63 protein-coding genes (1 of these 63 only partly in view) are annotated in these 54,195 nt (G+C 73.4%); 36 read left to right on the top strand and 27 right to left on the bottom strand.

Going from position 1 to position 54,195, the window contains the following annotated elements:
• Positions 1-159, bottom strand: the 5' portion of a protein-coding gene (locus tag KU893_RS13435; RefSeq protein WP_218234884.1) for a lipid II:glycine glycyltransferase FemX. It extends 972 nt beyond the left edge of the window; only the first 159 of its 1,131 coding nucleotides appear in the window; it begins with the start codon at positions 157-159; the stop codon falls past the left edge of the window.
• 63 nt (positions 160-222) lie between these two features.
• Between KU893_RS13435 and KU893_RS13430 the strand changes: the two genes are divergently transcribed.
• Positions 223-621, top strand: coding sequence for a MarR family winged helix-turn-helix transcriptional regulator (locus KU893_RS13430; protein ID WP_218234883.1), 399 nt, complete (start codon positions 223-225; stop codon positions 619-621).
• On the opposite strand, the gene abmR is transcribed toward KU893_RS13430, so the two are convergent.
• Both abmR and KU893_RS13420 read right to left on the bottom strand, forming a co-directional pair.
• A complete protein-coding gene (abmR, locus tag KU893_RS13425) occupies positions 618-1,184 on the bottom strand; it encodes an ATP-binding transcription factor AbmR (RefSeq protein ID WP_218234882.1) in 567 nt (188 codons plus the stop codon). The genes KU893_RS13430 and abmR overlap by 4 nt on opposite strands.
• 90 nt (positions 1,185-1,274) lie before the next feature.
• Positions 1,275-2,072 carry a deoxyribonuclease IV gene (locus tag KU893_RS13420; protein WP_218234881.1) on the bottom strand — a complete coding sequence of 266 codons (798 nt, stop codon included), beginning with the start codon at positions 2,070-2,072 and terminating at the stop codon, positions 1,275-1,277.
• A gap of 122 nt (positions 2,073-2,194) precedes the next feature.
• Between KU893_RS13420 and KU893_RS13415 the strand changes: the two genes are divergently transcribed.
• From KU893_RS13415 to KU893_RS13390, 6 genes are all read left to right on the top strand, one after another.
• Entirely contained in the window at positions 2,195-4,186 is a 1,992-nt protein-coding gene (locus KU893_RS13415; RefSeq protein WP_218234880.1) for an FHA domain-containing protein, read from the top strand.
• 180 nt (positions 4,187-4,366) lie between these two features.
• The gene (rpsF, locus tag KU893_RS13410) at positions 4,367-4,654 is read left to right on the top strand and encodes a 30S ribosomal protein S6 (RefSeq protein ID WP_139623520.1); all 288 of its coding nucleotides are present in this window, start codon (positions 4,367-4,369) and stop codon (positions 4,652-4,654) included.
• 125 nt (positions 4,655-4,779) lie between these two features.
• Positions 4,780-5,346 carry a single-stranded DNA-binding protein gene (locus KU893_RS13405; protein ID WP_218234879.1) on the top strand — a complete coding sequence of 189 codons (567 nt, stop codon included), beginning with the start codon at positions 4,780-4,782 and terminating at the stop codon, positions 5,344-5,346.
• 84 nt (positions 5,347-5,430) lie between these two features.
• Positions 5,431-5,667 carry a 30S ribosomal protein S18 gene (gene rpsR, locus KU893_RS13400; RefSeq protein WP_141796553.1) on the top strand — a complete coding sequence of 79 codons (237 nt, stop codon included), beginning with the start codon at positions 5,431-5,433 and terminating at the stop codon, positions 5,665-5,667.
• Between the two features lie 28 nt (positions 5,668-5,695).
• Positions 5,696-6,142: a 50S ribosomal protein L9 gene (gene rplI, locus KU893_RS13395; RefSeq protein WP_204837295.1), complete on the top strand. Its 447-nt coding sequence runs from the start codon at positions 5,696-5,698 to the stop codon at positions 6,140-6,142.
• Between the two features lie 230 nt (positions 6,143-6,372).
• The gene (locus tag KU893_RS13390) at positions 6,373-7,014 is read left to right on the top strand and encodes a DUF3558 domain-containing protein (RefSeq protein ID WP_218234878.1); all 642 of its coding nucleotides are present in this window, start codon (positions 6,373-6,375) and stop codon (positions 7,012-7,014) included.
• Positions 7,015-7,073: 59 nt separating this feature from the next.
• Here KU893_RS13390 and KU893_RS13385 read toward each other — a convergent pair whose 3' ends face one another.
• Together KU893_RS13385 and KU893_RS13380 are read right to left on the bottom strand one after the other, a co-directional pair.
• On the bottom strand, positions 7,074-7,619 hold the full coding sequence (locus KU893_RS13385) for a hypothetical protein (protein WP_218234877.1): 546 nt from the start codon (positions 7,617-7,619) through the stop codon (positions 7,074-7,076).
• Positions 7,616-8,956 carry an MATE family efflux transporter gene (locus tag KU893_RS13380; RefSeq protein WP_257441421.1) on the bottom strand — a complete coding sequence of 447 codons (1,341 nt, stop codon included), beginning with the start codon at positions 8,954-8,956 and terminating at the stop codon, positions 7,616-7,618. The genes KU893_RS13385 and KU893_RS13380 overlap by 4 nt, the downstream gene beginning before the upstream one ends.
• Positions 8,957-9,423: 467 nt before the next feature.
• Between KU893_RS13380 and dnaB the strand changes: the two genes are divergently transcribed.
• The gene (dnaB, locus tag KU893_RS13375; RefSeq protein WP_218234875.1) at positions 9,424-10,833 is read left to right on the top strand and encodes a replicative DNA helicase; all 1,410 of its coding nucleotides are present in this window, start codon (positions 9,424-9,426) and stop codon (positions 10,831-10,833) included.
• Between the two features lie 365 nt (positions 10,834-11,198).
• Here the strand turns inward: dnaB and KU893_RS13370 are convergent, their stop codons facing one another.
• Positions 11,199-11,993, bottom strand: coding sequence for an ABC transporter permease (locus KU893_RS13370; RefSeq protein ID WP_218234874.1), 795 nt, complete (start codon positions 11,991-11,993; stop codon positions 11,199-11,201).
• Between the two features lie 188 nt (positions 11,994-12,181).
• Here KU893_RS13370 and KU893_RS13365 point away from each other — a divergent pair, with 188 nt between their 5' ends.
• From KU893_RS13365 to KU893_RS13355, 3 genes are all read left to right on the top strand, one after another.
• Positions 12,182-13,324: a sensor histidine kinase gene (locus tag KU893_RS13365; protein WP_218234873.1), complete on the top strand. Its 1,143-nt coding sequence runs from the start codon at positions 12,182-12,184 to the stop codon at positions 13,322-13,324.
• Positions 13,325-13,360: 36 nt separating this feature from the next.
• The gene (locus KU893_RS13360; RefSeq protein ID WP_218234872.1) at positions 13,361-14,017 is read left to right on the top strand and encodes a response regulator; all 657 of its coding nucleotides are present in this window, start codon (positions 13,361-13,363) and stop codon (positions 14,015-14,017) included.
• Positions 14,018-14,467: 450 nt separating this feature from the next.
• Positions 14,468-15,166, top strand: a complete 699-nt coding sequence (locus tag KU893_RS13355) for a LuxR C-terminal-related transcriptional regulator (RefSeq protein WP_218234871.1) — start codon at positions 14,468-14,470, stop codon at positions 15,164-15,166.
• 38 nt (positions 15,167-15,204) lie between these two features.
• Here KU893_RS13355 and KU893_RS13350 read toward each other — a convergent pair whose 3' ends face one another.
• The gene (locus KU893_RS13350) at positions 15,205-15,861 is read right to left on the bottom strand and encodes an MFS transporter (protein WP_218234870.1); all 657 of its coding nucleotides are present in this window, start codon (positions 15,859-15,861) and stop codon (positions 15,205-15,207) included.
• Between KU893_RS13350 and KU893_RS13345 the strand changes: the two genes are divergently transcribed.
• Entirely contained in the window at positions 15,821-16,381 is a 561-nt protein-coding gene (locus tag KU893_RS13345; protein ID WP_218234869.1) for a TetR/AcrR family transcriptional regulator, read from the top strand. The genes KU893_RS13350 and KU893_RS13345 overlap by 41 nt on opposite strands.
• On the opposite strand, the gene KU893_RS13340 is transcribed toward KU893_RS13345, so the two are convergent.
• Positions 16,363-16,767, bottom strand: coding sequence for a VOC family protein (locus KU893_RS13340; RefSeq protein ID WP_218234868.1), 405 nt, complete (start codon positions 16,765-16,767; stop codon positions 16,363-16,365). The two genes, KU893_RS13345 and KU893_RS13340, sit on opposite strands and share 19 nt — an antisense overlap.
• Positions 16,768-16,836: 69 nt before the next feature.
• Between KU893_RS13340 and KU893_RS13335 the strand changes: the two genes are divergently transcribed.
• Entirely contained in the window at positions 16,837-17,622 is a 786-nt protein-coding gene (locus tag KU893_RS13335; protein WP_218234867.1) for a TetR/AcrR family transcriptional regulator, read from the top strand.
• Here the strand turns inward: KU893_RS13335 and KU893_RS13330 are convergent.
• Entirely contained in the window at positions 17,588-17,956 is a 369-nt protein-coding gene (locus tag KU893_RS13330) for an MmcQ/YjbR family DNA-binding protein (RefSeq protein WP_218234866.1), read from the bottom strand. The genes KU893_RS13335 and KU893_RS13330 overlap by 35 nt on opposite strands.
• Positions 17,957-18,107: 151 nt before the next feature.
• Here KU893_RS13330 and KU893_RS13325 point away from each other — a divergent pair, with 151 nt between their 5' ends.
• Together KU893_RS13325 and KU893_RS13320 are read left to right on the top strand one after the other, a co-directional pair.
• On the top strand, positions 18,108-18,416 hold the full coding sequence (locus KU893_RS13325; protein WP_218234865.1) for a DUF4287 domain-containing protein: 309 nt from the start codon (positions 18,108-18,110) through the stop codon (positions 18,414-18,416).
• A gap of 38 nt (positions 18,417-18,454) precedes the next feature.
• Positions 18,455-18,982, top strand: a complete 528-nt coding sequence (locus tag KU893_RS13320) for a VOC family protein (RefSeq protein WP_218234864.1) — start codon at positions 18,455-18,457, stop codon at positions 18,980-18,982.
• On the opposite strand, the gene KU893_RS13315 is transcribed toward KU893_RS13320, so the two are convergent.
• From KU893_RS13315 to KU893_RS13300, 4 genes are read right to left on the bottom strand one after another with little or no spacing between them, the layout of a single operon-like run.
• Positions 18,942-19,469 carry a hypothetical protein gene (locus tag KU893_RS13315; RefSeq protein WP_218234863.1) on the bottom strand — a complete coding sequence of 176 codons (528 nt, stop codon included), beginning with the start codon at positions 19,467-19,469 and terminating at the stop codon, positions 18,942-18,944. The two genes, KU893_RS13320 and KU893_RS13315, sit on opposite strands and share 41 nt — an antisense overlap.
• Before the next feature lie 34 nt (positions 19,470-19,503).
• Positions 19,504-20,271, bottom strand: coding sequence for a MerR family transcriptional regulator (locus KU893_RS13310; RefSeq protein ID WP_218234862.1), 768 nt, complete (start codon positions 20,269-20,271; stop codon positions 19,504-19,506).
• Between the two features lie 17 nt (positions 20,272-20,288).
• Positions 20,289-21,050, bottom strand: a complete 762-nt coding sequence (locus tag KU893_RS13305; protein WP_218234861.1) for an ABC transporter permease — start codon at positions 21,048-21,050, stop codon at positions 20,289-20,291.
• 7 nt (positions 21,051-21,057) lie between these two features.
• Positions 21,058-21,849, bottom strand: coding sequence for an ABC transporter ATP-binding protein (locus KU893_RS13300; RefSeq protein ID WP_218234860.1), 792 nt, complete (start codon positions 21,847-21,849; stop codon positions 21,058-21,060).
• Positions 21,850-21,972: 123 nt separating this feature from the next.
• On the opposite strand from KU893_RS13300, the gene KU893_RS13295 reads away from it, so the two are divergent.
• Positions 21,973-22,242, top strand: coding sequence for a hypothetical protein (locus KU893_RS13295; protein WP_218234859.1), 270 nt, complete (start codon positions 21,973-21,975; stop codon positions 22,240-22,242).
• A gap of 67 nt (positions 22,243-22,309) precedes the next feature.
• The gene (locus tag KU893_RS13290; protein ID WP_218234858.1) at positions 22,310-22,645 is read left to right on the top strand and encodes a YnfA family protein; all 336 of its coding nucleotides are present in this window, start codon (positions 22,310-22,312) and stop codon (positions 22,643-22,645) included.
• Positions 22,646-22,676: 31 nt separating this feature from the next.
• Here the strand turns inward: KU893_RS13290 and KU893_RS13285 are convergent, their stop codons facing one another.
• Both KU893_RS13285 and KU893_RS13280 read right to left on the bottom strand, forming a co-directional pair.
• A complete protein-coding gene (locus KU893_RS13285; protein ID WP_218234857.1) occupies positions 22,677-23,279 on the bottom strand; it encodes a TetR/AcrR family transcriptional regulator in 603 nt (200 codons plus the stop codon).
• A 53-nt stretch (positions 23,280-23,332) separates the two neighbouring features.
• Positions 23,333-23,704 carry a MerR family transcriptional regulator gene (locus tag KU893_RS13280; RefSeq protein WP_218234856.1) on the bottom strand — a complete coding sequence of 124 codons (372 nt, stop codon included), beginning with the start codon at positions 23,702-23,704 and terminating at the stop codon, positions 23,333-23,335.
• Between the two features lie 68 nt (positions 23,705-23,772).
• Here KU893_RS13280 and KU893_RS13275 point away from each other — a divergent pair, with 68 nt between their 5' ends.
• Positions 23,773-25,251, top strand: coding sequence for a SulP family inorganic anion transporter (locus KU893_RS13275; RefSeq protein WP_218234855.1), 1,479 nt, complete (start codon positions 23,773-23,775; stop codon positions 25,249-25,251).
• A gap of 10 nt (positions 25,252-25,261) precedes the next feature.
• Here KU893_RS13275 and KU893_RS13270 read toward each other — a convergent pair whose 3' ends face one another.
• The gene (locus tag KU893_RS13270; RefSeq protein ID WP_218234854.1) at positions 25,262-25,882 is read right to left on the bottom strand and encodes a hypothetical protein; all 621 of its coding nucleotides are present in this window, start codon (positions 25,880-25,882) and stop codon (positions 25,262-25,264) included.
• Between the two features lie 33 nt (positions 25,883-25,915).
• Here KU893_RS13270 and KU893_RS13265 point away from each other — a divergent pair, with 33 nt between their 5' ends.
• Positions 25,916-26,923 (top strand): enoyl-CoA hydratase/isomerase family protein, encoded by a 1,008-nt coding sequence (locus KU893_RS13265; RefSeq protein ID WP_218234853.1) that lies wholly within the window; start codon positions 25,916-25,918, stop codon positions 26,921-26,923.
• 1 nt (position 26,924) lies between these two features.
• On the opposite strand, the gene KU893_RS13260 is transcribed toward KU893_RS13265, so the two are convergent.
• Entirely contained in the window at positions 26,925-27,320 is a 396-nt protein-coding gene (locus tag KU893_RS13260) for an arsenate reductase ArsC (RefSeq protein WP_218234852.1), read from the bottom strand.
• Between the two features lie 49 nt (positions 27,321-27,369).
• Complete coding sequence (locus KU893_RS13255) at positions 27,370-28,095, bottom strand: aquaporin (RefSeq protein WP_218234851.1); 726 nt, start codon at positions 28,093-28,095, stop codon at positions 27,370-27,372.
• A 37-nt stretch (positions 28,096-28,132) separates the two neighbouring features.
• Between KU893_RS13255 and KU893_RS13250 the strand changes: the two genes are divergently transcribed.
• A complete protein-coding gene (locus tag KU893_RS13250) occupies positions 28,133-28,813 on the top strand; it encodes an arsenate reductase/protein-tyrosine-phosphatase family protein (protein WP_218234850.1) in 681 nt (226 codons plus the stop codon).
• 10 nt (positions 28,814-28,823) lie between these two features.
• Here KU893_RS13250 and KU893_RS23285 read toward each other — a convergent pair whose 3' ends face one another.
• The 3 genes from KU893_RS23285 to KU893_RS13235 are packed head-to-tail and all read right to left on the bottom strand — an operon-like array spanning position 28,824 to position 31,862.
• On the bottom strand, positions 28,824-29,255 hold the full coding sequence (locus KU893_RS23285) for an OsmC family protein (protein WP_218234849.1): 432 nt from the start codon (positions 29,253-29,255) through the stop codon (positions 28,824-28,826).
• A gap of 53 nt (positions 29,256-29,308) precedes the next feature.
• The gene (locus KU893_RS13240) at positions 29,309-30,484 is read right to left on the bottom strand and encodes an MFS transporter (protein ID WP_372449703.1); all 1,176 of its coding nucleotides are present in this window, start codon (positions 30,482-30,484) and stop codon (positions 29,309-29,311) included.
• A gap of 43 nt (positions 30,485-30,527) precedes the next feature.
• On the bottom strand, positions 30,528-31,862 hold the full coding sequence (locus KU893_RS13235) for an NAD(P)-binding domain-containing protein (RefSeq protein WP_218234847.1): 1,335 nt from the start codon (positions 31,860-31,862) through the stop codon (positions 30,528-30,530).
• A gap of 98 nt (positions 31,863-31,960) precedes the next feature.
• Here KU893_RS13235 and KU893_RS13230 point away from each other — a divergent pair, with 98 nt between their 5' ends.
• From KU893_RS13230 to KU893_RS13190, 9 genes are all read left to right on the top strand, one after another.
• Entirely contained in the window at positions 31,961-32,320 is a 360-nt protein-coding gene (locus KU893_RS13230) for an ArsR/SmtB family transcription factor (protein WP_218234846.1), read from the top strand.
• The gene (locus KU893_RS13225; RefSeq protein WP_218234845.1) at positions 32,320-33,357 is read left to right on the top strand and encodes an alkaline phosphatase family protein; all 1,038 of its coding nucleotides are present in this window, start codon (positions 32,320-32,322) and stop codon (positions 33,355-33,357) included. The genes KU893_RS13230 and KU893_RS13225 overlap by 1 nt, the downstream gene beginning before the upstream one ends.
• 216 nt (positions 33,358-33,573) lie before the next feature.
• The gene (locus tag KU893_RS13220) at positions 33,574-34,152 is read left to right on the top strand and encodes a TMEM165/GDT1 family protein (protein ID WP_218234844.1); all 579 of its coding nucleotides are present in this window, start codon (positions 33,574-33,576) and stop codon (positions 34,150-34,152) included.
• 2 nt (positions 34,153-34,154) lie between these two features.
• Complete coding sequence (locus KU893_RS13215) at positions 34,155-35,411, top strand: MFS transporter (protein WP_257441420.1); 1,257 nt, start codon at positions 34,155-34,157, stop codon at positions 35,409-35,411.
• On the top strand, positions 35,408-35,905 hold the full coding sequence (locus tag KU893_RS13210) for a GNAT family N-acetyltransferase (RefSeq protein ID WP_218234843.1): 498 nt from the start codon (positions 35,408-35,410) through the stop codon (positions 35,903-35,905). The genes KU893_RS13215 and KU893_RS13210 overlap by 4 nt, the downstream gene beginning before the upstream one ends.
• Before the next feature lie 164 nt (positions 35,906-36,069).
• Positions 36,070-36,573: a CAP domain-containing protein gene (locus tag KU893_RS13205; protein WP_218234842.1), complete on the top strand. Its 504-nt coding sequence runs from the start codon at positions 36,070-36,072 to the stop codon at positions 36,571-36,573.
• Positions 36,574-36,649: 76 nt separating this feature from the next.
• Entirely contained in the window at positions 36,650-37,876 is a 1,227-nt protein-coding gene (locus tag KU893_RS13200) for a CynX/NimT family MFS transporter (RefSeq protein WP_218234841.1), read from the top strand.
• Between the two features lie 69 nt (positions 37,877-37,945).
• The gene (locus tag KU893_RS13195; RefSeq protein WP_218234840.1) at positions 37,946-38,662 is read left to right on the top strand and encodes a response regulator; all 717 of its coding nucleotides are present in this window, start codon (positions 37,946-37,948) and stop codon (positions 38,660-38,662) included.
• Between the two features lie 4 nt (positions 38,663-38,666).
• Complete coding sequence (locus KU893_RS13190) at positions 38,667-41,255, top strand: DUF4153 domain-containing protein (protein WP_218234839.1); 2,589 nt, start codon at positions 38,667-38,669, stop codon at positions 41,253-41,255.
• A gap of 208 nt (positions 41,256-41,463) precedes the next feature.
• On the opposite strand, the gene KU893_RS13185 is transcribed toward KU893_RS13190, so the two are convergent.
• Positions 41,464-42,237, bottom strand: a complete 774-nt coding sequence (locus KU893_RS13185) for a hypothetical protein (protein ID WP_218234838.1) — start codon at positions 42,235-42,237, stop codon at positions 41,464-41,466.
• A gap of 287 nt (positions 42,238-42,524) precedes the next feature.
• On the opposite strand from KU893_RS13185, the gene KU893_RS13180 reads away from it, so the two are divergent.
• From KU893_RS13180 to KU893_RS13155, 6 genes are all read left to right on the top strand, one after another.
• Positions 42,525-43,148, top strand: coding sequence for a M15 family metallopeptidase (locus tag KU893_RS13180; RefSeq protein WP_218234837.1), 624 nt, complete (start codon positions 42,525-42,527; stop codon positions 43,146-43,148).
• Positions 43,145-44,302 carry an alanine racemase gene (gene alr / locus KU893_RS13175; protein ID WP_257441418.1) on the top strand — a complete coding sequence of 386 codons (1,158 nt, stop codon included), beginning with the start codon at positions 43,145-43,147 and terminating at the stop codon, positions 44,300-44,302. The genes KU893_RS13180 and alr overlap by 4 nt, the downstream gene beginning before the upstream one ends.
• Positions 44,299-45,237, top strand: a complete 939-nt coding sequence (locus KU893_RS13170; RefSeq protein ID WP_218234836.1) for a D-alanine--D-alanine ligase family protein — start codon at positions 44,299-44,301, stop codon at positions 45,235-45,237. The genes alr and KU893_RS13170 overlap by 4 nt, the downstream gene beginning before the upstream one ends.
• A 106-nt stretch (positions 45,238-45,343) precedes the next feature.
• Positions 45,344-46,534: a sensor histidine kinase gene (locus tag KU893_RS13165; RefSeq protein WP_218234835.1), complete on the top strand. Its 1,191-nt coding sequence runs from the start codon at positions 45,344-45,346 to the stop codon at positions 46,532-46,534.
• Positions 46,531-47,187 carry a response regulator transcription factor gene (locus tag KU893_RS13160; protein WP_218234834.1) on the top strand — a complete coding sequence of 219 codons (657 nt, stop codon included), beginning with the start codon at positions 46,531-46,533 and terminating at the stop codon, positions 47,185-47,187. The genes KU893_RS13165 and KU893_RS13160 overlap by 4 nt, the downstream gene beginning before the upstream one ends.
• A 246-nt stretch (positions 47,188-47,433) precedes the next feature.
• Positions 47,434-47,775: a DUF2784 domain-containing protein gene (locus tag KU893_RS13155; protein WP_218234833.1), complete on the top strand. Its 342-nt coding sequence runs from the start codon at positions 47,434-47,436 to the stop codon at positions 47,773-47,775.
• Here KU893_RS13155 and KU893_RS13150 read toward each other — a convergent pair.
• From KU893_RS13150 to KU893_RS13130, 5 genes are all read right to left on the bottom strand, one after another.
• Positions 47,691-48,392, bottom strand: a complete 702-nt coding sequence (locus tag KU893_RS13150) for a VOC family protein (protein WP_218234832.1) — start codon at positions 48,390-48,392, stop codon at positions 47,691-47,693. The two genes, KU893_RS13155 and KU893_RS13150, sit on opposite strands and share 85 nt — an antisense overlap.
• Positions 48,393-48,730: 338 nt before the next feature.
• Positions 48,731-50,944 carry a heavy metal translocating P-type ATPase gene (locus KU893_RS13145; RefSeq protein ID WP_218234911.1) on the bottom strand — a complete coding sequence of 738 codons (2,214 nt, stop codon included), beginning with the start codon at positions 50,942-50,944 and terminating at the stop codon, positions 48,731-48,733.
• Positions 50,945-50,996: 52 nt separating this feature from the next.
• Complete coding sequence (locus tag KU893_RS13140) at positions 50,997-51,923, bottom strand: DUF8832 domain-containing protein (RefSeq protein ID WP_218234831.1); 927 nt, start codon at positions 51,921-51,923, stop codon at positions 50,997-50,999.
• Complete coding sequence (locus tag KU893_RS13135; protein ID WP_192687132.1) at positions 51,920-52,126, bottom strand: heavy-metal-associated domain-containing protein; 207 nt, start codon at positions 52,124-52,126, stop codon at positions 51,920-51,922. The genes KU893_RS13140 and KU893_RS13135 overlap by 4 nt, the downstream gene beginning before the upstream one ends.
• Positions 52,127-52,172: 46 nt before the next feature.
• A complete protein-coding gene (locus KU893_RS13130) occupies positions 52,173-52,490 on the bottom strand; it encodes a metal-sensitive transcriptional regulator (protein ID WP_218234830.1) in 318 nt (105 codons plus the stop codon).
• A 136-nt stretch (positions 52,491-52,626) separates the two neighbouring features.
• Here KU893_RS13130 and KU893_RS13125 point away from each other — a divergent pair, with 136 nt between their 5' ends.
• A complete protein-coding gene (locus KU893_RS13125; protein ID WP_218234829.1) occupies positions 52,627-54,039 on the top strand; it encodes an MFS transporter in 1,413 nt (470 codons plus the stop codon).
• Positions 54,040-54,195: the final 156 nt, after the last annotated feature.

Raw genomic sequence — 54,195 nt, 5'->3', positions numbered from 1 at the left:
GCCGACCTGCTTTCCCGCGTCGTCGAACCAGCCGAGCGACTCGCTGCGCCACTCGCTCTTCACCCGCGCCCAGCCGGGCGTCTGCAGGAAGCTGGCGGACGGCAGCGTGGCGAGGTGGTCGCGGTGCTCGGTCGGACTGATCGGGCGCACGCTGGGCATGGGGCCAACCTATCGGGCCGGTGGCGCGGGGCTGAGCCCCGGCGACCGGGGTACCGCGTCGCCATGACCGCTCCCCGTCCCCTCGGCTACTGGCTGATCACCTTGGACCGCCTGCTCGAGGAGCAGGTCGAGGACGCCGTCGCCGCGCGGGGTCTGACCCGTCGGGAGTGGCACGCCCTGGGCCGGCTCGAGCACGGCGCGGTGGCCGAGGAGGTCGCGGAGGAGATGCTGCCGGCGCTCGAGCGCCTCGTCTCGGGCGGGCTCGTCGAGCTGCGCAGCGGCGAGTACCGGCTCACGGAGTCTGGCAGCGAGCTGGTCGGCGAGCTCCAGACCGGTCCGGTGCAGGCGGTCGCCGAGCGGGCGGCCGAGGGCCTGTCGGCGGACGAGTACGACGCGCTGCTGGGCTCGCTCGAGCGGGTCGCGACCAACCTGGGCTGGCTCGCGTCCCGGCCGGACTCCTAGGACACCGCCTCGTCCCCCTCGGGCACGTCCTGGGGACCGGTCCGGGCGTCGGGACCCTGCGCGCGCACCCGCTGGACGTGCTCGAGCGAGTCGCGCAGCTCGCTCAGCCAGTCGTCGGCGTGCTGCTGGACCAGCCGCACGCACCAGGCCAGCGCCTCGCTGCGGCTACGGGCGACGCCGCCGGCGATCAGGGTGTCGAGGACGACCCGCTCCGGCTGGCGCAGCCGGGTCATCACCGGCACCGCCAGGTGGGTGAACAGGGTCCGGGTGCCGTCGCACTCGACACCCCAGGCGACCTTCTGGTCGAACTGCCGCTCCGCCTCGCGGGCGATGGCGATCCGTACGTCGCGGGTGCGCTCGCGGAACTCCTGGATCCGTCCCTGGACGGCGGCGGCGCGCTCGGTCGCCGAGGCGTCCTCGGCGAGCGTCGGGGCCGCGATGCGGCCGATGACGGTGATCTCCTCGCGGTCGACGGTGACCTCCGCCAGGGACGCGAACAGGTCCGCCGGCAGCCGTCCGGTGAACCAGCCGCGGATCTGATCGCGCTGCTCGGTTGTAATCATGTAATCGACATTACGCCGATCTGCGGGCAGGGCAAGGGCTCCGACCGCGGAGCCGGAGCCGGGGCGGGCAGCCGGGGCGCGGAGCCCGGGTCAGAGCCGCTCACGCAGCCAGGCGAAGTCGGCGGCGTGCTCCGCGGCCCCGCCCGGCGTCTCGCAGACCACCGGCGCACCGGCGTCCCGCACGACCTGGGCCAGCAGGTCGGGGTCGATCTGGCCGGCGCCGAAGTTGGCGTGCCGGTCGGCGCCGGAGTCGAACGCGTCGCGGCTGTCGTTGGCGTGGACCAGGTCGATGCGGCCGGTGATCGCGCGGATGTCCTCGACGATCGTCTCCAGCGCGTTGCCGCCGGCGTGGGCGTGGCAGGTGTCGAGGCAGAAGCCCACCATGTCGGCGCCCTCGGCCGACGCGATGGCGTCCCAGGTGCCCTTGATCCGCTCGAGGTAGCGGGTCATCGCGTTGGTGCCGCCGGCGGTGTTCTCGATGAGCAGCGGCACCTTGATGTCGGTCGCCTCGATCGCCTTGCGCCAGTTGTCGAAGCCCTTCGCCGGGTCGTCGTCGTCGGTGACGTGGCCGCCGTGCACGATCAGGCCCTTGGCGCCGAGCTCGGCCGCGGCGTCCATGTGCTGCTGGAGCAGCTTGCGGCTCGGGATCCGCTGGCGGTTGTTGGTCGTCGCGACGTTGATCAGGTACGGCGCGTGCACGTACAGGTCCACGCCCGCCGCCTCGGCCGCGGCGCGCAGCGCGGCCGGGCCGCCGTCGTACGCGAGGACGGGGCCTTTGTAGGACTGCGGGTTGCCGAGGAAGAACTGCACCAGGGGGGCGTTGCGGGCCGCCGCCTCGGCGATCGGGTCGGTCTGGTCGACGTGGGCTCCGATGCGCAGCTCGCTCATGCGGTCATCGTAAGGACGGGCCCGGACAGTGCTGTCCCGCAGTGTCCTCACTTGTCCCGCCGCTGTCCTGTCTTCACCGCATTTCCTCGTGGAGAGGGGCATCCGGGCACTAACGTCCTCGCGTGACCACCCTCCATGTCACCTCGGGCGGCCGGACCTGGTCGTTCGAGGAACCCCGCACCGTCAGCATCGGCCGCGACACTTCCTGCGACATCGTCCTCACCGCGCCCTCGGCCTCGCGGCAGCACGCGCAGCTGCGCTCGGACGGCTCCGGCTGGGTGCTGGTCGACACCGGTTCGAGCGGCGGCACCTTCCTGGGCGGCGCCCGGGTCAGCGAGATCCGGCTGACCGGGCCGACCAGCGTCCGCTTCGGCGGCGTGGACGGCGAGGAGGTCGTGCTGACCCCGGCCGGCGCCGTGCGCCCCGCCGCACCGGACCCGGCCCAGCTGCCGCCGCCGGGCCTGGCCCAGACCATGCTGCCCGGCACCGGGCCGGTGGGCCCCGGGTACGTCAACGGGCCCGGGCTGCTGGTGCGCGTCGGTGGCTCCTCGACGCGGTTCCCCCCGGGCGTCGTCGTACGGATCGGCCGCGACCCGGGCAACGAGGTCGTCGTCGACGACCCGTCCGTCTCCCGCCTGCACGGCGTGGTCGAGGGCCGCCCCGACGGCTGGTGGTACGTCGACCGGTCCAGCGCCGGCACCTTCCTCGAGGAGGACCGGGTCACCCAGCGCAGGCTCGAGGAGCCGATCACGCTGATGCTCGGTCACCCGACCGCGGGTGCCGAGGTCGAGGTGGTCCCGATCGTGGCCGCCGGCGTCGCCCAGAAGTCGATCGCAAAGAAGAAGCGCAAGCGCACCGCCGCCCTCGTCGGCGCCGTCGTGGCCGCGCTGGTCCTGGCCGGCGGTGGCGTCACGGCCGCGGTCCTGCTCGGCGGCGACGACTCCCCCGCGAACGACGGCCCGAACGAGGCGGCCGGGCTCAGCACCGCCGAGCTCGACCGGGCCAAGCTCGCCAGCGTCCTGATCATCGCCGTCGACGACAGCGGCGAACCCCTCTACACCGGCTCGGGCACGATCATCAGCGAGGACGGGCTGATCCTTACCAACGCCCACGTCGGCAAGCCCAGCGCGCCGGGGCAGCAGGGCGGCGAGGAGGATCCCGCGGGCCTCCTGGTCGCGCTCACCTCCGCCGCCGACGACAAGCCGGCCGCGCCGTCGTACTCCGCGGAGGCGATCGTCGCCGACGGCGTTCTCGACCTCGCGGTCCTCAAGATCACCGCCGACGCCGAGGGCAAGAAGATCGCCGAGGAGGACCTCGACCTGCCGCGGCCCGTCGAGCTCGGCGACAGCGACGAGCTGCGCACCGGCGACGAGCTGACCGCGCTCGGCTTCCCCGCCGTCGCGCACGTCGCCTCCGACGACGGCCTCGACCGGGCGCTGACCGTGACCCGCGGCGTCGTGTCCACCTTCCTCAAGGAGGCGGCCGTCCCCGGCAACCGGGCCTGGATCGACAGCGACATCCGGATCGGCTCCGGCAACTCCGGCGGTGCCTCGATCAACGAGGACGGCGAGCTGGTCGGCATCAACAGCGCGGTCGTCACCGAGTCGACCGTCGGCGACAGCGGCGAGGGCGGCGCGTTCACCGGCGGCTCCGCGCGGATCCGGCCGGTCAACCTGACCGAGGACATCATCGCGATCGCGGAGAAGGGCGGCGACCCGGAGTACGTCTCGCCGTACCTCGACGACGTGCCGGAGCCCCCGGCCGACCCGATGGGCCAGGCCAGCGCCGCCCCCTCGGGCTGGACCACCGACGGCAACAGCGACTGCTCGACGACCAGCACGCTCGACGACCCGCAGGTGCTCGGCGGCGTGAGCCTCCCGGCCACGCTGTACGCCCACTTCGCGGTCACCGGGCTGCCCGACGGGACGCCGTTCACGATCGAGCTCTACAACCCCGAGGGCGAGCTGCTCGGCTCGCTGGACGGGTCGTGGGACCTCGGCTCCGACGAGGTCTGCGCCTCGGTCTCGCTCGACGTGCCCGAGGGCCTGGCGGGCGCGATCGCGGTGCTCGTCATCGACGAGACGCAGATCCAGAACCCGGTGCTGTTCGGGTAGCACGCCCGTCCCCGGCCCGCCGAGGTCGGGATTCGGCCCGGGCGGGCGGGCGCTGTTAGCCTGTCCCGTCCGGTGCCGCTGGCGCCGTACGCGTCTGCTGGGCCGAACCAGCAGGCAAGCAAGGCCCTCCTGCCGTGGAAAGTCCGCGGCCGCCTGAGTCCAGAGGAGGTGGAGACCGCTTTGCGCAACTATGAAGTCGTGGTCATCCTCGACCCGAGCCTCGACGAGCGGACGGTTCAGCCGTCGCTCGACAAGTACCTGAACGTCGTCCGCAACGACGGCGGCACGGTCGACAACGTCGACGTGTGGGGCAAGCGCCGCCTGGCGTACGAGATCAAGAAGCACGCCGAGGGCATCTACGCCATCGTCAAGCTGACCGCCGCCCCGGCGACGGTCGATGAGCTCGACCGTCAGCTGACCCTCAACGAGTCCGTCCTGCGGACCAAGGTCCTGCGACCCACCGTCTGAGGAACTGAAGAGATCGTGCCTGTGGACGACGGCTACCCGATGTCGGACGTCCACGACACGATGGGAGCCGTTGTCCGGGTCTGACCCGGCACGCCCGTTCATTCCACCCTCACCAGGAGACCCCCATGGCTGGCGACACCGTCATCACCGTCATCGGCAACCTCACCGACGACCCCGAGCTTCGGTTCACCCCGTCGGGCGCGGCTGTCGCCAACTTCACGGTGGCCTCGACGCCGCGCTCCTTCGACCGTCAGACCAACGAGTGGAAGGACGGGGACACCCTGTTCCTGCGCTGCTCGGTCTGGCGCCAGGTCGCGGAGAACGTCGCCGAGTCCCTCCAGAAGGGCATGCGCGTCATCGTGCAGGGCCGTCTGGTGTCGCGCTCGTACGAGACCCGTGAGGGCGAGAAGCGCACGGTCAACGAGCTGCAGGTCGACGAGATCGGCCCGTCGCTGACGTGGGCGACCGCCAAGGTCACCCGCGCGAGCCGCTCCGGCGGCGGCGGTGGGTACGGCGGCAACCAAGGTGGCGGCAACCAGGGCGGTGGCCGTCCCGCGGGTCAGGACCCGTGGGGCAGCGCCCCGTCCGGTGGCGGCAACCAGGGTGGCGGTTCCAACTACGGGGGCGGCGCACCGGCCAACGACCCGTGGGCCGCGCCGGGCGTCTCGTCGAGCGACGAGCCCCCGTTCTGAGGCTCGCACCTCAACCACCGATACAACCAACCATTCCGGCCGCCTTCTGACTGACGCGGCCGGGCTCTGAGGAGGAGCACCACAATGGCGAAGGCAGTCGTCCGCAAGCCGAAGAAGAAGGTTTGCCAGTTCTGCAAGGAGAAGGCCACCGGTGTCGACTACAAGGACACCGCCCTTCTGAAGAAGTTCATCTCCGACCGCGGCAAGATCCGCGCCCGTCGGGTGACCGGCAACTGCGTCCAGCACCAGCGGGACGTCGCGATCGCGGTGAAGAACGCCCGCGAGGTCGCGCTGCTGCCCTACACCTCCGCCGGTCGCTGAGCAGAGTCAGAGAAGGAGAGCTGAACTCATGAAGATCATCCTGACCCAGGAGGTCGAGAACCTCGGCGCAGCCGGTGACGTGGTCGAGGTCAAGGACGGCTACGGCCGCAACTACCTCATCCCCCGCGGCTTCGGCATCCGGTGGACCCGGGGCGCCCAGGCGCAGGCCGACTCGATCAAGGCCGCTCGCTCCGCTCGTGCGGTCCGCGACGAGGCCCACGCCGCTGAGCTGAAGGCCAAGCTCGAGGGCTCGCCGGTCGACGTCAAGGTCAAGGCCGGCCAGGGCGGCCGCCTGTTCGGTGCGGTCACCCCCGCCGACATCGCCGCCGCGCTCGGCGAGGCCGCCGGCGAGGCGATCGACAAGCGGACCATCGTCCTCGGCAACCCGATCAAGTCGCTGGGCAACCACGCGGTGTCGGTCAAGCTGCACGACGAGGTGTCCGCCGCGGTGGCCCTCAACGTCATCCCGGGCTGACGCAGCGTCTCGATACGTAGATCGTTCGTTCCTCACGATCTGCACTCGACGACCAACAACGGCGTGGGGGGGGCCCCCGGGGCCCGGCCCGGCCGTAGGTTTTTGTCGAAACCTGACTACCCCTATCCCCCCCCCCCCAACCCCCCGGGGGGGGGCGGCCCCCCCGGCCCCCCCCCACGCCGTTAGTTTTGGGACACTCCTTCCTTCCCCGATCCCCAGGAGCTTCCCCCATGCGTGTACGACGGCTGGCGCCTGCCGCCCTGCTGCTGCTGACCCCGGTCCTCGCGGCCTGCGGCGACGACGAACCCGACGCCTCCGACACCCCGACCGACGCGTCGAGCGCCACCGAGGCGTCGACGCCCACCGAGGCGACCAGCGCCCCCACCTCGGCCCCGACCGCGCCGTCGAGCACCGCTGCTGCCGGGCTGCCGATGGCCTGCGACGTGGTGAGCGCCGACGACCTGGCCGAGGCCTACGGGATGTCGTTCGGCCCCGCCGAGGTCGGCGGTGGCGCCACCAGCGAGGGTGGCGTGGAGTGGTCCAGCGACAACTGCTCCTTCGAGGCCGAGGGTCTCGCCGAGGTGACGGTCAAGCTGACCGGTCCCGAGGACTTCACCCAGGGCGCCTTCGGCTGCCCCCAGCCGCGTGACAACGACGGCGTCGTGGACCCGGCCGACGACATCGCCGGCGCCACCCGGGGCTGGTGGAAGGTGAGCAACCCGCCGGACTTCGAGGGTGAGCTGCGCGCCTGCGCCGCCACGGTGCTGCTGGAGATCGACCTCGACTACGAGGACGGCGTCGAGTACGAGGGTGACCCGCTCAACCAGTCCGTCGGGCTGGCCGAGAAGATCCTGGCCACGATCCAGGGCTGAGTCCTTCGCGTCGCACCTGACGGGCGGGCTGTGCACGCGCTCGTTCCACAGCCCGTTCGTCAGGTGCGTGCGTCCTCCGGCTCCCCCGCGCCCGCCCACGGGGCCGAGCCCAGGAGCGCGCAGAGCACGATGACGAGCAGCACCCCGGCCAGGCCGACGGTGCCGACGCCGTAGAGCCAGTGCCAGTCGGCGCCGTTGTAGAGCACGTTGGCGACGAGCGAGACGACGATGGCCGTCTCGGCGACGAACCAGACCCACCCGCTGCGGACGCCGGCGGCGCGGGCCCGGGTGCCGAGGGCGTGGCACAGCGCGGCCTGGAAGCCCAGCGCCGGGAGCGAGGCGGCCCACACGAGCGCCGGGTCGGCGTCGTCGAGCCAGGCGCGCGCGTCCGGCGGGCTGAGCGCGATGGCGACGACCACCGCGAGCACGGCGAGGTACCCGAGCGTGAGCCGCAGCGGCAGGTCGGGCGCCGCCCGCACCAGCCGGGCGTAGCCGACCAGCACCAGCAGGCAGCCGAGGACCTCCGACACGTCGACCTTGTCGGCTGGAGCGGCGGTGAACACGACGACGGCCAGGCCGATCGCGATCCAGTACAGCGGCTTCACGCGCCCGGCACCAGCCACGCGTCGCTGCGGGCGCGGCGCACCAGGGTGACCAGCCGCCCGCCCATGAAGACCACGCAGAACACGGTCCACAGCCAGGGCAGTCCCGCGCCCAGCGCACTCGTCAGCAGCACGAGCGGAGCGTAGCCCGCGAGGACGGCGACGCCGGCCCGGGCCAGGTACCGCCCGTCGCCCGCGCCGATGAGCACCCCGTCGAGCACGAACACCACCCCGGCGACCGGTTGGGCGAGCGCGGCCACGACGAGCACCGGGACGAGCGCGTCCCGGACCCCCGCGTCCGGGGTGAACAGCGCGCCCAGCCACGGACTGGTCGCGGCCAGCAGCAGGCCGGTGACGACACCGCTGAGGATCCCCCAGCCCACCATCCGGCCGGTGACCGCGCGCGTCGCGGCCACGTCGCCGGCGCCGAGGAAGCGTCCGGTGATCGCCTGCGCGGCGATGGCGATCGCGTCCAGCACGTAGGCCAGGAAGCCCCACAGGGTCATCGCCAGCTGATGGGTGGCGACCGGCACCGCCGCGCTGCTCGACCCGCTCGCGGTCAGCACCACGGCGTAGGTCGTCACCAACAGCGAGGCACGCAGAGTCAGGGTCCGCACGATGAGCGGTACGCCGGCCCGGGCCGCCGCGCGCACGCCCCCCAGGTGCGGGCGAAGGGCGGCACCCTCGCGCCGGGCGGAGCGGACGACGACCAGCACGAGCGCGACGGCCATCGCGGACTGGGCGAGCACGGAGCCCAGCGCCGAGCCCGCGATCCCGAGGCGCGGCGCCGGCCCGGCGCCGTACACGAGGACGAGGTTGAGCAGGAGGTTCGCGATGTTGCCGACGACGGCCACCACGAGCGGCGTGCGGGTGTCCTGGAGGCCGCGCAGCACGCCGGTGCCGGCGAGGATGAGCAGCAGCGGGGTGAGGCCGAGCGCGGCGACCCGCAAGTAGGTCGTGGCCGGCTCGACCACGTCCGGTGAGGCCCCGAACACCGCGACGAGGGGGTCGGCGCCGAGCCCGGTGACCAGGGTCGCCGGGAGGCCGATCAGCACGGCGAGCCAGAGCCCGTCGAGGCCCTGGGCGAGGGCGGCGTCGCGGTGGCCGGCGCCGATCTGGCGGGCGACGCCCGCGGTGGTGCCGTAGGCCAGGAAGATGCACAGCCCGACGACCGTGGTGACCACGGTGCCCGCGATGCCGAGCCCGGCCAGCTCCGGGGTGCCGAGGTGGCCGACGACGGCGGCGTCGCCGAGCAGGAACAGCGGCTCGGCGACGAGGGCGAGGAAGGCCGGGAACGCGAGCCGGGCGATCTCCCGGTCGAGGGCGCGCGGGCCGTTCACCGCGCGGCTGCCCGGGCGGTGCGGGCGGCCGGTGGATAAGTGGCGTCCCCCTGTGGAAACCGGCGGTGGCGGCGGCGGAGCGGGGGTACGGCGACGGCAGACCCGTCCCGACCGGTCGGTGACCGGCGGGTGAACAGGATCACACCCGACATTTTTGCCGTCCACAGGCCATTGAGGACGTTTGCGCAGGTCAGAGAACCTTTCGGCTGGCTGGCCCGCACGTTCTCCACAAGTTCCTCCCCACCCCGTGCACACCATGTCCGCGTGTCGTCCACGACCTGCCCCGAGTTATCCCCAACCCTTGTGGACAGGCCGCTATCGGCTGCCCCGGTCGACCCCGTAGGTTGCCGCATCGGGGGCCGGCACCGGTCGCCGTCCGGCGATTGTGCCGGACCCGCTCGGCATGCTGGGCACCGGACGACCCGTGCATCGCGCCCGGGGCGTGAGACCAGGAAGGGGCAAGGACCGTGAGCCTCACGGACGACCCGCCGGCCTGGACCGCCGAGCCGCCCGAGCAGTGGGGGGACGGACCGGCGCCGTACCAGCCGGGCGAGGCGCCCAGCGGCGGCCGCACGCCACCGCAGGACATGGCCGCCGAGCAGTCGGTGCTCGGCGCGATGATGATCTCGAAGGACGCCATCGCCGACGTCGTCGAGGTCATCCGCGGCAACGACTACTACCGCCCGGCGCACGAGGAGATCCACGAGGCGATCCTCGACCTCTACAGCCGTGGTGAGCCGGCCGACATGGTGACCGTCGCGGGGGAGCTGCAGCGGCGTGGCCAGCTGCAGAAGATCGGCGGGGCGCCGTACCTGCACACGCTCGCCTCCAACGTGCCGATCGCCGCCAACGCCGGCTTCTACGCCGAGATCGTCTACGAGAAGGCGATCCTGCGCCGGCTGGTCAACGCCGGCACCAAGATCGTCCAGATCAGCTATGCCGGCGAGGGCGAGGTCGAGGGCATCGTCAACGAGGCCCAGTCCGAGATCTACAAGGTCACCGACCGCAACAAGTCGGAGGACTACGTCCCGCTGTCCGACATCATGGACCAGGTCCTCGACGAGATCGAGGCCATCGAGAACCGTGAGACGGGCATCTACGGCGTGCCGACCGGCTTCGCCGACTTCGACGAGCTCACCAACGGCTTCCACGCCGGCCAGATGATCGTCGTGGCCGCCCGCCCCGCCATGGGCAAGTCGACCCTGGCCCTCGACTTCTGCCGGGCCGCCGCCATCCACAACAACCTCACCGCCTGCTTCTTCAGCCTGGAGATGACGCGCGCGGAGATCGTCATGCGCCTGCTCTCGGCCGAGGCACGGATCCCGCTCAACCACATCCGCAACGGCAAGATGGGCACCGAGGAGTGGGACCGCCTGGCCCGCCACGTGGCGAAGGTGTCCGCGGCGCCGATGTTCATCGACGACTCCCCCAACATGACGATGACCGAGATCCGCGCGAAGGCGCGTCGGCTCAAGCAGAAGCACGACCTCAAGCTGATGGTGATCGACTACCTCCAGCTGATGAGCTCGGGCAAGAAGGTCGAGTCCCGCCAGCTCGAGGTCTCGGAGTTCTCCCGCCAGATCAAGCTGCTCGCCAAGGAGCTGGAGATCCCGGTCATCGCGCTCTCCCAGCTCAACCGTGGCCCCGAGCAGCGCGCCGACAAGCGCCCCGCGGTCAGCGACCTGCGTGAGTCCGGATCCATCGAGCAGGACGCCGACATGGTGGTCCTGCTGCACCGCGACGACGTCTACGAGAAGGAGTCGACCCGCCCCGGCGAGGCCGACCTGATCGTCGCCAAGCACCGCAACGGCGCGACCCGCGACATCGTCGTGGCCTTCCAGGGTCACTACAGCCGGTTCGTCGACATGGCGCACTGACCTGGCGCCGACGCCCGGATCGCCGAGGCGCTGGGGACGGACGACGACGACGACCAGATCCGCGCGGCGTGCTACTTGCTGCAGGTCCTCGGTCGGAGCTACGTGTGGCCCGGTGATCTCGCGGCACTCGGCCAGCACCTGCGCCGCGGGATCGACGTGCTGACCCGGATGCTCGATCCCGAGGACGACGAGATGGACTTCCTCGAGCTCTGGGAGGACAGCCCGGAGGTGGTGGCCCCGGTCCAGGACCAGGTCGCGGAGCTTCGCGGCCGGCTCGCCGACGGGCACGGCGACGGCGACGGAGCCGCAGAGCGGGGCGACGCCCGGGCTGTGCCTGGCTCGCGCCGTGGAGACCGGTGGACCAGCTACTTGACCTCGCAGCGCCGCAACAGCGCCAGGCCGACGACGAGCGGGACGACGATCCAGATCAACGTGGTCGATGCGAGCTGCGCCCACTCCTGTGCCGATGAGGTCCGACCCTCGAACAGGGCGACCTGCGTCTGGTTCCAGTCGATCCAGGCCTGGAGGTCGGTGAACCACTCCCGGGCCCGGGCCAGCAGGACCAGGATGCCGGAGAGGACGAAGGACAGCACGAAGTAGCCGACGACGGCGGCCGCGGAGCTGCGCAGCACCACGCCCAGCGTGAAGCCGATGGCCATCCCGACCAGGTTGCCCATGACGATCTCGGCGGCGTGGGCCGGACTGATGTCCCACACCGTGTCGACCCCGGCGAGGGCGGAGCCGACGACATTGCCGACGGCTCCGATCAGGAGCGCCGCCAGCATGGAGACGATCCCGACGATGACGGTCGCCATCGCCTTGGCGCCGATCACCCGCCCCCGACCGGGGACGAGCGTGAACGTCGTCAGTCCGCTGCGCTGGCTCCACTCGCTGGTGACCGCGAGGATCGCGATCAGGGGGAGGATCAGGGTCATCGGGAAGCCGATCGCGGTGGCGAAGGTGTCGTAGCTCAGCGTGCCCTCGGGGGCGAAGACGATCGCGGCCGCGGTCGCCACGACCGAGAGCAGGCCGGTGCTCGTGAGCAGCCAGAAGCCCGAGCGGGTGTCGAACATCTTGCGCAGCTCGACGCGGACGATCCGGCTGGTCGGGATCGGGGCCACGGCGCGGCCCGCGGTCGTCGTGGTGCTCTGGGTGCTCATCGTGCTGCCCTCCGTCGGGATCGGTGCCGGCGCGCCGGTGCTCGTGGGTGCTCGTGGACCGAAGCCTCGTCGCGACCTGCCTGCCACCGCATCGGCCTCGAGGCCGGCCCCGCCTCCGCCGAGGGGAGGGGCGGCGTCTCGTTCTTTCGGCCGATCGCCGCCGCCTCGCCGATCCCTAGGCTGGGGGCGTGATCACGACCGCCCTGCGCTCGCTGTGGGACGAGCCCCGCGCCGCCGACCCGCCCGGAGCGGCGTGGCGGGACCGGGTGCTGGTCGGCGCGGTGATGGTCGTGGCGCTGCTCGAAGGGATCTTCCGCGAGGACGTCGCCTGGCGGCCGGTGGTGACGGTCGTGGCGCTCGCGCTGGCGCCGGTGCTGCTGTGGCGCCGTACCCACCCGTTGGTCTGCGTCGCGGTGGGCTTCGGCACCGGTACGGCGCTGGCGGTGGCCGGCCAGCTGGCCGGGCTCCCGGGCGTGGGCCTGCACACGACCAGCTTCATCCTGGTGCTCGTCTACGCCCTGGTCCGCTGGGGCTCGGGACGGCAGATCGTGACCGGGCTGGCGGGGGTGCTGGTCGCCGCGGGCGTCAGCATCGCGACCGACGACACCGATGCCGCCGAGCTCCTCGGCGGCATCGCCGTCCTGGTGGCGGCGGCAGCCGGCGGGGCGGCGTTCCGCTACCGCGCCGAGAGCTGGCGCCGGGCGCTCGACCAGATCCGCAACCAGGAGCGTGTCGGACTCGCCCGCGAGCTCCACGACTCGGTCGCCCACCACGTCTCCGCGATCGCGGTGCAGGCGCAGACCGGCCGGACGATGGCCCGGAAGCGACCCGAGGCGGCCCTCGAGGCGCTCGCGGTCATCGAGGGGGAGGCCTCGCGGACCCTGGCGGAGATGCGCGCCATGGTCCGAGTGCTGCGCGACGGGGCACCGGCGGAGTACGGCCCCCGACCGGGTGTCGCCGACCTGGTGTCCCTCGCCCGCCGCGACCCGGGCCCCGTCGTCGACGTGGAGCTGTCGGGCGACCTGGCCGGGCTGCGGCCCCAGGTCGACGCAGCGGTGTACCGCATCGCGCAGGAGTCGCTGACCAACGCGCTGCGACATGCCCGCAACGCCTCGCGGGTGGAGATCAGGGTCGCCGAGCGCGCCGGAAGGTTGCGGCTGCGGGTGAGCGACGACGGCCGGACCGACGCGACGCGGCCGGCGACCCACGGCTTCGGGCTGCTGGGGATGACCGAGCGCGTGCAGCTGCTCGGTGGCACGCTGCACGCCGGACCGGCGCCCGAGGGCGGGTGGGCGGTCGACGCCGAGCTGCCGACGGAGACAAGCCGATGAGGGTGGGCCGATGAGGTGGGCGATGAAGGTGGGCCGATGACGGTGCGGGTGCTGGTGGCCGACGACCAGGACCTGGTGCGCACCGGCCTGGCCATGATCCTCGACGACCAGCCCGACATCGAGGTCGTCGGCCAGGCCGCCGACGGCAGGACGGCCGTCGAGCTGGCGCGTCGGCTCCGCCCCGACGTGTGCCTGGTCGACATCCGGATGCCCGGCCTGGACGGCATCGAGGTGACCGAGCTGCTCGCCGGACGGGACGTCCCGGACCCGATCGCGGTGGTCGTGATCACGACGTTCGACCTGGACGAGTACGTGCACGGCGCGCTGCGGGCCGGCGCCCGCGGGTTCCTCCTCAAGGACGCCGGTCCGGAGCTGCTGGTGCAGGCCGTGCACGCCGCCGCCGCCGGCGACGCGCTGATCGCGCCGAACATCACCCGGCGGCTGCTGGCCACCCTCGCCGCGGGGAGCTCCCCGAAACGCCGCGCCCAGCCGGTCGAGCCGCTCACCCGACGCGAGGAGGAGGTGCTGGGGCTGGTTGCCGTCGGCCGCACGAACGCCGAGATCGCCGCCGAGCTGTTCATCAGCCTGACCACCGCCAAGACCCACGTCGCGAGCCTGCTGACCAAGATCGGCGCCCGGAACAGGGTCGAGATCGCGATGTGGGCCTACGACACCGGCCGCGTGGGGCGCTGAAGCGCCGGACCGACGGCGCTCCCGCCCGCACATCCGGGCCTTTGTCCCGCAAGCGCTGGTGCCATCGGGCCGGGCGGGATCCTTCCGGCGGATCAAATTCCGGCGATCCGGGCGGAGATGTCGCCCATTGCCGGCGCCGGCCGGCCAGGTGACCTACGGTGGACGGTGATCCGGTAGTAGGGGGGCCGGCGTCGGAGAGCAACTGCTGGATGCGTCCGACGTGGCACAGGGCGGAGCCGGATCCGTGCCGCTGAGAGTAGACGAGAGATGTCCTCTGGCGTGCCCTGCCTCCTCCCGAGGCCCCGTCACCTCCCCGCTGCTCGTGGCCCCGTGCGCAGGCGGGACCACGGGAGGACTCCGGACGGACCGGGGTCCCCGGATCGGCCGACTCGAGGAGGTCCCGATGGTTCGCAGCACGCACCTGGTCACCGCGATGGGCGGGAGGCCGTCATGTCCCTGAGCCGGGAACAGAGCCGTATCACCGTGCTCGACAGGCACGAGCTCTTCGCCGAGACGCTGCACCTGGCCCTCACGAACGCCGGCCACCAGGTGCAGCGCATGTCGCCCCCCGAGCCGGCGGCGTCACCCGCACGCCTGGTCGAGGCGGTACGACGCTCGCGGCCCCACGTCCTCCTGCTCGACCCGGACCTCGGCGACGTCGACGGCGCCGAGGTGATCCGGACCCTGGGCCGGTGCGGCGTGGTCGTGGTGGTCCTGACCGCGGAGATCGACCGTGCTCGCTGGGGAGGCTGGCTCTTCCTCGGTGCGCGTGCCGTGCTGTCGAAGTCGGTGACGCTCACCGAGCTGTCCGCCGCGCTGCGCGCCATCGGCGAGGGACGCGAGGTGCTCTCGCGCGAGGAGCGCAACCGGCTCGTCGAGCTCCACCACCGCGAGCATCACCAGATCCTCGAGTGCCGGGCCCGGCTCGATGCCCTGACCCAGCGGGAGCGGGAGGTGCTGACCCACCTGATCTACGGCGACACGGTGAGCGACATCGCGCACGCCGACGTCGTCTCCGAGGCCACCGTGCGTACGCAGGTCAAGTCGATCCTCGCGAAGCTCGGTGTCACCTCCCAGATCGGGGCGGTGAGCGTGGCCTTCCGGGCGCGGTGGCGCCCGGCCCACCCGGTCCGCACCGCCTTGTCCTAGGCCACGCGGCCCGGGCGCGACGGACGCGCCCGGGGCGCTCACGGCGCGACGTGGTGCTTGCGTACGCCGAACGCGGCCGACAGTGCGGCCAGCACGAAGGCGATCGCGCCAAGGGTGAACACGGTGGTGTACGCCGCCTCGGTGGGGACCGAGAAGCTGCCGGCAGGGGTCGTGAGCGTGTGCGAGGAGGAGGCGAGGATGGTGATGACGATGGCCGAACCGATCGCGCCGCCGATGGTGCGCATCACCGCGTTGACGGAGTTCGCGATGCCCGTGTCGTGGGGCGCGACGTGCTGGTTCAGCAGGGCCGGCATGGAGGCGTAGGCCACCGAGATGGCGGCGTTGCCCGCCACGAGGGCGACGATGAACTCCGCCGCGTGGCCGTGGAAGAGCGCCAGTGCCGCCATGGCGACGATGCCGAGCACGGTGGCACCGACCAGCACCCGGCGGGGACCGTACCGGCCGACCAACCCGCCGGAGAGGGGGCCGAGCGGGATGGCCAGCAGGGTGCCCGGCAGCATGAACTCGAGCGAGGTGCGCAGCACGGAGGCGTCGAAGCCGTAGCCGGTCAGTGCCGACGGGGCCTGCACGAAGAACGTGGCGCCGAGGAACACCGAGAACATGCCGTAGCCGACGAACAGGGCGGCGGCGTTGGTGAACGCGATCGTCGACGCCGCGCGAGGGCTGCTGGCCACGAAGTCGGTCGACGAGCTCACCGTCGACGCCATCGCCAAGGCGGCGGGCGTCTCCCGGACCGCCTTCTACTTCTACTTCCCGACCAAGCAGGCCGTCGTCGCGGCGCTCCTCGACGAGCTGTGGGACCAGTTCGGTGGCACCTACGGCTGGCTGGACACGACGGGCGTCGACCGTGCGGCGCTCCTCGAGCACCACCGCCTCGTCGCCGGCGTCTGGCGTGGACACCTCTCGGTCCTCGCCTGTACGACCGGCCCCAGCCTCGACTACCCGCCGCTGATCGAATGGGCCGACCGGGCGCGCGGCCGGTTCGTGGACGGCCTGGCGGCGAAGATCCTGCGGGACCGGGCCGACGGGGTCGCGCCCGAAGGGGTGGACGCCCGCGCGTTGGCGCAGATGGTGTTCGACCTGCGCGACGCGCGCATGCGCGTCCTCGCGACCGTCGGCGAGGCCGAGATCGAGCAGGGGCTGGCCGACCTGACCGAAGGTGTCCTCCGCCTTCTCTACGGCGCGGTCGGCTGAGGGCTCGCGGGCATCACCCACTGCACGAGCTGGAAGACCACCCCGTTCGGGTCGGTCATCTGGAAGTAGCGCTCGCCCCAGGGCTCGGTCTCGATCGGGGTCACGACCTCCACGCCCTCGGCCCGAAGGCGGGCGTACTCGGTGTCGATGTCGTCGACCGTGAACACGACGAGCAGCCCGTCGGCCGGTCCTGCGGCCGAGGCCGGCTTGAAGCTGGCGAGGCCGGTGCGCAGGTAGATCAGGTTCATCCCGGCCTGCGGGTGCTCGAGGGAGCAGAAGCCGTCGGCGGACATCGCCTCGGTGAAGCCGAGGTGGCGCTGCGCCCAGGCGGCGGACGCCTCGACGTCGGCGACGTTGAGGGAGACGGCGGTGGCGGTGATGTTCATGGTCCTCCTTGGACGGGCTTCTCTATACGCTGTACAGCGTACAACGTACGACCATGCCAGACTGTTCCCGTGAGTACGACGAGCACCGGGGCCGGTGAGCCGAGCCGGACGCTGGCGCTGCTGTGGGGCGACCCGTCGGCCGGCCCGCGCCGCAAGGGACCCGGCCGTTCGGTCAGCGTCGAGCAGTTGGTCGAAGCGGCCCTCGCGCTCGCCGACGAGCGGGGCCTGGCCGCCGTGACCACCCGTGCGGTGGCGGAGCGGGTCGGCATCTCGGCGATGTCGCTCTACACCTACGTCCCGGGCAAGCCCGAGCTGCTCGACCTGATGGTCGACGCGGTCTACCTGGCGATGCCGCGCCCCGCCTGGCGCAGCCGGTCCTGGCGCAGCCGGCTGACCCGGGTCGCCGAGGCCAACCGCGAGCTCCTGCGCGCGCACCCGTGGCTGACCGAGGTCGCCGCGCTGAGCCGCCCGCCGCTCGGCCCCGGCGTGCTGGCGAAGTACGAGCACGAGCTGGCGGCGTACGACGGCACCGGGCTGGGCGACGTCGACACCGATGCTGCGCTCTCCTACCTGCTCGGCTTCGTCCACGCGCACTGCCGGGCCGCCCACGACGCCGCTCGTGCGAGCACCGACAGCGCGATGAGCGACGCCGACTGGTGGGCAGCCAACCAGCCGATCCTGGCCCGTGCCTTCGACCCCGCCACCTACCCGCGCGCGGTCCGGGTCGGTGCCGCCGCCGGTGCGGCGCAGGGGAGCGCGTGGGACGCCGACCGGGCCTGGCGGTTCGGCCTGGCCCGCACCCTCGACGGTCTGGCCGCGCTCATCGAGGGGCCCCGGGCCCCTCGGGATGCGTGAGGTCGTAGGCCCGGGACAGCTTCTGCGGCACCACCATCCGCCACGCGTCGACGACCAGCTCGCGCGCCTCGGTCGGGTCGAGCGCCGCCAGCTCGGCGTGCACCCAGGCGAAGCGCAGGTCCGACTCCGCGGGCAGGTGGAACTTGTGCGGCTCCCCGGCGACCAGCGCCGCCCGCTCCTCCTTGGGGAAGGCGAAGCCCATCACGGCCTCGTCGAGCGAGAACGCGGCGTACACGATCCGGCCGACGCGGAACTTCAGCCGGTTGCGGACGTAGACCGGGTAGGACCGCTCCAGCTCGTCGGCCAGGGGCCGGACGTCGTCGAGGCTCGCCACGCACGGATGGACCGGTACGACGCCGCGAAGTCATCGCGGACTCATCGCGGAGAAGGCCGGTGGCCCGATGTCGAGATCGGGCCCGTTGGTTCGACGTACGGCTGAACCGACGCCGCCCGGTGGGTCGGCGCCACCACGAGAGGAACCGACCATGTCCTTCCAGGCCTACCTCGACAACATCGAGAAGCGGACCGGCCAGACCCCGCGCCAGCTCATCGAGCAGGCCCGCGATCGAGGCTTCGCGGGACCCGACCTGAAGGCGAACGACGTCGTCGCCTGGCTGAAGGAGGACTACGACCTCGGCCGCGGCCACGCCATGGCGCTGGTCCACGTCCTGAAGAACGGCGCGACCATCAGCACGCGACACGTCGGCTCCGCCGGCAGCCACCGCGACGACTCGGACACCCTGTGGCTCGACGGCATCGCCACGAGGCCCGCGGCCGGCGCGGCCACGCCCTAGCCAGGAGCCTAGTCTGGGCGCGACCGAGAGGAGCGCCGATGGCGGACGCGCAGACCACCGGGTTCGGCCCCGTCACCCAGCTGGCCTGGGTCACCGCGGACCTCGACGCCACCGAGCGGGCGCTGGGGACGGCGTTCGGGGCCGTCGGGTGGACCCGGATGCCCGGCATCCACTTCGGCCCCGACACCTGCACCCTGCGCGGGGAGCCGGCGGACTTCACCGCCGACATCTCGCTGAGCTACGCCGGCGACCTGCAGCTCGAGCTGATCCGCCCGGTGCGGGGGGCGTCGATCTACGCCGAGTTCCTCGCCGAGCACGGCCCCGGCCTGCACCATGTCTGCTGCGAGGTCCCGGACCTGGACGCGGCCCTGGCGCGGGCGGGGCACGACGGGTTCACTGTCGTCCAGGCCGGCACCATGGCGGGTGGCCTGATGCGGTTCGCCTACCTCGACACGTCCGCCGCGGGGGCGTCGTACGTCGAGCTCGCGCAGGTCGCTCCCGACCTCCGGTCGTTGTTCGCGGACGTCAAGGCGCGGTCGGGCCGGCCGGTCCCGGGTCCTCACTGAGGTGGTCGAGGAGGGTGTCGAGGTCGTCGAAGGCGACCGACTCGACGCCCTCGATCTCGACCTCGATGTCCTCGAACCGGAGGTCCTGGTCGAGCTGGACCCGCACGATCGCGTCCGGCAGCTGCAGCGGGGCGACGAAGGAGAGCAGCACCGCGTCGACGAACACGACCGCCGAGGTGAGCGTGAGGTCCTCGCGCAGGGCGGTGGGCTCGGCGACGGGCTGGTCCCCGACGGCGTCCTCGATCTCGGCGACCGTCTGCGCCACGACCTGGTCCCACTGCTCGCCGGTCAGGGCGAGGAAGGCCGCGACCCGCTCCACGAGCACGGCGACCTCGACGTCGTCGCGGTCCTCGAGCTCGGGGTCGACGTTGACCATCACGTCGGTGCCGGCCGCGGGCAGGTCGGCCATGCCGTAGGCGAAGCCGTCCTCGGCCTCGGGGTCGCGCAGCAGGGGCGCGAGGGCGTCGAGGAGTCGCTGGATGTCCATGGGCGCGAGGCTACGACAACCGCCCCAGCGCGGGTCAGGCGCGCTCGACCCGGGTCCAGCCCGCCCAGCCGCGCTCGGCGAGCAGCTCGCGCAGCCGGGTGACCATGGGGTGCCCGTCGGCCATCGAGTCCAGCAGCTGCACGAACGCCGAGTCGTCCATCAGCAGGTCCTGCTGCTCGAGCTGGCCGGTGGCGGCGGCCTCCTCGAACAGCTCGACCAGGACATCGGCCATCTCGTGCACCAGCGGCTCGTCGTCGGTCCCGTCGCTGCGCAGCATCCGGCCGACGAGCTGGTAGAACCGCACGGTCCGCTCGTCCTCGAGCTGGGCCCGCTTGTCGGCCATGAACGCGGGGATCCGGTCCGGGTAGCGCGCGGCGACGAGGATCCAGGCGTCCCGCTCGGCCTCGATCATCTCCTCCGGTACGCCGGTCGCGCGCACCAGCTCGAGGTAGTCCGAGACCTCCTGGGGCACCGCCAGGGTGTCCCCGGAGCCGAGCTGTGCGATCCGGCGGCGGTGCTGCTGCAGCTCGCGGATCTCGGCCCGCAGCCGCCGGTCGATCTCCTCGACCGCCCCACCGAACGTGTCGGCGTCGGCGTCGAGGAGCTCCTGGACCCGGGCCAGGGGCACGCCGGCGTCCGCCAGGGTGCGGATCCGGATCAGCCGCACGACCGCGCCGGCGTCGTACGTCCGGTAGCCGGAGCGGTCCCGCTCCGGCTCCGGCAGCAGCCCCACCTGGTGGTAGTGACGCACGGTCCGGATGGTCACCCCGGCGTACGACGCCAGCTGTCCGATCGTCAGCACGGAACCAGCCTGCCCGGTCAGGCGAAGCGGCGGCGGTAGACCCGCATCGCGACGGCGTACGCGAGGACCAGGAGACCGGTGCACCAGGCCACCGCGATCCACGCCTCGTCGCCGACCGGCTGCTCGGCGAACAGGTTGCGGATCGTGTCGACGATCGAGGTGACCGGCTGGTGCTCGGCGAACCAGCGCACCGGACCGGGCATCCCTTCGGTCGGCACGAACGCGGAGCTGACGAACGGCAGGAAGATGATCGGGTAGGCGAAGCCACCGGCGCCGTCGGGCGACTTGGCCGCCAGTCCGGCGATCACCGCCAGCCAGGTCAGCGCCAGCGTGAACAGGACGAGGATGCCGGCGACACCGAGCCAGGCGAGCACGCCCGCGCCGGTCCGGAAGCCCATCACCAGCGCCACCAGCACGACCAGGCCGACCGAGAGCAGGTTGGCGACCAGCGAGGTCAGCACGTGGCCCCACAACGCGGCGGAGCGCGCGATCGGCATCGAGAGGAACCGCTCGAAGATGCCGCCCTTGAGGTCGAGGAACAGCCGGTACGACGTGTAGGCGATCCCCGAGGCGACCGTGATCAGCAAGATGCCGGGCAGCAGGTAGTCGACGTACTCCTCCTCGCCGCTCTCGATCGCCCCGCCGAAGACGTAGACGAACAGCAGCAGCATCGCGACCGGGGTGATCGCCGTGGTGACGATGGTGTCGGGGCTGCGCAGGATGTGGCGCAGGGACCGACCGAGCAGGGTGCGGGTGTCGCCGACGGCGTGGGTGCTCATGGGTTCCTCACTTCTGCGTGGTGGTGGTGCCGACGACGGCGAGGAAGATCTCCTCGAGCGTCGGCTGCTTCTCGACGTACTCGACCCGGGCCGGGGGCAGGAGCGCCTTGAGCTCGGCGAGGGTGCCGTCGACGATGATCCGGCCCTCGTGGAGGATCGCGATCCGGTCGGCCAGGCTCTCGGCCTCCTCGAGGTACTGCGTGGTGAGCAGGACCGTCGTCCCGCCCTCGGCGAGCTCCCGGACGGCCTGCCAGACCTCGATCCGGGCCTGTGGGTCCAGGCCGGTGGTCGGCTCGTCGAGGAAGATCACCGGCGGGTCGCCGATCAGGCTCATCGCGATGTCGAGGCGCCGGCGCATGCCGCCGGAGTACGTCGCGACCCGGCGCCCGCCGGCGTCGGTGAGCGAGAACCGGGCGAGCAGGCCGTCGGCGATCCTGCCGGGGTCGGGCAGGTGGCGCAGCCGGGCGACGAGCACGAGGTTCTCGCGTCCGGTCAGGATCTCGTCGACGGCCGCGAACTGTCCGGTCAGGCTGAACGACTCGCGGACCCGGTCCGGCTGGGTGGCGACGTCGAAGCCGTGCACGCCGGCCGTCCCGGCGTCGGCGCGGAGCAGGGTCGCGAGGATCCGGATCAGCGTGGTCTTGCCGGCGCCGTTCGAGCCGAGCAGCGCGACGATGGTGCCCGCCGCGACGTCGAGGTCGACGCCCTTGAGGACCTCCACGTCACCGAACGCCTTCGTGATGCCGGTGACCCGGATGGCCCCTTCCGGGCGCTGCCCGGGGGTGGTCTCGTTGGTCATACGAGAAGCGTGCAGGGTTGACGTCGCGTCAAGGTCAACCCCCGGATCGGCAGCAACTTTCTGGTGAGCCGTCGAACCGCGCCGGCGTGACGGGGACCGGGAGGCCCGGGGTAGCGTGCTGCCATGACTCGGGCACACGGCTTCGGTGGCGGCTCCTACGGATCGAGCACCCAGGTGCAGGACCGCGACGGGATCCGGACCTTCACGGTGCGCGAGCTCGTCGCGTACGGCCGGCTGATCGTCAACCGGGAGCGGGTCGACCCGGAGCGGGTGGTCCACGACTTCATCCGGGCCAACCCGGAGGTCGACCTCGACGCGCGCAGCACGATCACCGACTGGCAGGACGGCCTGCGGCCCGGCGACACCGCCGAGCGCCCCCGCGGCTACTTCTGATCCGGCTCCGACCCGGTCCTGACCCGGTCCTGACCCGGTCCTGATCTTCCTGCGAGGATCGGGCGTCATGGACCTGGTGCGTTCGCTCCCGCTGTTCGTGCTCGCCGCGATCGCCGAGATCGGCGGCGCCTGGCTGGTCTGGCAGGGCGTGCGCGAGCACCGCGGCTGGCTGTGGATCGGCGCCGGCGTGATCGCGCTCGGCCTCTACGGCTTCGTCGCGACCCTCCAGCCGGACGCACACTTCGGCCGGATCCTGGCGGCCTACGGCGGCGTGTTCGTCGCCGGCTCGCTGCTGTGGGGAGTCGCTCTCGACGGCTTCCGTCCCGACCGGTACGACGTCGCGGGCGCGCTGGTCTGCCTGCTGGGCGTCGCGATCATCATGTACGCGCCGCGCTCGAGCTGAGCGCCGCCGCCTGGCGGGGCGCGACGGGCGGTCAGCGCCGCCGGGGCGCAGCGAGCGCGACGAGCATGTCCAGGGCGTGCGCGAGGTCGCGCTGCGAGCGGGCCGGGTCGGGGTTGGCGATGTGCTGCAGGACCAGGCCGTCGACGACCCCGAGGACGAGGCGGCCCAGCACGTCCAGGGGCACCGCGCACTCCTCGCCCGCGAACGCCGCTGCCTCCGCGCACAGCTCGGTGAGCAGATCGGTGTAGCGCGCGAACTCCAGGCGCGCGAGACCGCTGCCGGCGTCGGTGCGGGCCGAGTACAGCGCGAGCTCGAACTGCGCGACCCGCATCCCCGTCCCGCCGTCGAGCAGCCTGGCCCAGAACGTGCCGACTCCCTGGCGCAGCGCGTGCTCGATGCCCTGCTCGAGGTCGAGCGACTCCCGCAGGGCGGCGGAGGTGTCGTCCACCACCCGGGTGATCACGTCGCGGAGCAGCTCGTCCCGCGACGAGAAGTCGCGGGCCAGGGCCTCCGGCGAGACGCCTGCCTCCGCCGCCACCGCGTCCATCGTCGTCCCCGCAGCGCCGAGCGCCTCGACCACCCGGATCGCGGCCGCGACGACCTGGTCGTGCCGGTCTGCTGCTTCGTGCGTCACGTCGGCACCGTACCGCCTCGCCGCGGTCCGGCGGGGCGGCCGCAGCCGGCTGGTCAGGCGAGCTGCCGCGTGAGCTGGTCGAGGAACTCGTCGGCCATGGCGATCTGCGTCTCCAAGCGGGCGCGGCGTGCGGTGGCATCGGCGAGGACCGCGGTCAGCCGTGCTCGAGCGGTGGCGTGAGCGTCGGCTGCACCCGCGTCCCGGAGGGCCTCGAGGTCGCGCATGGCGGCGCTCATCTCCTCGAGCGTGAAGCCGAGCGGCTTCATCCGGCGGATCACCAGGATCTTCTCCACGTCGTCCTCGGTGTAGAGCCGGAATCCGCCGTCGGTCCGTCCGGACGGCCGGAGCAGGCCGACCTCGTCCCAGTGGCGCAGACTGCGCAGGGACAGCTCGGTGCGGGCGGCGACCTCGCCGATCTGCATCATGTGCCGATCCTCCCGCACGTCGCGACGATGCCGACTCTCACGTTACGTGAGGGTAGGCTCCCGCGAACGTGAGCGACACCATCACCGTCCGGTCCGCGCTGCGGTCCCCCCGCCTGCTGCGCACCGAGGTGCTCGCGGGGCTGGTGGTGGCACTGGCCCTGATCCCCGAGGCGATCTCGTTCTCCATCATCGCCGGCGCCGATCCGCGCATCGGCCTGTTCGCGTCCTTCACGATGGCGGTCGCGATCTCCTTCCTCGGCGGTCGCCCCGCGATGATCTCGGCGGCCACTGGCGCGGTAGCGCTGGTGATCGCCCCGGTGATGCGTGACCACGGCTACGACTACCTGATCGCCACGGTGCTGCTCGGCGGCGTGCTGCAGATCGTGCTGGCAGGGCTCGGTGTGGCCCGGCTGATGCGGTTCATCCCGCGCTCGGTCATGGTCGGCTTCGTCAACGCCCTGGCCATCCTCATCTTCGAGGCCCAGCTCGACCACCTCGTCGACGTACCGTGGGCGGTCTACCCGCTCACGGCCGTCGGGATCGCCGTCATCGTCGGCTTCCCGCGGATCAGCTCCGTGGTGCCCGCGCCGCTGGTGGCGATCGTGGCGTTGACCGCCTTCACCCTGCTGGCGTCGGTCGACGTGCCGGACGTAGGAGACGAAGGTCGCCTGCCCGACAGCCTGCCCGCGTGGTTCGTCCCCGACGTGCCGTTCACGCTCGAGACGCTGCGCACCATCGCGCCGTACGCCCTTGCGATGGCGGTCGTGGGGCTGCTCGAGTCGTTGCTGACCGCGAAGCTCGTCGACGACATCACCGACACCCACTCCGACAAGACCCGCGAGGCGCTGGGCCAGGGTGCCGCCAACGTGATCACCGGCTGCTTCGGCGGCATGGGCGGCTGCGCGATGATCGGCCAGACGATGATCAACGTGAAGGTCTCCGGCGCCCGCACCCGGATCTCGACCTTCCTGGCCGGCACCTTCCTGCTGGTGCTGGTCGTCGGGTTCGGGGACGTCGTCACCCTCATCCCGATGGCGGCGCTGGTCGCGGTGATGGTGATGGTGTCGGTCGGCACCTTCGACTGGCACTCGCTGCAGACGCTGCCCCGGATGCCGAGATCGGAGTCGGCGGTCATGCTGGCGACCGTCGTGATGACGGTCGCGACGCACAACCTGGCGATCGGCGTCGTCACCGGCGTCCTGGTCGCCATGGTGCTCTTCGCCCGACGGGTCGCCCACCTGGTGGCGGTGGAGCGGGAGCTCGTCGAGTCGGGCGCCGGCACCGTGACCGCCCGCTACCGCGTGAGCGGCGAGCTCTTCTTCGCCTCCAGCAACGACCTCTACTCGCAGTTCTCCTACGCCACGGACCCGGACCTGGTCGTCATCGACCTGTCCGGCTCGCACGTCTGGGACGCCTCGAGCGTCGCCGCCCTCGACGCGATCAGCACCAAGTACGCCCGCAAGGGCAAGAAGGTCGAGATCGAAGGCCTGAACGACGCGAGCGCGGCATTCCACGCTCGGCTCACCGGCCGGCTCTCCGGCCACTGACCGAGCCGGGTCAGGCCTTCGCGCGCTCGGCGAGCCGGACCACGGCGTGGCGCACGATCGCCACCTCGTCGTCGTCACGGGCCGCCTCGTGGGGGACCTGGCCGCCCAGCAGCCCGGCGGGCTGGGTGAGCCAGGCCCACACCTGCCACGGGTCCATCGCGGAGGCCAGCAGCGGTTCGAGGACGGCCGCCAGCTCCGGCCGCAGCTCGCCGTCGTCGCCGAGCTGGAACGCCGGCACCAGCACGTCCCCGTCGTGGGGGACGACGAGCAGCGCGTTGCGCTCGGCCGCCTTGTGCACCGCGAACCGCGCCGCGTTCTCCGACACCCCACGCACCTGCGCCAGGCTCGCGTAGGTGTGGGTCGGCGAGGCGAGCAGGCCGCTGCGGACCTGGGCCTGACGGCGCAGCTGCACCAGCGCCAGCGGTACGGCGTGCTCCGGCTCGTCGCCGTCCTGGTGGAGCACCCGGTCGAGGTCGGCGAGCTGCTCGGCCGTGAGCGGGTCGCCGGTGCGGGGGTCGCGCCAGCGGACGACGCCGCCGAGGTCGCGCTCGAAGGACGGCAACCCGGCCGCGGCCAGGTGGTCGGCGAGGCCGAGACCCTCGAGCCAGTCCGCCAGCTGCTCCCCGTTCACGGGGTCCAGCCTCCCACTGCGAGACTGCTCGACGTGCAGCAGGTCGACAGTGACGACGTCCGCATCGAACGCCTCGGCCCGGTGGGCCGGATCGTGCTCGACCGTCCCCGGGCGCTCAACGCGATCACGCTCGGCATGGTGGAGCGGATCCACGCCGCGCTCGAGGAGTGGCGTGACGCCGGGCTGCGCGCGGTGGTCGTGGAGAGCGCGTCGGACCGCGCCTTCTGTGCCGGCGGCGACATCCGCCGGGTCCGCGAGAGCTCGCTCGCCGGGCGCCACGACGAGAGCCTGCGCTTCTTCGAGACGGAGTACGCCGTCAACGCGCTGCTCGGCAGCTACCCCGTTCCCGTCGTCGCGCTCGTCGGCGGCGTCTGCATGGGCGGCGGGATGGGCCTCAGCGTCCACGGCACCTTCGTCGTCGTCTCGCCCGAGGCGTCCTTCGCCATGCCGGAGACCAAGATCGGCTTCTTCCCCGATGTCGGCGGCTCCCACTTCCTGCCGCGCCTCCCGGGCCACACCGGCCGCTACCTCGGCCTGACCGGTGCCCGGATCGGCGCCGCCGACGCGCTCGCCCTCGGCCTGGCCACCCACGCCTGCTCCGCCGCCGACCTGGCCCGCCTCCCCGAGCTGATCGCCGGGTACGACGGCCCGCTCGAGCAGCTGCTCCGCGAGCTCGCCCCCAGCGAGCCCGGCCCGGCCGGTGACCTCGCGGCGGTCCGGCCCGAGCTGGAGTGGGTGTTCAGCGCTCCCGGCCTCGACGGCATCTCCGCGCGCCTGGCCCGCCTCGTCGCCGACGGTGGAGCGGCGGCTGCCTGGGCGGCGACCACGCGGGCGGCGCTGGAGTCGGCGTCGCCGTACAGCCTGGCGGTGACGGACCGTCTCCTCGTCGAGGGCCGCGGCCGCTCGCTCGAGGAGTGCCTGCGCGCCGAGCTCACCACGGCCGCGGAGATGATCCGCAGCGCCGACTTCGTGGAGGGTGTCCGGGCGGTGCTGGTCGACAAGGACCACGCGCCGCGCTGGTCGAGCCCCGTGCCGGAGTGAGTCAGGTCAGCTCGGCGACCAGCGCCTCGACCCGGCGGCGGATCTCGTCGCGGATCGGCCGGACCGCGTCGATGCCCTGGCCGGCCGGGTCGTCGAGGACCCAGTCCTCGTAGCGCTTGCCGGGGAAGAACGGGCACTCGTCGCCGCAGCCCATCGTGATCACGACGTCGGCCTCGCGCACGGCCGAGTCGGTCAGCGCCTTCGGCTGCTCCGCGGCGATGTCGATGCCCACCTCCGCCATCGCCGCGACCGCCACCGGGTTGACCTGGTCGGCGGGCTGGGATCCGGCGGAGAGGACCTCGACCCGACCGCCGGCGAGGTGCTGCAGGAAGCCGGCCGCCATCTGGGAGCGGCCGGCGTTGTGGACGCAGACGAACAGCACGGTGGGGGTGCTCATGGGTGTCTCCTCGGTGCTGGGTGGGGTGCTGGGTGGGGTGCTGGGTGGGTCAGTGGGGATGGGGGACGACGACGTCGTCGGCCCGGGCCCCGGCGTCGGGATAGAGCGCCAGGGTGAGGGCGATGCCGAGGAGCAGCCCGACGACCTGCATCGCGACGAAGGCCGGGGCCGAACCCGGGGCGATGCCCGCGAAGGTGTCGGTGAAGACCCGGCCGATCGTCACCGCGGGGTTGGCGAACGACGTCGAGCTCGTGAACCAGTAGGCCGCGCCGATGTAGGCGCCGACGGTGGGCGCGGCCAGCGCGCCGCGGCCGGTCCGCACCAGCGCGAAGATCAGCGCGACCAGTCCCGCGGTCGCGACGACCTCGGCGACGAGGTGGCCGTCGGTGACCCGGTCCTTCGCGGAGAGGCCTTGGTCGACCTCGAACATGACGTTCGCGAGGACCGCGCCGGCGATGCCTCCGGCGACCTGGGCGACGGCGTACGCGCCCACCTCCTGCAGGCTCAGGCCGGCGCCCCTGCGCCGCCCGAGGAACCAGTCCGCGACGGAGACGACCGGGTTGAAGTGCGCGCCCGAGACCGGCCCGAACCACAAGATCAGCACGGTGAGCCCGAAGACGGTCGCCGTCGAGTTCTCCAGCAGCTGCAGGCCGACGTCGCCGGGGGAGAGGGTCTCGGCGGCGATGCCGGAGCCGACCACGACGGCGACGAGCAGGGCGGTGCCGAGGAACTCGGCCAGCAGGCGGCGGGGCAGCGGGATGCTCACGGCGATCATCTTGACCGGCGCATTTTGCTCAGTCAAACTTGAGGCAATGAACACTGAGCAAACAGGGGACGTGGAGCGCCGGGTCGCGGTCCATGCCGCGCTCGCCGATGCCACCAGGCTGCGCGTGGTCGACCTGCTCACGCTCGGCGACGCCGCATCCTCCGAGCTCTCCGAGCGGCTGGACGTCCCGTCGAACCTGCTCGCCCACCACCTCAAGGTCCTCCAGGGCGCGGGTGTGGTCGCGCGTCACCGCTCGGAGGGCGACGGCCGGCGCAGCTACTGGCGACTGGTGCGCGCGCTGCCGGTTGCGCCGGGCGGGGCCGGGCTCGCGGTGCCGGCCCGGGTCGTCTTCGTGTGCACCGCGAACACCGCCCGCTCGCAGCTGGCGGCCGCCCTGTGGCGAGGGGCCAGCACCATCCCGGCCACGTCGGCGGGGACCCGGCCGGCCGAGCGGGTGGCGCCCGGCGCGCGCGCCGCCGCCCGGCGGCACGCCCTGGACCTGCCCGACGTCGCCCCCCAGCACCTCGCCGACGTCGGGCCCGCGGGTGACGACCTCGTCGTCACCGTCTGCGACCTCGCCCACGAGGAGCTCGGGTCGGTGTCGCGGGTGCACTGGTCGGTGGCCGACCCGGTCGTCACGGGCACCCGAGCCGCCTTCGACCGCGCCTACGACGAGCTCGCCGCCCGGGTCGCCCAGCTCGTGCCGCTCCTCGGGCGGGCCTGCTGAGGGCGCTCGATCAGGTGCGCGCGGTGGGGAGCACGGCCTCGACCGTCCCGTGGACGTCGCACACGGCGGCCAGCGTGTTGTAGACCGTGCCGAACTTGCGCAGGTTCTGGTGCGCCAGGTCCACCCGACGGGCGGGCTCCGGGCTCGTCACCCGCAGGGCGTAGGTGATCTCGACGAAGCGAGGCGGCGCGTCCTGGCGGCGCGCGGTGACGGTGACCTCGGCGTCGTCGTAGTCGAAGCCGATCAGCTCGCGACAGCGGGCCAGGTTCTTCAGCAGGCAGGCGGCGAAGGCCGAGGCCAACAGCTCGGCGGGCCCCGGCGACCCGGTCGGCGCCGCCCCCCAGGCGGCGTCGATCGGGACGGACGTGGAGCGCGCGGTGACGGCCGCGTCGCTGCCGGCCCGGGACACGGCCCGGACCTGGTAGGTGGTCGGTGCTGGCACAGCCCCATCCTCCGGGGTCGCAGCGTCGCGGCCCCAGGGCCCTTCGGCACGGTTCAGGCGTGCTCTTCGGCCCCTGCCGGCACCGGTACGACGCGCGGGGTCCGCGGCGTGCCGTCGCCACTGGCCACGGCCAGCGCCGCACCGACGAGCCCGAGGAGCCCGAGGGCGACGAAGAGGCCCGCGGGACTGCCCGTCAGGGCCGTGAGGCCCGACCCGACGGCGGGGGCGAGGGCGGCGGCGACGCCGACGGGGGCGTTGTAGACGCCGTTGAGCGCGGCGTAGCGCTCGGGGCCCCAGTGCTCGGTGAGCACCGTGGCGCCGATCAGGGTGAACAGGCCGCGGGCGGAGCCGGCGAGCACCGCGATCGAGATCAGCAGCGGCACCGGTCCCCGCACGATGCCCAGGGCCAGCACCGTGGCGGCGAGCACCGAGATGACCGCGGCCGCCCGGACGTGCGGCGGCATCCGGCGTTCCAGCGTGGGATAGAGCAGGCGCCCGCCCACCTGGCCGGCGCCGCTGAGACCCAGCGCCCACGCCGCCAGCTGCACGCTCGTGCCCCGTTGCTGGAGCAGGGGGACGAGGTGGACGAGGGAGGCGTACATGACCAGCGAGGTCAGGGCGCCCGAGACGGTGACGAGGACGAAGGTGCGGCTGGTCAGGATGCCGCGATCCGAGCGGCCGTGGGCGTGGCCGCGGTCCGCGCCGGTGCTCGGGTGCCAGGGCAGGCGCAGGGCCAGGGCGTGCGCCGGTGCGGTCGCGACCAGCATCACCGCGCCCAGGACCAGGTACGTCGCCCGCCAGCCGGGCTCCTCACCGAGGACGGCGGTCAGGGGCGCGAACACGGTCGAGGAGAAGCCCGCCACCAGCGTCAGCGTGGTGATGGCCCGCACCCGGCGCGCGCCGTACCACTGGGTGAGCACCGCGAACGCCGGCGGGTAGAAGGTGCCGGCGCTCGCGGCGCCCGCGAGCAGCCAGCCCAGGGTGAACACCGGCAGCGAGGGCGCCGTCGCGACCACCGTGACCGCGAGGGCGGCGAGCACGCTCGCGGAGGTCATCACGACGCGAGGGCCGTGTCGTTGCAGCACCCGGCCGGTCGCGACGCCGGCCAGGGCGCCGAACAGCGTCCCGGCGGAGAACGCGGCGGTGACGGCGCTCGAGGACCACCCGGTGTCCTCGACGATGCCGCTCGCGAGGACGGTGAAGGCGTAGTAGAGCACGCCGTAGGCGATCGTGACCGTCCCGCACAGCGTGAGCAGGACCCCGCGCGGCCGCTCAGGAGTGGGCAGGGGCCCGCCCGATCGTCAGGATCTCGCCTGCGGCGGCCTCGGCGGGCGCCGTGCCGCAGCACCCGCCGCCCGCCGCCTCCGGGGCGTCGAAGACCCCTGCGCCGCCGCACACGCCGGTGTCCGGCAGCACCAGCTCGACCCGCGCGGCTGCCTTGTGGTCGCCGGCGAGCGCCGCGACGACGCTGCGGACCTGCTCGTAGCCGGTCAGCGCGAGGAAGGTGGGCGCGCGCCCGTAGGACTTCATGCCGACCAGGTAGAGGTCCGGCTCGGGCTGTGCGAGGTCGGCCGCGCCGGTGGCCTGCACCGAGCCGCAGGAGTGGATGTTCGGGTCGATCTCGGCCGCGACCCGGCGGGGCGCCTCGAGGGTCGGGTCGAGGTCCAGGCGCATCTCGGACAGGAAGGACAGGTCCGGGCGGAAACCGGTCAGCACGACGACCGTGTCGGCGGCCGGGAGCGTGCGGCCGTCCTCGCCGACCAGGACCGCCTGCCCGTCCTCGGTGCGGATCTCGGCGGTCCGGAAGCCGGTGACCAGCTCGACCGCGCCGGAGTCGACGGCCTGGCGGGCTCGCTGGCCGAGCGCGCCCCGCTCGGGCAGCTGGTCGGCCGCGCCGCCGCCGAAGGTGCCGGCTCCGACCGCACGCCGGATCGCCCAGGTGATCCGGGTGCCGGGGTGGGTCTCGGCGATCTGGGTCAGCTCGTGGATCGCGTTGAAGGCCGAGTCGCCGGAGCCGACGACCACGGTGTGCCGCCCGGCGTACCGCTCGGGCCGGGCGCGGTCGGGAACCTGGGAGGTCAACAGGTCCGCGGCGGCCCGCTCGCCCAGCGCCGGGAGGCCGTCGGCGCCCGCCGGGTTCGGTCGCCGCCAGGTGCCCGACGCGTCGATGACCGCGCGCGCCTCGAGGCGTGACTCGTTGCCTGCGGCGTCGGTGAGGTGGACGGTGAACGGCTGGGCGGCGCGGTCGGCGTCGACCAGGCGGTCGCGGCCCTTGCGCGACACCCCGCTCACCCGGGCGTCGTAGCGGACCCGGTCGCCGAGTGCGGCCGCGAGCGGGGCGAGGTACTCCTCGACCCACTGGGCGCCGGTGGGGTAGCCCGCGCTCGGGGCGCTCCACCCCGACGGTTCCAGCAGCCGTCGTGCCGCGGCGTCGATCAGCTCGGGCCAGGCCGAAAACAGACGTACGTGCCCCCACTCGGCGACCGCGGCGGCCGGGCCGTCGCCGGACTCCAGCACGAGCGGCTCCAGGCCGCGCTCCAGCAGGTGGGCTGCGGCGGCGAGGCCCTGGGGGCCGGCGCCGATCACCACGACGGGCAGGTTGTTCATGTCTCTCCTCGAGGCGTCGATCGTCCATCGATGTTCTTCGATGCGACAACGTTGCCCCATCCATCGACAGATGTCAATGGATGGGGCATCATGGACCCATGCCGTCCCCGTTGCCCGTCCTCCAGCCCGACGACATCGCCGCCTGCTGCTCCCCGGTCACCGCCGGCCTGGTCGGCGACGACGCCGCGGAGATGCTGGCGCGGATGTTCAAGGCGCTCGGGGACCCGACCCGGGTCAAGCTGCTCTCCCTGATCGCGGTGGCGCCGGAGGGCGAGGCGTGCATCTGCGACCTGACCGAGCCGGTAGGGCTGCGCCAGCCCACCGTGTCGCACCACATGAAGCTCCTCGTCGACGCCGGCCTGGCCACCCGTGAGCAGCGCGGCCGCTGGGCCTACTACCGCGTCGCGCCCCAGGCCCTGCGGGCGCTGGCCGGTGCGCTGACGCCGATCGGGGCCTGATGGCCACGGCGACCCGGCGCTGCGGGTGGGCGGTCCTCGCCTGCTGCACCGCGCTGCTGCTCGCGGCGTGTGGCGGCGGATCCGGCGAGGACGCGGCGCCGACCGCGAGTCCCGCCAGCACGACCAGCCCGGCCAGCCCCACGCCCAGCCCCACGCCGAGCCCGACCCCCAGTCCGACGCCCAGCCCCAGCGCCAGCCCGACCCCCACCCCCGCGCAGCCGGCCGCGCCGGCCCACCAGGTCGACAAGCTCCTCGTCCTCGTCGTCGAGAACCACTCCCTCGACCAGATGCGCACCGGCATGCCGTGGACCTACGACCTCGCGACCCGCTACGGCCACGCGACCGACTACCACGCGCTGACCCACCCCTCGCTGCCCAACTACCTGGCCATCGCCGGCGGCGACACCTTCGGGATCGCCGACGACCGCACGCCCGCCGCCCACCGGCTGCGGGGCGCGAGCGTTTTCGGCCAGGCCGTGGCGTCGGGCCGCACCGCCGGCGTGTACGCCGAGGGCATGACGGCCCCGTGCGCGCTCGCCGACCACGCCAGGTACGCCGTTCGGCACAACCCCTGGACCTACTTCGCCGACGAGCGCACCCCCTGCTCGTCGTACGACGTCGCGCTCACCCGCCTCGACGCCGACATCGCCGCCGGCCGCCTGCCCGCGGTCGGGATGGCGGTCCCGGACCTGTGCAACGACGCCCACGACTGCGGTCTCGACTCGGCCGACCGGTGGATGCGCGACGTGGTCGGCAAGGTGCTGGCCGGCCCCGACTGGAGGTCGGGCCGGCTGGCGGTGGTGATCACGGCCGACGAGGACGACAAGCACCACGACAACGTGGTGCTGACCGTGGTGGTCCACCCCTCGCTCGACCACGTCGTCGTCGGGCGCCGGCTCGACCACTACGCGCTGTCCCGGGCCCTGTCCGAGGTGGCCGGCGGCGCACCGCTGCGCCGGGCCGCGAACGCCCCCTCGCTGCTCGACGCGTTCGGCCTGGTCCCGGCCGATTCGCCGGGCGCCGCCGCGCAGCCCTAGACTGGCGGCACGAAGGGGAGTAGTCCTCAACGGCTGTGTCGACACACTGGACCGCCGCGCTCGCAAGAGCGTCCGCGGGCCCGGCACAGCAGGCCACCGTGAGGTGGCGGACGAGACTTTCGACCAGTTGTGCGACCTGTTTTGTGACGGACGTGCCTGGTCGAAGGCACGTCATCGCGGCGGGCTCCTCGGCCAGGTGCCGGAGAGGAACCCCTGATGTACGCCTTCCTGCTGAGCACCGCGGTGATCTTCGTGGCCGAGCTCGGCGACAAGAGCCAGCTCATGGCGATGACCTTCGCCACCCGCTACCGCGCTCGCGACGTGCTGATCGGCCTCACCGCCGCGACCGCCGTCGTCCACCTCGCGTCGGTCGGCATCGGCTACGTGATCGGTGACGCGTTCGCCGGCTACCAGGGCACGATCGAGGTCTGCGCGGGCCTGGCGTTCCTCGGCTTCGCGCTGTGGACCCTCCGGGGCGACGAGCTGACCGAGGACGACGAGCGCAAGGCCGCCAGCGCCACTGGCCGGGCCGTCCTGGTGGTCGCCGTGTTCTTCTTCCTCGCCGAGCTGGGCGACAAGACGATGCTCGCGACCATCACCCTGGCCACCCAGGAGGGCTGGTTCGGCACCTGGCTCGGCTCCACGGTGGGCATGGTCGCCGCCGACGCGCTGGCCATCGGTCTCGGTGCGGTGCTCGGCCGCCAGCTGCCCGAGAAGGTCATCAAGTACGGCGCCGCCGCCCTCTTCGCGCTGTTCGGGCTGCTGCTCGTCGCGAGCGGGGCTGGTTGGATCTGAGGGTGACCCCCTCGGACCAGGCAGCACCGGCGCACCCGGTCTGGACGCCTTGGCGCACCGTCTTCGCGTTCGGGCTGGTCAGCCTCGCGGCCGACATGGTCTACGAGGGCATGCGGGCCATGGCCGGGCCGTTCCTCGGCAGCCTCGGGGCATCCGCACTGACGGTCGGCCTGGTCACCGGGGCGGGCGAGGCGGTCGCGCTGATGTTCCGGCTGGTGACCGGGCCGTGGGCCGACCGCAGCCAGCGGCACTGGCGGCTGACCGTCGTCGGGTACGCGATGACGGCGGTGTGCGTGCCGCTGCTCGCGGTCACCCCGTTCCTCGGCAGCGCCGGGCTCGCGGTCGCCGCCACGCTGATCGTGCTGGAGCGCACCGGCAAGGCGGTCCGCAGCCCCGCGAAGTCCGCGCTGCTCGCGCGGATGGCGACCTCGACCGGCCGGGGCAAGGGCTTCGCGGTCCACAAGGCCCTCGACCAGGTCGGCGCGTTCACCGGCCCGCTGCTGCTCGCCGGGATCGCCGGCCTCACCGGCCTGCTGTGGCCGGGGTTCGCGGTGCTCGCGATCCCCGGCGCGCTGGCGATGCTGCTGCTCGCGCAGCTGCGTCGCCGGGCGCCGATCGCCACCCGGGCCGAGCCCGACGACGAGGCCACGGTGCCGGCCCCGACGGGGCGCAGCGCCTGGGCCGAGGTCCGTGCGGCGGCGCTCGGCGCCGACCTGCCGGGCACGTTCCACCTGTTCTCGCTGTCCGCGGCGCTCACCACCGCCGGCCTGATGACCTTCGGCGTGATGTCCTACCGCTTCGTCGAGGCCGGCCTGGTCGCCGCGGCCGTCGTGCCGCTCGTCTACGCGCTCGCGATGGCCGTCGAGGCGCTGGCCGCGCTGGCGACCGGCGGGATGTTCGACCGCTGGGGCGGGCGCGTCCTGCTCGTCGTACCGGTGCTCGTGGCGGCCGTCCCGCTCTGTGTCTTCACCGACCAGCTGACGCTGGTGCTCGTCGGCGTCGTCGTGTGGGGCGCGGCCACCGGCGTGCAGGACTCCACGGTCAAGGCGTACGTCGCCGACCTGGTCCCGGCCGGGCGCCGCGCCACGGCGTACGGTGTCTTCGCGGCCGTCCAGGGCCTCGGCGCACTCGCCGGAGGCGCCCTCGCGGGCGCGCTCGTCGACCACCACGCGCGACTGCTCGCCATGGTGATCGGCGTACTGCAGGCGGCAGCCGCTGTGCTGCTGTGGCGCACGACCCGGAGGGAGCCGAGGCGATGAGAGAGACCGAGGTCGTGCTGCGACCGGTCGTGGCCGAGGACCTGCCGCTGCTGGGCGGCGGGGACGCGCCGTACGACGACTTCGGGCCGCGAGCGCCGCGCACCGAGCCCTACTCCCCGGAGCTGCGCGAGTTCGGCGGCCTGGCCGTGTGCGACGCGGCCGGACTGCTGCTGGGCAGCGTCAGCTGGATCTGGCAGCAGTGGGGCCCGATGCCGGAGTCGCGCAACCCGATGATCGGCATCTGGCTGCGCCCGGAGGCTCGCGGTCGCGGCGCCGGGACGGCGGCCCAGCGCGCGCTCGTCGACCTGTTCTTCCGGCACACCACCGTCAACCGGGTCGAGGCCTGCACCGACGTCGAGAACCTCGCCGAGCAGCGGGCCCTGGAGAAGGCGGGCTTCACCCGCGAGGGCGCCGTCCGGGGCGCGCAGTGGCGCGCGGGCTCCTTCCACGACTGCTACTCCTACAGCATCCTGCGCGCGGACCGGACCGGCTGAGCACACCTCCGTGACACCGCCTGCCCGGCGAGCGGTGACCGCGGTCGCGCGGGGCGTCCGCTCGACGGTGACGGAGCTCGGGTCCGGGCGTCGAGGTTCCCGGCCGGGTCGGTCGCATCGACCGCCAGGTCCCGGGTACCGCCCCCGACGGGGAGGTAACGAGGATGCGTGCACCGGTCCGCGCCGGCCTGGCGCAGTTGGCGGTCGCGGCAGCGCTGCTCGCGACCTGCCCGGTGCCCACGCACGCCACCGCGAGTCGCGCCGAGGCCGGCGATCGCGGCCTGCGGGCCATGGGCGAGAGCTACGAGAGCGCCGTCCTCCAGGCCCTCGAGCGGCGCCGGGAGCGCCGCGGGCTGCGCGGCCTGGTGCCGTCGGCGTGCGTCGACGCGCTCGCCGAGGCGCGCTCGAGGCGGATGGCGGTGCGCGACGAGATGGTGCACTACCCGGGCCTGAGCAAGGTCTTCGGCCGGTGCGGCGGTGCCCGGGTCGGCGAGATCATCGCGCGCGGCAGGGGCTTTCGGGACCCGGCCGTCGTGGTCCGGGCCTGGATGGAGTCACCCACGCACCACGAGGTCATCGTGCGGCCGTCGTACCGTCAGGCCGCGGTGGGCGCCTGGCGTGACGAGCACGGCACGGTGTTCGTGAGCGTGATCTTCCGGGCGCCCTGAGCCGGAGGGGGCCGACGGCGCGGGGGGCGGTGGCCCCGCCGGAATCCGCGCGCCACCGTTGGTGTTGCATGACTCCGTGACAGCCACCACCTCCGTCGACGCCGCCCAGGACACCAGCCTCCAGCGCCTGCTCGTCGTCCTCGGGATCGTGGTCCTCGCCTTCAACCTGCGCCCGGCGGCGTCCAGCGTCGGCCCGCTGCTGGAGGAGATCCGGGGCGGCGTACCGCTCGGCGACACCGAGGCCGGGCTGCTCACCACGCTGCCGGTCATCTGCTTCGCGCTGGTCGGCGGCCTCGCGCCTCGCCTGGCGTCCTGGCTGGGACTGCACCGGGTCACGCTGCTCGGGTTGCTGCTGCTCGCCGGCTGCCTGTGGGGCCGCGGTCAGGTCCACCAGGGCTGGCTGTTCCTCGTCCTGTCCTTCGCCGCGCTGGCGGGGGCGGCGAGTGCCAACGTGCTGATGCCGTCGCTGGTCAAGCTGCACTTCCCGCAGCGGGTCGGCCAGCTGACCGCGGTCTACACCACGTCGATGGCTGTCGGCCTCACCGCGTCCTCCGCCCTCAGCGTGCCGATCGCGACGGCGGGTGGCGGCGAGGTCGACTACGCGCGCGGCCTCGGCGCCTGGGCGGTGACCGCGGCCATCGCGGTGCTGCCGTGGATCGGGCTGCTCGGGCACGACCTCCACGAGGGTCGTCGTCCCCACTCCCTCGGCGTGAGCGCCATCGCCCGGACCCGGCTCGGCTGGGCGATGGCCGGCGCCTTCGGCCTCCAGTCGCTGCAGGCCTACGCCGTCTTCGGCTGGTTCGCCCAGATGTGCCGCGACGCCGGCTACTCGGCCGAGGCCGCCGGCGTGCTGCTCGGCGTCGTCACCGGCGCCAGCATCCCGCTCTCGCTGCTGATCCCGGTCCTCGCCGGCCGCCTGCGCGACCAGCGCTGGCTGCTCACCGCGCTGATGGCCTGCTACCCGGTCGGGTACCTCGGCTTCCTCGCCGACCCCCGGCCCCTCGGCTGGCTGTGGGCGCTGGCCATCGGCTGCGGCGCGAGCACCTTCCCACTGATCCTCACCCTGATCGGCCTGCGCAGCCGCACCCCGGAGGGCACCGCCGCGCTCTCCGGGTTCACCCAGTCCGCCGGCTACCTGATCGCGGCGGCCGGCCCGTTCGGCGTCGGCCTGCTGCACGCCGCCACGGGTGGGTGGACCGTGCCGGTCCTGGTGCTCCTCGCGCTGTGCGTGCCGCTCTACCTGTGCGGCCTCTACGCCACCCGCGACCGGTACGTCGAGGACGAGCTCGGCCCGCGCGGCTGAGCCGATCTGCACAGAACCTGCACACGTCGTCCCCGCCTCCCGCGCTTGCGGGGTCCTAGCCTCGAGGGCATGCAGAGCGTGCGCCGCCGGGTCCTCGTGGTCGAGGACGACCCGGTCATCAACCAGGCGGTCACGGACCGCCTGCAGGCCGAGGGGTACGACGTGGTGCGGGCCGTCGACGGTCCCGCCGCCGTGGCGGCGTACGGCGAGCACGCCCCCGACCTGGTGCTGCTCGACGTCATGCTCCCCGGGTACGACGGCCACGAGGTGTGCCGCCGGATCCAGGCCGACCGTCCGGTGCCCGTCCTCATGCTCACCGCCCGCGCGGACGAGGCCGACGTGCTCGTCGGGCTCGGGGTCGGCGCGGACGACTACCTGACCAAGCCGTTCCGGATGCGCGAGCTGGTCGCCCGGGTCGCGGCGCTGCTGCGTCGCGTGGACCGTGCCGCCGAGCTGGCCGGCCGTCGTGCGCTCGAGCTCGGCGACCTGCGGGTCGACGCCCCGGCGCGCCGGGTGTGGCGGGGCGAGGAGGAGGTGCGGCTGACGCCGACCGAGTTCGACCTGCTGCTCTGCCTGGCCGCCACCCCGGGCGCGGTCGTCACCCGCGAGAAGCTGCTCGCCGAGGTGTGGGGCTGGGACGGCGCGACCGGCACCCGCACCGTCGACAGCCACGTGAAGGGGCTGCGCGCCAAGGTCGGCGCCGACCTGGTCCGCACCGCGCACGGGGTGGGCTACGCGCTGGAGGTCCCGGGGAACCGCGCCCCATCCGAAATGGTCGGGGAATAGGCCGATGAGCGACCAATCCGCATGGGGCGCGCGAGGCAGGACCCCGCAGCCGCTGGTCGGTGTCCGCTCGATCAAGGTCAAGCTCGGCCTGCTCGTCGCGGCCAGCGCCACCGTCGCCGCGCTGGTCGCCGCACTGGGCCGCTCGGGTGGTGTCCCGACCTGGCTCACCCTCCCGGTCACCATCGGCCTCGCGCTCGCCCTCACCCAGCTGCTCGCGGTCGGGATGACCTCGCCGCTGCGGCAGATGACCGCCGCCGCGCGCCGGATGGCCACCGGCGACTACGACGTCCGGGTCCCCGACACCGCGCGCGACGAGGTCGGCGAGCTGGCTCGCGCGTTCAACACCATGGCCCGCGACCTCGCGGGCGTCGACCGCCAGCGCCGCGAGCTGGTCGCCAACGTCAGCCACGAGCTGCGCACCCCGCTCGCCGGCCTGCGGGCGGTGCTCGAGAACGTCGTCGACGGGGTCGTCCCCGATGACCGAGCGGTGCTCGCCACCGCGCTCGCCCAGGCCGAACGGATGAGCGGGCTGGTCGAGGACCTGCTCGACCTGGCCCGCGTCGACGCCGGCAAGGCGCCGCTCGCGCCCCGCGCGGTCCCCATCGCCGCGCTCCTCGCCGACGCGGTCGCCGAGGCGGAGGCCCTCGGTCGCGGCGTCCGGTACGACGTGCAGGTGGCCCCGCCCGAGCTCGTGGTGACCGCCGACCCGGCGCGCCTGCACCAGCTCGTCGCCAACCTGCTCGACAACGCCTCGCGGCACAGCCCGGCCGGGGGCACCGTCGAGGTGCACGCGGCGGCGACGGGGGAGCGCTACCGGATCGACGTCCGCGACTCCGGTCCCGGCGTGCCCCCCGCCGACCGGGAGCGGGTCTTCGAGCCGTTCGGCACCCTCGCCGCCTCCGCCGCCGCCGGCACGGGGGGCACCGGGCTCGGCCTCGCCATCGCCCGATGGGTCACCGACCTGCACGGCGGCACCATCGGCTTCCTCGACCCGGCGGACGGCACCAGCGGTGCGCGGGTCCGGGTCGACCTGCCCCGCGAACCCGCGGCCCGCCCGGCCGCCGCACCGACCCAGGAGGTCCCCGTGTCCGCCCCGATCGCTCCGCCGCCGTTGCCGGCACCCGTCCCACCGCCCCCGTCGGTCACCGACGACCTGCTCGGCGGCTTCTGGCCCGAGCGTGGCGTCCCGGTCCGCCCCGGCCTGCTGCTGGGCGCCCTGGGCGCCGGCCTGCTCGGCGGCCTGGTCCTGCCCGAGCGGGCGCTGGGCATCGGCACCTTCCTGGTCCTGCTCGCCGCCGGGTCCGTGGTGCTCGCCGCGAGCCGCGCACGGCGCGACCCGTTCACGCTCGCCTGCACCGGACTGTGCGTGCTGCTCGCCGCGACGGCCGTCGTACGGGATGCCGAGTGGGTGGTGGTGCTGTGCCTGTTCGCCGGCGCCGGCCTGTGCGTGATCGGCGTGACCCGGGGGCGCAGCCTCGGCGGGTTCGTGCTGTCCGGCCTCATGTGGCCGGTCGCCGGGCTGCGGGGGATGCCGTGGCTGGGGCGGACGGTCGCCGCGCTGCCGGTCGTCGGGCACGGCGCCGCGCTGCTGCGCACCCTGGTCTGGTCGGTGCTCGGCCTGGTCGTCTTCGGCGCCCTGTTCGCCTCAGCCGACGCGCTGGTCGCGGAGTGGGTCGACGCCCTGCTGCCCGACCTCACCGTCGACACGTTCGTGCTCCGGGCGTTCGTGACGGTCGCCGTCGGCGGCACGGTTCTCGCGGCGGCGTACCTCGCCCTCAACCCGCCGCGGGTCGACCGCGACCCTACCGCCGCACGCAGCGTGGCCCGGCGCTACGAGTGGCTCGCGCCGGTCCTGGTCGTGGTCGGCGTGTTCGCGGTCTTCCTCGTCGCCCAGGCGGCCGTGGTGTTCGGCGGGCACGCCTACCTGCGGCGCACGACCGGGCTCACCTATGCCGAGTACGTCCACGAGGGCTTCGCCCAGCTGACCGTCGCCACCGCGCTCACCCTGCTCGTGATCGCCGTCGCCGCCCGCAAGGCCGCGCGGGAGACCGCCGCCGACCGGCTCTGGCTGCGCGCCGCGCTCGGCGCCCTGTGCGCCGAGACGCTCGTCGTCGTCGCCTCCGCGCTGTACCGGATGGACGTCTACCAGGACGCCTACGGCTTCACCCGGCTGCGGCTGCTGGTCGACGTCTTCGAGGGCTGGCTCGGTGTGCTGGTGCTGGCCGTCTTGGTCAGCGGGATCGGGCTGCGGGCGGCCTGGCTGCCGCGCTTCGCGCTGCTCAGCGGCGTCGTCGGTCTGCTCGGCCTGGCCCTGGTCAACCCGGACGCCTGGATCGCCCGGCACAACCTGGAGCGGTACGCCGAGACCGGCCGCGTCGACTGGTTCTACCTGCGTGACCTGTCCGAGGACGCCGTCCCGGTGCTGGCCGGGCTCGACGGGCAGGACCGGGTGTGCGCGCTGGCCGGGCGGGAGGTCGGTGGCGACGACTGGCTGGAGTGGAACCTCGGCCGGGCTTGCGCTGCCGATGCGCTGGAGGGGAGCGAGCGGGTGCCGCTCGGCGAGACGGTCGCCTGCGCCGGCAGCGGGGACTGAGTCCCTTCCGCGGCGCCGCGCCTTCGGTGCATGCCCGCCGCGCTCGCACCCACGGGCGTGAGCGTGTCTCACCCGAAGGCGAGACCCGACGGGCACGCGCCGCTGCGGTACCCGATCGCGGCCACCGGACACCCCCTCGGACCGATCCCGGCGAGATTCGGCGGCCGGGGCCGGGTTCCAGGAGGCGACGCGACGCCGATCGCGGCGGCTATCGCGTCGGTGGCAGCTTCTCAACGGCGGTGAGCAGGAAGGAGGCGATGTCCTCGGTCGTGAACACCGGCTTCGTCTGCTTGCCCATCACGATGTCGACCACCTGCAGCTCCATCAGCACGGGTCCCTGGCGCACCAACGAGCTGTGCAGCAGCCAGTACGCGCCCCCGCCGGCCTCCTCCATGGTGGTGAGTGCGCCGTAGCGGTCCTCGCCCACGTCGGGGATGGTCATCGGCTCCGCCTTGCCGGGCCCTTCCTCGCCAGCGGGGATCTTTCCCTCGCAGGCGCGCATCCCCGCGCGCAGCGCGTCGAAGGTCGTCTCGACCTCCGCCGGATCCGCGGCCATCAGGAACTCCTGGACGAAGATCAGGTGGCCCACCCGATCGCCCCCGGCCATGTCGATCGGGTCCTTCTCGGACTGGTCGAGCTGCCGGAAGGCCTGCCAGCGCAGGTCCGCCGCGGCGGAACGAGCCTCGTCGCCGGCCTTGTCGCACAGGTCGATCCGTGGCAGCAGCTCGCGCTGCTTCTCCGGCACCACGCCGTCCACCGCGTCTGCCGCGTCCGGGGGGACGTTCACCGACCACGTGCCGTCGTAGTCGTGTTCGGTCACCAAGGCGGCCGCCAGCTCCTCGGGCGTCGGTACCGCCGCCTGCGATGTCGTGGCCGGGGCGCTGGACGGCGGCGACCCCGACTCGGAGCCGTCGCCGGCGCAGGCGGTCAGGGACAGGATCGCCGCACTGGTCAGGCCGACGACGAATCCACAGCGACTCATCACGTGACTCATGGGGCAGGCCTTCCGCTCGTCCGTGCCTGCGAGCATCCCGCCCCTCAGGGGTACGAGGTAGGGGACGAAGTCCCGGACATCACGGACCCTTGTCGTCGACCATGCGCCCGAGTCGGATGAGCGCACGAGGCGGCATCGACCCCGCGACCCGGCAACCCGGGTGGACGCCACCACCGACACCCTCGACCGGCGGGGCCCGGACCGGCACCTGAGGACCGCACCCCGGTACCTCAGGCCGAGGTGCCGCACCCCGCCATGTTCCTAGCGTGGACGACATGACGATCCTGCTGTCCGATCCCCGTGTCCGCGCGGTGCCCGTGGTCGAGTGCGGGGCGCCGCTGGTCCGGCTGCCGCACGATCTCTCGCCCGCCGGCGCCCTGGTGCGCGCGGACCTCGCGGACCGGTTGGTCGCCGCGGACCGGTTGCTGCCGACCGGCGTCCGGCTCCGGGGCGTCGAGGGCTTCCGGCCGGTCGAGGAGCAGCGCGCGATCGTGGCGTCGTACGGCGCCGAGCTGGCCGCACTGCACCCCGGCCTCGGTGAGCAGGCGCTCGAGCGGCTGACCAGTCGCTTCGTCGCTCCCGTCGACGTGGCGCCGCACGTGGCCGGGGCGGCGGTCGACCTCACCCTGGTCGACGTCACCGGCGAGGAGCTCGACCTCGGCACGCCGATCGACGCGACACCCGAGCAGAGCGACGGCCGGTGCTGGTTCGCGGCGGCCGGGATCGGCGCGGACGCCCGGGCGCACCGCACCCTGCTCGCCGAGGTCCTCGGGGCCCAGGGGCTGGTCAACTACCCGACGGAGTGGTGGCACTGGAGCCACGGCGACCGGTACTGGGCGCTGCTCACCCACGCGCCGCACGCCCGCTACGGCCCGCTCGCGTCGGCGGTGGCGGCGTGAGTCCCGTGTGCGGGCTCGCGGTGGCCGTGGGTCCGCGTACGACGGGCGCGCCCCGGCTCACCGTCGACCTCGCGGCCGTCGCCCGCAACACCCAGACCCTGGCCGAGCGCGCGTCCGGCGAGCTGATGGCCGTGGTCAAGGCCGACGGCTTCGGCCACGGGGCGGTCGACGTGGCCCGGACCGCTCTCGCGCACGGGGCCACCCGGCTCGGCGTGACCAGCCTCGCCGAGGCGTTCGCGCTCCGCGACGCCGGGCTCGTCGTCCCGGTCCTCAGCTGGCTCAACCCGGTCGACGCCGACTTCCCTGCGGCCGCCGTCCGCGACGTCGAGGTCGCCGTCCCGAGCCGCGCCCACCTGGCGGCGGTCGCCGCCGCCCCCGGCCGGCACCGGATCCACCTCCACGTCGACGCCGGCATGGCCCGCGACGGCGCGGAGCCCGGCGAGTGGGGTGCGCTGTGCCGGGCCGCCCGGCGCGCCGAGCAGCGCGGCCAGGTCGAGGTCGTCGGCGTGATGGGTCACCTCGGCTGTGCCGACGACCCGGCCGACGGGTGCAACGCCCGCGGCCGGACCCGGTTCGCCTGGGCCGTCGAGGTCGCCCGCGCCGCCGGGCTGCGGCCGCGCCACCGGCACCTCGCCGCGACCGCCGCCACCCTGACCGACCCGCGCGCCCACCACACGATGAGCCGCGTCGGCGCCGGCCTGGTCGGCATCGACCCCTCCGGCACCACCGCGCTGGAGCCGGCGATGACGCTGACCGCGCCGCTCGTCCAGGTCCGCCGGGTCCGCGCCGGCACCGCCGTCGGCTACGGCCACGTGCACCGCACCACCCGCGCGACGTACCTCGGCCTGCTCCCGCTCGGGTACGCCGACGGCCTGCCGCGCGTCGCCTCGGACCGCGCCGAGGTGCTGGTCCGCGGCGTCCGGCGTCCGCTCGTGGGCCGGATCTCGATGGACCAGGTCGTGGTCGACCTGGGCGCGTCCGGCGCGGAGGCCGGCGAGACCGTGACCGTCTTCGGGCCCGGCCGGGACGGCGAGCCGACCGTCGCCGAGTGGGCCGCCTGGGCCGGCACGATCGAGCACGAGGTGGTCACCGGGATCGGCGCCCGCGTCCCGCGCGCCACCCGGGCGGCCGCCCACCTGCGGAGCCTGGCATGAGGACCCGGGTGGCCGTCGTCGGCGGCGGACAGAACTGCGAGCACGACGTCTCCCTCGCCTCCGCGGCCTCGGTCGCGGGCGCCCTCGACCCCGCGACGTACGACGTCGTCCCGCTCACCATCGGCCGTGACGGCACCTGGCGCGACCGCGGCCTGCGGCCGATCGGGCTCAGCGGCGCGGCCCAGGTGCTGCGCGGCTGCGACGTCGTGTTCCCGGTCGTGCACGGCCCACGCGGTGAGGACGGCGCGCTGGCCGCGCTGTGCGAGCTCGCCGGACTGCCGTACGTCGGCAGCGGGATCCGGCCCGGCGCGCTGGCGATGGACAAGTGGGCGACCAAGCTGGTCGCGCAGGCGGTCGGGATCGCCGTCGCCCCCGGCACGCTCGTCACCGCCGGCACCGCGCGGCACCTGCGCTGGACCCACCCGGTGGTGGTCAAGCCGGTCGCGGCCGGCTCCAGCCAGGGCGTCAGCCGGGTCGACGTACCGGACGCGCTGGGGCCCGCCCTCGAGGCCGCCTTCGCGCTCGACGACCGGGTCCTCGTCGAGGACGTCGTGGTCGGTCGCGAGGTCGACGTCGCCGTGCTGAGGCGCGCGGACGGCAGCCTGTTCGTCCCGCCGGCGCTGGAGATCGTCGCCGACGGGATCTTCGACTACGACGCGAAGTACGGCGGCCACGCCGACTTCCGGCTCCCCGCCCCGCTGGACGACGTCGATGCCAAGGCGTTGAAGGAGGCCGCGGTCGCGGTGTTCGAGGCGCTGGGCTGCGCGGGCGTCGCCCGGGTCGACTTCTTCCTCACCGCCACCGGCCCGGTGCTCAACGAGGTCAACACGATGCCCGGCCTGACCGCGCACTCCCAGGCGCCGCGTATGTTCGCCGCCGGCGGGATGGCATACGCCGACCTGCTCGACGAGCTGGTCCGCGCCGCCCACCGATGAGTGCGTGGCCGGCCGGGTTGCGGTTCAACGACCGGATTTGTCGTGTCGGGGACGGGTTCACTACAAACTCGGTAGTTGAACCGACCCGATCGGCAGGAGGACCGGCGTGAACCGTGCGGAGCGCTGGCTGCCGGACCTGCTCGCGGGGGTGGGCGTCCTCGTCGTCGCGCTGGTCGAGGTCGACCGGTCCTACGAGCCGCCTCCCGGGGCTGCGCTCCTGGTCGTGGCCGGTGTCGCGGTCGCGGTGGGCCTGGCCCGGCGGTTGCCCGCGGCGGCGCTCGCCGTCGCGTGGGGGACCGGGACGGTGCAGATCCTGCTCGGCGTCGACCCGATGCTCTCCGAGGCGCTGCTCGCCGTGGTCGCGTTCGGCTGCGCGCGGTGGGGCCGCCCGCTGACCGTGTGGCTCAGCGGGCTCTCGATCCCCCTGAGCGCGGCCATCGCGGTGCTGATGTGGTCGCCGTACGCCTTCTACGAGGCGATGCGGATGCTCGGCGTCGAGCGGCTCGCCGTCGACTCCTACAGCCGCTACGACTGGCGGCTGGCCGCGGCACTGGTCGGCTTCGCGCTGCTGGCGACACCGTGGCTGCTCGGCCTGGCGGTCCGCTTCGCCGCCCGTTCGCAGGACTCGCACCGCTCGCAGGTCGCGGCCGAGGCGCAGCGCGACCAGGCCGAGGAGATCGCCCGGCTGCGGGAGGAGCAGGCCCAGCTGGCCCGTGACGTGCACGACGTCGTCGGTCACTCGCTGGCGGTGATCCTCGCCCAGGCCGAGTCCGCCCAGTACCTCGAGGAGGCCGACACCCAGGGGCTCAAGACCACGATGGCGAACATCGCCGGGTCGGCGCGCTCCTCGCTCGAGGACGTCCGCGAGGTGCTCGCCTCGACCGCCGGGCAGGCGTCGGCGGCCACCCGGGCCGCGCAGCACGCGGACCTCGACAGCCTCGTCGAGGGGGTGCGCGCGAGCGGGCACGAGGTGGTGACGACCGAGGTCGGTACGCCGCACCCGATGCCGCCCGAGCTCGCGGTCGTGGCGTTCCGGGTGCTGCAGGAGATGCTGACCAACGCGATCAAGCACGGCCGGCGCGACCAGCCGGTCCACGTCGAGCGGCACTGGGAGGGTGACTTGCGCATCGAGGTCCGAAACGCCCTACCCGCGGGGGATCCGGCACCCGGTGGGGGACAGGGACTCGACGGGATGCGGCGCCGGCTGGAGGCGGTCGGCGGCCGGCTCGACGTACGCCGCCGGGCCGATCCGCCGACGTTCACCGCGACCGCGTGGGTGCCGGTGCGTAACCGATGATCAAGGTGCTGCTCGTCGACGACCAGGAGCTCTTCCGCGAGGGCGTCCGGGTGATCGTCGACGCCCAGGAGGGGATGGAGGTCGTCGGTACGGCGGCCGACGGCCTCGAGGCGGTCCGGCTCGTCGACGAGCTGGCGCCCGACGTGGTGCTGATGGACATTCGGATGCCGGAGATGGACGGCGTCGAGGCGACCCGGCAGATCTTCCTGCCCGACCGCGCCGCCCGCCGCGAGCGCCCGGTCCGCGTCGTCGTGCTCACCACCTTCAACCTCGACGACCGCGCCGCGACGGCGATCAGGTACGGCGCCAGCGGGTTCCTGCTCAAGGGCACCACCCCCGTCATGCTGCGCGACGCCATCCGCACCGTGCACGTCGGCAACGCGGTGCTCGCCCCGGCCGACCTGTCCACCCTGCTGGACAGCCAGTTCCAAGCGCCCGCGGCTCCGCCGGCGTCGTACACCGGGCTCACCGAGAAGGAGCGCGAGGTGTTCTCCGCCGTCGCCCGGGGGCTGTCGAACCAGGAGATCGCCGGGCACGTGTTCCTCAGCGAGTCGACGGTGAAGACCCACGTCGGCGCGATCCTGCGCAAGCTCGGGTTGCGCGACCGGGTGCAGATCGTCGTCTTCGCGCACGAGCACGGCCTGGCGGGCTGAGCGAGCCGACCGTGCCGAGCCGCCACGACATCGTCACCTTCCACGACCCGCCGGTGCCGCCCGGCGCCTCGCCGTGGGTCGACGGCGCCGGGCCCAGTCGCGGCGGGGCTGGTCTGAGTCGGGCACCCCATGCGAATGGGTTGCGAACGGGCCCGATCTTCAGCCAAATCGCATGGGGCGCGGAGCAGGAACCCCGCCACTGACCTGCCGGGAAAACCGTGACGCCGTGTCACTACTATCCGCTCTATGCACCGGGTCGTCGCAGCAGGAGCCTTCGCGGTGCACGTGGTGTTCGTCGGTTTCACGGTGATCGGCGGCTTCCTGGCGTGGCTGATGCCGTGGGTGCTGCTTCCCCACCTCGCCGCGGCCCTGTGGGGTGGGCGGATGGCCGTGACCGATGCCGCGTGTCCCCTCTCGCGCCTGGAGGACTGGGGCCGCGAGGGTGCGGGCAAGCCGCGGATGGACGAGCGTGGGTTCATCGCCCACTACCTCGAGGACCGGGTCTACCCGTCCCGCCTCGCCCGCCGGGTCGAGGTCGGGGTGGCGACGCTGGTGCTCGGTTCCTGGCTCGGCTTCGCGGTCCGCTGACCGGTCGTGGGCTCCCAGACGAAGCCGTCGGGGTCGCTCGCCGCGGTGCTGCCGCCGACAAGGACCACGCGGTGCGAGCCGCTGCCCTCGATCGGCACGCCGGCGTCCTTCGCCAGCGCCTTGCGGGGCAGTAGGCCCAGGATCACGGAGCCGGAGCCGGGCTCGAACTCGACGTACTTCCTCCCGAAGCTGCGGGCGATCGCGAACCCGCGCTCGACGTAGAACGCCTTGCTGGCGGCGATGTCTTCGCACCCGATGAGGAGCACGATGCTCTCGATGTCGCGCCTGGCCGGTCCCTTGTTCTTCTTCGACGAGCTGACGACCTTCCAGATCGTGCCGTCGGGCGCGCGCAGCACGCCGCCGTAGCCCCAGAAGGACTTGGCGACCGGCTTGATCGCCGTCGCGCCGGCCGCGAGCGCGGTCTCGACGAGGCTGTCGACGTCGGCCGGCTGGGCCAGGGTGAGGGAGACGTGGAAGCCGCGGAAGCCGTCGGTCGGCGCGTCCGACGCGCGGAACTCGAGCGGGAGGTCCGAGCCGAAGGCCCGGGCGTAGAAGTCGCGAGCGGCGGCCGGGTCGGCCACCTCGAGGGTGAGGGCGTCCAGGGAGTTCGGGTTCATGTCCCCGACGCTAGGTCCGCCCCGATCGCCGCTGCTTCTCGATTCCTGACGGCTTCGGCGCGGTGGTCGCGGCCGATCCTGTCCGGTGGTTGAGGTGCGAGGCCGCCCGCGGCCGATCCTGTCCGGTGGTTGAGGTGCGAGGCCGCCCGCGGCCGAGCCTCGAAACCTCCGGGCCCGATGCTGGGACCCGGCCATGCGGACCTTCCGGCAGCACGGCTCCTGGTTTCGAGGCTCCTCGCTGGCGCTCGTCGCACCTCAACCAGCGGTGGCAGCACGGCCCCTGGTTTCGAGGCTCCTCGCTGGCGCTCGTCGCACCTCAACCAGCGGCGGGCCGAGGCTCAACCAGCGGTGGGCCGGAAGCTGCGCAGCCGCAGGCTGTTCGACACCACGAACACCGACGAGAACGCCATCGCGGCCCCGGCCAGCATCGGGTTGAGCAGGCCGGCGGCGGCCAGCGGCAGGGCGGCGACGTTGTAGGCGAAGGCCCAGAACAGGTTGCCCTTGATCGTGGCCAGGGTCCGCCGGGAGAGGCGGATCGCGTCGACCGCCACCTGCAGGTCGCCGCGGACCAGGGTGAGGTCGCTGGCCTCGATCGCCACGTCGGTGCCGGTGCCCATCGCCAGGCCGAGGTCGGCCTGGGCCAGCGCGGCGGCGTCGTTGACGCCGTCGCCGACCATCGCGACGACGCGACCCTCGTCCTGCAGCCGCTTGACGACGTCGACCTTGTCGGCGGGCAGTACGTCGGCGATCACGTCCGCCTCGTCGATCCCGACCTGCGCCGCCACGGTCCGCGCCACCACGGCGTTGTCGCCGGTGAGCAGCACGGGTCGCAGCCCCAGCGAGCGCAGCTGCGTGATGGCGGTGGCCGAGGTCGGCTTGACCGCGTCGGCGACCACGACGACCCCGCGAGCCTTGCCGTCCCAGCCGACCGCGACGGCCGTGCCGCCCGTCGCCTGGGCCTGCTCGAGCGCCGACTGCAGTGCCGGCGAGAGGTGCTGCGACCACTCCTCCAGCAGCCGGGGGCGACCGACGAGCACCGCGTGCGACGCGTCGCCCTCGACCAGGACGCCCTGGACGCCGAGCCCCTCGATGTTCGCGAAGTCCTCGACCGTGGGCAGGTCGCCGGCCTCGCGCGCCGCGTCGGCGACGGCGCGGGCGATCGGGTGCTCGGAGGCGTCCTCGAGCGCACCGGCGTACCGCAGCACCTCCGCGGCGGACTCGCCCGGCTCGGCGACCACGTCGCGCAGCGTCATCCGCCCGGTCGTGACCGTGCCCGTCTTGTCGAGGACGACGGTGTCGACGGCGCGGGTCGACTCGAGCACCTCGGGGCCCTTGATCAGGATGCCGAGCTGGGCGCCCCGGCCGGTGCCGACCATGAGGGCGGTGGGCGTGGCCAGGCCGAGGGCGCAGGGGCAGGCGATGATGAGGACGGCGACCGCGGCCGTGAACGCCGCGGCGAGGCCGTCGCCCGTCCCGAGCCAGAAGCCGAGCGTGCCGGCCGCGAGCAGGATGACGATCGGCACGAAGATCCCGGAGATCCGGTCGGCCAGGCGCTGGACCTGGGCCTTGCCGTTCTGGGCGTCCTCGACCAGCCGCGCCATCTGCGCGAGCTGGGTGTCGGCGCCGACCCGGGTTGCCCGGACGACCAGCCGGCCGCCCGCGTTGACGCACGAGCCCACGACCGGGTCGCCCTCGCCGACCTCGACCGGCACGGACTCGCCGGTCAGCATCGAGGCGTCGACCGCGGAGCTGCCGCGCTCGACCACGCCGTCGGTGGCGATCTTCTCGCCGGGGCGTACGACGAACCGGTCGCCCACCTTCAGCTCCGCCACCGGCATCCGGGTCTCGGTGTCGTCGGGCCCGAGGACGGCGACCTCCTTGGCGCCGAGCTCGAGCAGCGCCTGGAGCGCCGCCCCGGCCCGCCGCTTCGAGCGTTGCTCGAAGTAGCGACCGGCCAGGATGAAGGTCGTCACGCCGGCCGCGGCCTCGAGGTAGATGTTGCCGCTGCCGTCGCTGCGCTCGATGGTCAGCTCGAACGGGTGCTTCATCCCGGTGACCCCGGCGGTGCCCCAGAACAGGGCGTACAGCGACCAACCGAGCGCGGCCAGCGTGCCGAGCGAGATCAGCGTGTCCATGGTGGACGTGCCGTGGCGCAGGTTGGTCCAGGCCGCCTTGTGGAACGGGTAGGCGCCCCACACCACGACCGGAGCGGCCAGGGTCAGCGAGAGCCACTGCCAGTTGTCGAACTGGAACGCCGGCACCATCGCCATCGCGATGACCGGCACCGACAGCACGGCCGAGACGACGAGCCGCTGCCGCAGCGTCGCGACCGGATCTGCCTCCGCTGCGGGCTCCTGGCCCTCCGCAGCAGGCGGCTTCGGCAGCGAGGCGCCGTAGCCGGCCGCCTCGACGGCAGCGACCAGGTCGTCGGTGGAGACGCCGTCGGCGTAGGTCACCTTGGCCTTCTCGGTCGCGTAGTTGACCGTCGCGGTGACGCCCTCGAGCTTGTTGAGCTTGCGCTCGATCCGGTTGGCGCAGGAGGCGCAGGTCATCCCGGTGAGGGCGAGCTCGACCTGCTGCTCCCCGCCGGCCGGCGTCGTGGGGTCAGTGTGCGTGTCCACTGGTGTCTCCGTGCTCCTGGTCGGTGCTCTGCGCGACACCCTCGGCGGTGACGGTGAACGCCGCGGTGCGGACGACGCCGTCGTGCTGGAAGTCGAGGTAGAGGTGGTAGGTCCCGGCGCTGGGGACGGCCGCGTGGAACACGACGTCCGGGCCCGGCTGCGTCGTACCGTCGCCGGGCTCGCCGTCCGGGTGGACGTGGAGGTAGGCGAGGTCGCCGCTGCGCAGCGCGACCAGGTGGCCGCAGGCGCCGAGGTAGGGCTGCAGGTCGGTGACCGGCTTGCCGTCCTTGCTGATGCTCAGCGTGAGCCGCGCGTCGGCGCCGGCGGCGAGGTCGCCGGCGAGGGTGACCTGGTAGCCGTCGACGGTGGCGGTGCGGGACTCCTCGGTCGGCGCTGCCGCCTCGAACGCACCGTCGACCGCGAGGTCGGTGCCGAGGGTGAGCGCCGCGCCGCCGGTGGCCTTGAAGTCGGCGAACAGCCGCCAGGTCCCCGGCGTCAGCGCGAGGTCGGTCGACCAGGTGCCGTCGGTGAGGGTGGGGTGGACGTGCTGGAAGCCGCTGAAGTCGCGTCGTACGGCGATCAGGTGGAGCTGCTTCTCGTGCTGGACGTCGTACGACGTCACGGGGGCGCCGTCGGGTCCGGTGATGGTGAAGCTCACCGGGACCGCGCTGCCGGCAGCGGCCTGTGGGCGGTCGAGGGTGAGGGTGTAGCCGTCCTGCGAGGTCATGAGTCCTCCGGGGATCTCGGTTCTCCCGGGCGGTGCCGGCGTCAGGTGGGTGCGCTCGGCGTGCGTGTCGTGGGTCGCCGGCTCCGCGCCGACCGGGCCGATGGCCCGGCCGGCGAGAAGGGCGACGCCGAACACGACCGCGGCGACGGCACCGAAGCCGGCCAGCCGTGTCGGGTTGTTCATGCGAGCTGGTAGCCGGCCTCCTCGACGGCGGCCTTCACGGCGGACTCGTCGAGGGGAGCGGCGCTGGTGATGGTGACCGCACCGGTGGGCAGGTCGACCGCGACGTCCTCCACGCCGGCGATCTCCTGCACCTCCTCGGTGACGGAGGCGACGCAGTGGCCGCAGGTCATGCCGGTGACGGTGAAGGTCTGGGTGGTGCTCATCGGAGATTCCTCTCGCTGGATGGGATGGAAGTCGGATCGGGACGCGTCAGGAACGGACCAGGCGGGCGATGGCGTCGGAGGCCTCCTTGAGCTTGATGTCGGCCTCCTCGCCCCCTTCCTTGGCGGCGTTCACGACGCAGTGCGCCAGGTGCTCGTCGAGCAGGCCGAGCGCGACGGACTGGAGGGCCTTCGTCATGGCGGAGACCTGGGTGAGGATGTCGATGCAGTACTGCTCCTCCTCGACCATCCGCTGCAGACCTCGCGCCTGGCCCTCGATGCGGCGCAGCCGCTTGAGGTAGTCGTCCTTGGTGCGGTTGGCGATGTAGCTGTGCTGGTGCTCCGCGCCGGTGTCGCTGTGTGCCATGGCCCTGTGTCCTTCGTGTGCGGGGGAATCGACCTGCCCGAACAGGATACCCCCCTGCGGTATTTCGTGGTAGCGTCCCGATCCGTTCCATACGGTACCCCCCTAGGGTACCCATTCGTCAAGAAGGAGAATCGAGATGTCAGTCCTCACCCCGCCGGAGGCCGGTCGTCGGAACCGCCGCTGGCTCGGGCTCGCGGTCATCGCCGCCGCCCAGTTCATGGTCATCATGGACACGTCGATCATCGGCGTGGCCCTGCCCGAGATGCAGCGCGACCTCGGCTTCAGCGCCGAGAACCTGTCCTGGGTGTTCAACGCCTACGTCGTCGCGTTCGGCGGCCTGCTGCTGCTCGGCGGCAAGGTGTCCGACGTCCTCGGTGCCCGCACCGTCTTCGCCGCCGGCTGGGTCGTCCTCGCGGCCGGCTCGCTGGTCGCCGCGATGGCGGGCAACGTCGAGGTGGAGCTCGCCGGTCGTGCGATCCAGGGGGCGGGCGCCGCGCTCATCGCGCCGTCCGCGTTGACCCTGCTGATGATGCTGTTCGGTGGCAACCCGCGCGAGCTGACCAAGGCCCTGGCCCTGTACGGCGCCGCCGCCCCCGCCGGCGGCACGGCCGGTGTCTTCCTCGGTGGCGTCATCACGGAGTACCTCAGCTGGCCGTGGGTGTTCGCCATCAACATCCCGATCGCGCTGGTGATCCTCGCGCTGGTCCCCTCCTCGATGCCCGCCGGCGCGACGGGCGGCTCGCGCCGCGTCGACGTCGTGGGTGCGGTCACCGTGACCGCCGGCCTCGCCGCGCTCGTGTACGCCGTGGTCCAGGCCCCCGAGGTCGGTTGGGGGGCCGCGCGTACCTGGTGGGTCCTCGCTGCCGGCCTCCTCCTGGTGGCGCTGTTCGTCGCCCAGCAGGCCCGCGGCCGCGACCCGCTCGTCCGGCTCGGTATCCTCCGGGCGCCGAGCCTGGCCGCCGCGAACCTCGCCCAGCTCCTGCTCGGCGCCGCGTGGATCCCGATGTGGTTCTTCCTGAACCTCTACCTGCAGCAGGTGCTCGGCTTCACCGCGTTCCCCAGCGGGGCCGCGCTGCTGCCGATGACGCTGTTGATCATGGTCGGCATGGTCGTCCTGGCGCCCCGCGTCCTCGCCGCGCTCGGCGTCCGCACCACGACCGTCACCGGGCTGGCGCTGCTCGCCGCCGGCATGGCCTGGCTGGCGATGGTCGACCCCGACGGCAGCTACGCCGTCGACGTCCTGCCCGCCTCGCTGGTCGCCGCGCTCGGCATGTCGCTCGCCTTCATCCCCACCTTGGGTACGGCGATCTCCGCCGCGCCGCCGGAGGAGGGCGGCCTCGCCTCGGGGATCGTCAACACCAGCTACCAGATCGGGTCCGCGCTGGGACTGGCCGTGATGACCGCGATCGCGACGGCCGCCGGCGCCGACCGGCTGGGCGACCCGGCCGCGCTCACGGACGGCTACGCGGCCGCCTTCGTCGGCGCTGCCGTGGTCGCGGCGGTGGGTGCGCTCGCCTCGGGCGTGCTGCTGCGCGATCCTCGGTCGTGACTCTCCGGGACGTCCTCCGGGTCGCCGTCGTGTGCGCGCTGCGCTGCGCGGCGGCGGCCCTGGCGGAGATGGTCGCCTCCCACCGTCGCACCTGACGAACGGGGGGGGGGGGGGGGCGCGGGGGGGGGGGCCACGGGTCGAGGGGGGGGGTGGGGG

It is taken from the genome of Nocardioides daeguensis, from assembly GCF_019192965.1.
Lineage (GTDB): Bacteria > Actinomycetota > Actinomycetes > Propionibacteriales > Nocardioidaceae > Nocardioides > Nocardioides daeguensis.
The sequence above is the reverse complement of the archived record's forward strand: the minus strand, read 5'-3'. Positions and strand labels throughout refer to the sequence as shown.

Coding starts and splice junctions, on each gene's coding strand:
- KU893_RS13430 (WP_218234883.1), top strand. CDS start 223: ATGACCGCTCCCCGTCCCCTCGGCTACTGGCTGATCACCTTGGACCGC.
- abmR (WP_218234882.1), bottom strand. CDS start 1,184: ATGATTACAACCGAGCAGCGCGATCAGATCCGCGGCTGGTTCACCGGA.
- KU893_RS13420 (WP_218234881.1), bottom strand. CDS start 2,072: ATGAGCGAGCTGCGCATCGGAGCCCACGTCGACCAGACCGACCCGATC.
- KU893_RS13405 (WP_218234879.1), top strand. CDS start 4,780: ATGGCTGGCGACACCGTCATCACCGTCATCGGCAACCTCACCGACGAC.
- rpsR (WP_141796553.1), top strand. CDS start 5,431: ATGGCGAAGGCAGTCGTCCGCAAGCCGAAGAAGAAGGTTTGCCAGTTC.
- rplI (WP_204837295.1), top strand. CDS start 5,696: ATGAAGATCATCCTGACCCAGGAGGTCGAGAACCTCGGCGCAGCCGGT.
- KU893_RS13390 (WP_218234878.1), top strand. CDS start 6,373: ATGCGTGTACGACGGCTGGCGCCTGCCGCCCTGCTGCTGCTGACCCCG.
- KU893_RS13370 (WP_218234874.1), bottom strand. CDS start 11,993: ATGAGCACCCAGAGCACCACGACGACCGCGGGCCGCGCCGTGGCCCCG.
- KU893_RS13360 (WP_218234872.1), top strand. CDS start 13,361: ATGACGGTGCGGGTGCTGGTGGCCGACGACCAGGACCTGGTGCGCACC.
- KU893_RS13355 (WP_218234871.1), top strand. CDS start 14,468: ATGTCCCTGAGCCGGGAACAGAGCCGTATCACCGTGCTCGACAGGCAC.
- KU893_RS13340 (WP_218234868.1), bottom strand. CDS start 16,767: ATGAACATCACCGCCACCGCCGTCTCCCTCAACGTCGCCGACGTCGAG.
- KU893_RS13325 (WP_218234865.1), top strand. CDS start 18,108: ATGTCCTTCCAGGCCTACCTCGACAACATCGAGAAGCGGACCGGCCAG.
- KU893_RS13320 (WP_218234864.1), top strand. CDS start 18,455: ATGGCGGACGCGCAGACCACCGGGTTCGGCCCCGTCACCCAGCTGGCC.
- KU893_RS13315 (WP_218234863.1), bottom strand. CDS start 19,469: ATGGACATCCAGCGACTCCTCGACGCCCTCGCGCCCCTGCTGCGCGAC.
- KU893_RS13305 (WP_218234861.1), bottom strand. CDS start 21,050: ATGAGCACCCACGCCGTCGGCGACACCCGCACCCTGCTCGGTCGGTCC.
- KU893_RS13300 (WP_218234860.1), bottom strand. CDS start 21,849: ATGACCAACGAGACCACCCCCGGGCAGCGCCCGGAAGGGGCCATCCGG.
- KU893_RS13295 (WP_218234859.1), top strand. CDS start 21,973: ATGACTCGGGCACACGGCTTCGGTGGCGGCTCCTACGGATCGAGCACC.
- KU893_RS13290 (WP_218234858.1), top strand. CDS start 22,310: ATGGACCTGGTGCGTTCGCTCCCGCTGTTCGTGCTCGCCGCGATCGCC.
- KU893_RS13280 (WP_218234856.1), bottom strand. CDS start 23,704: ATGATGCAGATCGGCGAGGTCGCCGCCCGCACCGAGCTGTCCCTGCGC.
- KU893_RS13260 (WP_218234852.1), bottom strand. CDS start 27,320: ATGAGCACCCCCACCGTGCTGTTCGTCTGCGTCCACAACGCCGGCCGC.
- KU893_RS13255 (WP_218234851.1), bottom strand. CDS start 28,095: ATGATCGCCGTGAGCATCCCGCTGCCCCGCCGCCTGCTGGCCGAGTTC.
- KU893_RS13250 (WP_218234850.1), top strand. CDS start 28,133: ATGAACACTGAGCAAACAGGGGACGTGGAGCGCCGGGTCGCGGTCCAT.
- KU893_RS13235 (WP_218234847.1), bottom strand. CDS start 31,862: ATGAACAACCTGCCCGTCGTGGTGATCGGCGCCGGCCCCCAGGGCCTC.
- KU893_RS13230 (WP_218234846.1), top strand. CDS start 31,961: ATGCCGTCCCCGTTGCCCGTCCTCCAGCCCGACGACATCGCCGCCTGC.
- KU893_RS13225 (WP_218234845.1), top strand. CDS start 32,320: ATGGCCACGGCGACCCGGCGCTGCGGGTGGGCGGTCCTCGCCTGCTGC.
- KU893_RS13220 (WP_218234844.1), top strand. CDS start 33,574: ATGTACGCCTTCCTGCTGAGCACCGCGGTGATCTTCGTGGCCGAGCTC.
- KU893_RS13210 (WP_218234843.1), top strand. CDS start 35,408: ATGAGAGAGACCGAGGTCGTGCTGCGACCGGTCGTGGCCGAGGACCTG.
- KU893_RS13205 (WP_218234842.1), top strand. CDS start 36,070: ATGCGTGCACCGGTCCGCGCCGGCCTGGCGCAGTTGGCGGTCGCGGCA.
- KU893_RS13195 (WP_218234840.1), top strand. CDS start 37,946: ATGCAGAGCGTGCGCCGCCGGGTCCTCGTGGTCGAGGACGACCCGGTC.
- KU893_RS13190 (WP_218234839.1), top strand. CDS start 38,667: ATGAGCGACCAATCCGCATGGGGCGCGCGAGGCAGGACCCCGCAGCCG.
- KU893_RS13185 (WP_218234838.1), bottom strand. CDS start 42,237: ATGAGTCGCTGTGGATTCGTCGTCGGCCTGACCAGTGCGGCGATCCTG.
- KU893_RS13180 (WP_218234837.1), top strand. CDS start 42,525: ATGACGATCCTGCTGTCCGATCCCCGTGTCCGCGCGGTGCCCGTGGTC.
- KU893_RS13170 (WP_218234836.1), top strand. CDS start 44,299: ATGAGGACCCGGGTGGCCGTCGTCGGCGGCGGACAGAACTGCGAGCAC.
- KU893_RS13160 (WP_218234834.1), top strand. CDS start 46,531: ATGATCAAGGTGCTGCTCGTCGACGACCAGGAGCTCTTCCGCGAGGGC.
- KU893_RS13155 (WP_218234833.1), top strand. CDS start 47,434: ATGCACCGGGTCGTCGCAGCAGGAGCCTTCGCGGTGCACGTGGTGTTC.
- KU893_RS13150 (WP_218234832.1), bottom strand. CDS start 48,392: ATGAACCCGAACTCCCTGGACGCCCTCACCCTCGAGGTGGCCGACCCG.
- KU893_RS13145 (WP_218234911.1), bottom strand. CDS start 50,944: ATGACCTGCGCCTCCTGCGCCAACCGGATCGAGCGCAAGCTCAACAAG.
- KU893_RS13140 (WP_218234831.1), bottom strand. CDS start 51,923: ATGAACAACCCGACACGGCTGGCCGGCTTCGGTGCCGTCGCCGCGGTC.
- KU893_RS13135 (WP_192687132.1), bottom strand. CDS start 52,126: ATGAGCACCACCCAGACCTTCACCGTCACCGGCATGACCTGCGGCCAC.
- KU893_RS13130 (WP_218234830.1), bottom strand. CDS start 52,490: ATGGCACACAGCGACACCGGCGCGGAGCACCAGCACAGCTACATCGCC.
- KU893_RS13125 (WP_218234829.1), top strand. CDS start 52,627: ATGTCAGTCCTCACCCCGCCGGAGGCCGGTCGTCGGAACCGCCGCTGG.